A 57,671-nucleotide genomic window follows, 5' to 3' on the forward strand; every position below is an offset into this window, starting at 1 on the left:
TAGTCGTTGTGAAGCGGAAAAACCACAGCTTTTCCGCTTATAAAGGCGGGTGTCAGGAGTTCTTACTTACTTTTTTGCCCATCAGATAACCAAGGCCAAACGGCGCAAAGAAGATCACCAGTACAAACAGGATGAAGTAAATCAGCACGCTTTTGATGAGTTTGGTCAGCTCCTGAAGAGCCAGTTCCACCACATCTTTGGAGAGTTTGTCCAGGTCCTGGGTCATCAGAGCCCTTTGCTCAGCGACCACCAGCGCGATTTCCCCCCGCTCACGGGCCACCATTTCGTCAAGGGCTTTGCGCTCTTCAGTCAGCTTAGACATCTGCTCTGTAGTCATGGCATCGAGATCTTTGAGCAGGGGCTGCAGCTCCCTGCCCATCTCTTTTGCTAAATAACGCATGTATTCCGGGTTATTTTGTACGAAGTCCTGGAATTTGTAAGAAGTCTCAGTGATGCTGTCGAGGGTCTGGTTGAGCTTCTCACCACTGACGGTACTGTTCATGGCGATCAGTTCTGCTTTCCAGCCCATGATTTTTGGCGTCTGCTCAGAAACCAGACTCAGCCGGTCTGATACATCGCCAAGAGCTTCCGGCATGGTGCCCAGAGTGGTAACCGCTTCTGTATCATCAATTTCCTGATACGCCAGCCAGTCATTAAACGCCGGCGTGCGGCGGAACCAAATCCTCTCGAACGGGTGTTCACGAACAAACTCATGCACAAATCCCCGGCTGGACTGGTAGCTCTGCTCACCCAGAATCCGGCGTGCCAGGCCATCCACCTGCTCTGACAACAGCTTGCTGGTAGTCAGTGCATCTTCACTGGCGAACAGGGTTTTGCCATTTCCGGAAGCAAAAAACTGCTCCATCTGCAGGGTAAACACCCAGGTATCGATAAGGCCTGCTGTCGGGGAGACCTGATAAGCAGCATTCTGCATCCCTTCAAGGGCGTAGATCTGCCAAATCAGCAGGTTGGACTGATTGATTTTGTCATCAGAAGGGTAAAGCGCCGAAATGCGCTCGGCAGAGTCTTCTACCTGAGTAAAAAAGGTTTTTGCGTATTCGCGGGTAAGAATACGCATATTGAGTTCCTGCTGCGTCAGCGGCGTTGTTTGAGAGTCCAGCTTAACCTCAAGCAGTGAACATGCGGACAAAGCATAAACCATCGCTATAGTCAGCGCCCATTTGAACGGATGAGTTGTCATTTTCGTGCCTGTATCGGGTGATCCGGCGCTATTCTAGTCTTTCTTTTGGCCGGGGTATATCGCTTATCAAACCTTTTGTTGCTCAACCAAATAGCTGCGAACCTGGTCCACCACTTCCCCGAGTGTTTTTTCAAGTTCGCCCAGCTGCTCATCACTCAGCTGTCCGCCCTGCCTGAGCTCCAGCTCATAATCCTGCGCTATGGTTTTCATAGCAGCCGCGCCAAGGTTACCCGAGATCCCTTTCAGGCTGTGTACTGTTCGTATCGCTCCCTGCAGATCAGTATGAAGCTGCTCTTTAAGTTTAGCGGCATCTTCAGCATGGTCCTGCAAAAACACCTCCAGTACCATGTTCACCGACTCCTGATCATGGTCAAACGTATCAAGAACATATTCAACATCAAATACCAGTTCCGGAGTTGCTGGCTCCTGCTCCACAACAGGCTTTGAAACCGCACGGGATGAAGGCACAAATTCCGGAAGCTGAGGCTCTGAAACATCGACATCGGCAACAACCGCTGTCACCTCCCCGGCGACCCGCACCGGTTTGGCAGACCTGCGCTGCCAAAAAAGCAGCCCAAGCAGCAGCGCTGAAGAAAGTGCTCCCCAACCGGTGGCAATGACCATCTGAAGGCGTTGCATGGAAGCCAGTGCCTGATTCAATTCGGTCGCCAGCGAAGGACTGAGAAGTTCATCCGCCAGACGCCCGGCCTGCGCGTGCTGCGCCAGTACCCGCGAAGCTTCTGAAAGCAAACGCCGGAACTGTTCACGATAAGGGGAAGGAAGCTGGCCGGATTCAAGCAACAGTACTTCAAGCGCCTGATAACTGATAGGACGCTCACTGTGGTCCGCGCTCAGAGCGCTGAACATATACGCGGCCAGCTGATAGTATGAGTTTCGGGCAGCCACTGGCATCGTCTGGTTCCACTGTGCCTGCTCCAGTTCATCGGCAAGAGCCTCAATGCCGGACTGCAGCGCGACAAACCCGCGAACTCTTTCAAGATAACGGTCTACCGAATAGAAGAAGTGGCTCATATCCGGGCTGAAGCTTACCTCCTGCATGTTACCTTCAAGCTGGTAACGGACGGAGCGAACAATCTGGGCACTGAGGGCAACCCGGTCCTGCTGGCGGCTTTTCAGACTGGGCGGCATAGAAAGGCTGTGGCGCAGCTCCTCAAGCTGAGCGGAGAGAAGCGAGAACTTGAGCTCCTGCTGATAACCGGCATACAGACGCATCCCGGCCATGGCGGAAAAGGCAATCCAGACCAGTACACCAATTAATAACCCTCGTCCTGCCATAACTGTCCTTATTCCTGCTATTCGCGCATTCCATCATAACCGCGGGATATAACAACGGAGCCATTACGGCTCCGCCTTAACTACTAAGAGTTTCTGCGTGTCAGCTGATCGCGCAGATTCGGTGGTGTCCCTTTGATGGTCAGCGTATCGCTTTCCGGATCGTAGAACACCCGCTCGCCAAGCAGCATGGCATCAAAGTTAACCGATACGCCGCCACCAGCACCAACAAACTTGGTCAGTTTGCGTACTGCGGTGCGGTCTGCCGGAAAACTTTCTTCTAATTCATAGCCTTGCTCTTTAGTGTAGTCCAAAAAGCTGGTGCCGTCTGAGCTGGCTGGCAGTTCACCAGACAGTTCCTGGATCATCACCTCATCACCGGCTTTCAGCTGTTCTGTACAGTACTCGGCAACCTGCTTGCGGTAACTGACCGCTTCTTCTTTTTCCAGCTTGGAGTCACTGCAAAAATCTTCCACCGCCTGCATCAGGATCTGGTTTTGCTGTTTGGTATCCAGCCCCACTTCCGCCTGCAGGAAATCCAGGAAGAAATCCGAAACCTTACGGCCAACCCGGCCTTTAATAAAGGTCAGGTAACGGTTGGATTCCGGATCAGAAAAGTAAACAGAGAGGTCAATTCTTGCTGCTATGTCCATTTTGCTGATGTCCAGGTAGTCGGTCGCACTCACTTCCAGTCCTTCTGTCACTTTCAGGCTCTGGTTGGATGGCAGCACGCCAATAAACAGATAGTCAGTCGCAAGTGACTGATATTCAGCCATAACCAGAATGCCTTCATCAGCAAACGGGTATTTAGCCAGCTCATTTTTCAGACGGGTTGCGCTCTGCTGAGAAAAATCATAGAAGTCTCTCTCATCCTGGCGAAATTCTTGCAACCATAGCTTAAATTCGCTGTCGGAACTAAACGAACCAAAGCCTTTTCCCGCTTTGCTGTTAAAGACACGGTGCAGCTCGGCAACCAGATTTTCGGTTGAAGCAGAATGCTCAAGAGCGGTTTCCCGGAAATGAACGACCAGTTCATCCTGATCGTTTTTGACCAGCTGGTGAAGTATGACGTTGGAAAGATTCAGGCTCATAGTGAATTTAGTTTACGTTGAGGTTTCAGTTGAACGAGAGAGTAGGTTATCATAAGCCGCTTTCACTATCATTAGCAGAGTCTTTATGCCTATTACATCTAAATACAGCGATCAACAAGTTGAAACCATTCTTGCGGAAGTCGCCGCGGTACTGGAAAAACACGGGGCAAACAGTGAGCTTTCCCTGATGATCGCAGGAAATATCGCAACCAATGTCTTAAATCAAAGCGTTGCACCTTCACAACGTAAAGCAATTGCTGAAAAATTTGCTCAGGCACTGATTTCTTCTGTAGACGACAGTAAAAGCCACTAAACACAAATAAGAACGAAAAATAAATGGTAGATAGCGAAAACACATACGGTCAACGGGTTTCCCGTCTGGTGAGTTGGGGGCACTGGTTTGCCTTCTTCAACATTATTGCTGCAATGCTGATTGGTACCCGCTATATCACTCAGTCACCATGGCCGGAATCCTTCCTGGGGCAAACCTACCTTGCTGTTTCATGGGTAGGTCATTTCAGCTTCCTGATTTTCGCTATCTACATTTTGGTTCTTTTCCCGGTCACCTTTATCCTGCCTTCACGCAAGCTCTACCGCTTTGTCGCGGTCTGTTTTGCTACCGCAGGACTGACAGGCCTGTTACTCGATACTCAGGTCTATCAGCAGATGCACCTGCATATCAATCCGGTGATCTGGGAAATGCTGACCAGCAAGGAAGGCAATATCGTCCCGGAATGGCAGCAGCTGTTTATCGTGGTACCGGTCATCTTCCTGCTGCAGCTGGCTCTGTCTGAGTGGGTATGGCGCAAACAGCGCCGTCTGGCTCACAAACACGTCGGTCGCCCGCTTGCCGCGGTACTGTTTACCTGCTTTGTCGGCAGCCATCTGATGTATGTCTGGGCGGATGCCTATTTCTATGGCCCGATCACCAGCCAGCGCGCGAACTTCCCGCTCTCTTACCCGATGACCGCCAAGAGCTTCATGGAGCGCCATGGCCTGCTCGACCGTAGTGAATATCTGGAAAGGCTGGAAGATTACACCGGTGAAACCAAACTGGTGAAATACCCGCTCGAACCGCTGCAGTACAACAGCCGTGGTGACCGCTATAACCTGCTGGTCGTGATGCTGGATAACCTTCGTGCCGATACCGTCAGCGAAGAAAAAACACCAAACCTGTATCAGTTTGCCCAAAACAGCCAGTACTTTACTAACCACTACAGCGCCAGTAACGACATGTACGGTGTGTTTGGTCTGTTTTACGGACTGCCAAGCAGCTATGCCGACAGTATTAAAGCTCAGGGCGACATGCCGCTGATGCTTTCAGAGCTGAAAGACAAAGACTACCAGTTTGGCCTGTTCAGTGGTGATAACTTCGATGATGACCTCTACCACGAGACCATCTTCCGCACCATTACTCAATCAGAAACCGTTGACGAAGAAACCAGTGATGTTAAGGCCATCAGCAAATGGCAGGACTGGATGGCAACGGATCCGTCGCAGCCATGGTTTGGTTACATCGAACTCAACACCATCGCTGACTATGAGTCGTTCCAGATGTTATCAGAGGTGAAGAGCCTGAATCCGTCAGAGCGCGTAAAAGCGGCTTACCATAAGTCCGTAACCAGCGCCGATCAGATGGTAAAAAACATCCTCGACACTCTTGAACAGTCAGGACTGATGGAAAACACCGTGGTGGTATTCACATCAAACCACGGCACAGAATTTAATGACACCAAGACCAACTCCTGGGGCTCAAACAGCAACTACAGCCGCTACCAGCTCCAGGTGCCGATGATTGTCCACTGGCCGAATACCGAAGCTCAGGTGTTCACCCATAAGACCAGCCACCTGGACTTCCCGGCGACCATTTTGAACGAGCTGATCGGTGTGTCCTCGAATCCGAAAGATTTCAGCAGCGGTAAAAATCTGTTTGATAAAGAGAACCGCCAGTGGATCATCGCCGGTGACCGCCGTGAAGTCGCGATCATCACCGACAAGCGCACCACAGTGGTCGACAAGTTTGGTAACTACAAAGTCTATGACGCTGAGTACAAACGTCTGGACGATGCCAAACCCAAGCTGTCCATCCTGCTTCAGGGACTGTCTGAACAGAAGCGCTTCTTCAACGAAGGTGAATAAAAATCAGTCACTTGAGTCACATTTCAGCCAAAAGTGATTGACGATATATGTCCGGCTGCATAACATGATTTTCAGTCGGACTGTAGCGCAGCTTGGTAGCGCACTGTCATGGGGTGTCAGGGGTCGCCGGTTCAAATCCGGCCAGTCCGACCATTATTTAAGCCCGCAGCTTTTTAAGTTGCGGGCTTTTTCATATCCATGAAAAGTGTTCAACAAAGCGGCACTCAAACAAAAATCGACGTCAATTGCGCATAATTGCAGCAAACAGACAAATCAGGGGTTTACAAGTCCCCAGCCCCCTATTATTATGCGCACCAACAACGGAGAGATGGCTGAGTGGTTGAAAGCACCGGTCTTGAAAACCGGCATACGTTAATAGCGTATCTAGGGTTCAAATCCCTATCTCTCCGCCACATTCTAAAAAAACCGCTAATCATTTAGCGGTTTTTTTTCGTCCTGAGATCGCGGAAGCAGGGATTTGAGTAAATCCCCCTGTTCCTTGTCTGGCTCCGCCTCATTCAAAGATACCGCTGTGAAGACAGCGTTTTTTTTCGTCTCCTGATTCGTGGAAACAGGGATTTGAAGCAAATCTTGCTCTTCCCAGTCTGGCTTCAACACCATTCAGAACACGGAAGGAATTGCGTGATCAACATCACACCTTTTCAAACTGGCATCTCTCAGGTAGATTAAGCTCTTTTGCTGTGTCGGTATTCCCTGTGTCTTCTCAATCCCGCTATACCCTGTTTGGCGTTATCGCCGTTTTACTCTGGAGCTGTCTGGTGGCTTTTGCCCGGGGCGTGGCTGAGCACCTGGGGGCTGTTGGGGGCGCGGCAAGTATGTACACTGTCGCCTCGCTGATGCTTTGGGCTGTTGTGGGCATGCCGGACTGGAGGAAGATATCCTGGCGCTACGTGTTGATTGGCGGGGCGCTATTTGCTGCCTACGAAGTCTGTCTGTCACTCTCGCTGGGCTTTGCCGACAACCGGCTGCAGGCAATAGAAGTATCGGTAGTAAACTACCTGTGGCCTGCTCTGACGGTTCTGATGGCCGTGCTGCTTAGCGGCAAAAAAACCAATCTTCTGCTCTATCCGGCTATCGCCGTGGCATTCTCCGGGGTGGTGATTGCGGTCAGTGGTAACAGCGGTCTTTCATTAAGTGGCATGGCCGAAAACGTAGCACATAATCCGCTTGTTTATGCGCTGGCCTTTACCGGCGCGTTTCTGTGGGCGTTCTACTGCAACTTCACCCAGCGCCAGCGCTCAAAGCAAAATGCCATTGCGCCGTTTTTTATGCTCACCGCACTGGTACTGTGGGTGAAATACGCCATCACAGATACTCCTCCTATGGAATGGAGTCCGGCTGCTTTTGGCTACCTTTTTGCTGCCGGTTCGGTGATCGCCGGAGGCTATGGTCTGTGGAACATCGCCATCATGCGCGGCAACATGGTACTGCTCGCCACCATTTCCTACTTCACCCCTGTCTTCTCTACCCTGTTTTCAGCCCTGTTTTTGCAGGTTTCACTGCCTGCCAGCTTTGTGCCAGGTGTACTTATGGTGACCCTGGGATCACTGATGTGCTGGCGATTAACCCGCAACAAACCGGCTTCAACGGCTCAATCTGCCGATCAAAACACATAATTCATTAACAAACCATTCAACACCAGAGTTTATGAATGAAAGGATTCCATTTTCCAACGCTTTCACTCAGCCCCATAAAGACGGGGCTAAACCAATAAGTCAGCTAAATGCAATTAGGGAACAAGGGTCAAATCTCCATTATTTAAAAGCAAACCATTCATGTGAAAAATGTTAACTTAAAACGCATACGAAACACTCAAACAATCCGCACATTGTTCTGGATCAATTTTTGTATCACGTCGAATCCCCTATACTTCGCTCCGTCTTTTGGATTCTATTGGTTTTAGAAGGTTTTTTTTAATTCAGCGATATTCAGGCAGACTATATTGACAGCTTAATGCCGCACGGACTCACAATTAATACCAAACAATGAAGTTGGTATAAGACCACGGAATCGTCTTCGCGCTGATATCCAGCGCCGTCATCAATAATGTTCCCAACCCATTTATTTCCCTTAACAGGGCGGGTCTGCTTTTGCCTCGCGAAACATGGAAGAGAAACAACTGGATCCTTTGACGCGATAAATCACCGTTTAGAGGAGAGTCCTTAATGGACGCAGTAAAAGACAACACTCTTGAAATCGCACAGCCAAAAGCATCTGGCTGGAGCAAATCTGACACCGTTTGGGCACTGGGCCTGTACGGTACCGCTGTAGGTGCCGGTACTCTGTTCCTGCCAATCAACGCCGGTGTTGGCGGCCTGATCCCGCTGCTGGTTATGGCGGTACTGGCTCTGCCTATGACCTACTTTGCTCACCGTGGCATGACCCGCTTTGTACTGTCGAGCTCTAACCCGGGCGCAGACATCACCGAAGTAGTAGAAGAGCACTTTGGCGCAGGCATGGGTAAACTGATCACCCTGCTTTACTTCTTTGCTATCTACCCAATTCTGCTGGTTTACTCAGTAGCACTGACTAACACCGTTGAAAGCTTTATGACCCAGCAGCTGGGTATGGCGTCACCTGGCCGCGCCCTGCTGGCTCTGATGCTGATCGTTGGCCTGATGGCTATCGTTCGTCTGGGTGAGCAACTGATCATCAAAGCCATGAGTATGCTGGTATTCCCGTTTGTGGCAGTACTGCTGATGCTTGCTCTTTACCTGGTTCCTGAATGGAACGGCGCTATCTTCGAACAGGTTATCCCTGAAGGCGGCTCTATCGGTGGTGTAGGTATGGCTATCTGGCTGATCCTGCCGGTAATGGTATTCTCGTTTAACCACTCTCCGGTTATCTCTTCTTTTGCGGTTGCCAAGCAGAAAGAGTACGGCGCAAATGCAGAGAAGCAGTGTTCAAAAATCCTGGCGATTGCACACGTAATGATGGTTGCTACCGTAATGTTCTTCGTATTCAGCTGTGTACTGAGCCTGTCTCCGGCGAACCTTGCTGAAGCGAAAGAGCAGAACGTATCTATCCTGACTTACCTGGCGAACCACTTTAATACCCCGGCTATCGCTTATGCGGCACCAGTTGTTGCTATCATCGCGATCACCAAGTCATTCCTGGGCCACTACCTGGGCGCAGTAGAAGGTCTGAACGGTCTGGTACTGAAAGTGACCCGCGAGCGTGGCAAGCAGGTTTCAAACAAAGCACTGAACAGCTTCAGCGCACTGTTTATGCTGGTCACCACCTGGCTGGTAGCCACCCTGAACCCAAGCATTCTGGGTATGATTGAGAGCCTGGGCGGCCCAATCATCGCTACCCTGTTGTTCATCATGCCGATGTACGCAATTCACAAAGTACCGGCGATGAAGAAGTATTCAGGCAAACTGAGCAACGTATTCATCACCATCATTGGTCTGGTGTCTATCTCTGCGATTTTCTACACCCTGGTGCAGTAATTCTCCGCAGATAAACAACCGCTAAAGTCCTGGCACTAATGCCAGGACTTTACTTATCCCCTCACTATCTTCCTGCTTTCCCAATCCGGCACTTCCCGTCAATCCCAACATACAGAAACACCATAATGGTGAGCTGCATGATAAATAGTTCCTTCTTGATCAGTTCGGTTCACAAAGCCTCCCTGTGCCTGTGATACCGTCGCAATGGGCTCTGCAGGCACCAAACGAGGTACGGTTAACAAAATGCTAATTTAGCACTCTGATCCTGACACAAAACACTATATCTTAAATGCCAGACTGACAGGGAACACAGTTGGGAAGAGGTTAAATGAACAAGGATGCCAGCGCCGGACGGAACGGCGATTTAAAGACCATCGGCGTGATCCTGCCGATGCTGAGCGGATTCTACATGGGCGAAATCACCGCAACGCTGAGGGAGCTCGCTATACGCCACCGCTTCAACCTTGTGCTGATCCGTACCGGTCATTATGGCGATTTTGAACTGCCACTGGCGATTAACCAGCTCGACGGTCTGATGGTGGTACTGCACAGCGCCGCCGATAACCTTATCGTCCAGGCCCTGGACCGCCGGATACCGGTCATGTCCATTGGGGCCAGCTATGCCCCCCTTGAAGTCGAGCAGATCACCAGCGACCAGAGCCAGGGGATAGCCCTGCTTTACCAGTGGCTGCTGAGCCAGGGCCACGAAAAAATCGGCTTTTGTGGTGACCTCAATATCAACGATATCCGGATGCGTTTTAAAGCCTATCAGAGCCAGCTGAACCGATACGGACACGACTTTTGTTCCAGTTCTCTTTTTAATGTACTGGATGCCTCACTGGCAGGTGGCCGGGAAGCAGCAGCTCAATGGCTCTCCCATGATAAGCCCTGCAGCGCGGTCATTTGCGCGACCGACTACAACGCCATCGGCATGATGGAGAAACTCACCCAGCAGGGGATCCGGGTTCCGGAAGACGTAGCAGTCGTCGGCATAGACAATATTTTCCTTGGCGCACACAACACTCCTCAGCTGACCAGTATCGACCAGCAACTGCAAAACCTGACCCACAGGGCTACAGAGCGGCTTCTTCAGCGTATCAACGGGGAGCCGTTTAATCCTGACATTATCCAAATCCCCCAGACTCTGGTGGTACGCGAATCCTGCGGTGCTCCGGCTTCCATGCGCACAGACCCGAAAGACTTCTGCTCTGTTCGTAAAGAGCTGGTCGCCCATTCAGAACGCTCTCCGGCTGAGGTTTTTGAAGCCATTTATTCCCAGGCCAGATCCGGCTTCGATTCACTGCTCAACCTGCACGGTTTATACAACACCAGTATGAAATGGGCCTGCTATGCCACCACCAGCCAGGGAAAGTATCGGATTTCCCGGCTATCACAACGGGGGGACAGTTACGCGCGCGAGCTGAGCAAACCTGAAGAGGGAATAACTCAGGACTTTCCGTCCAGTCAGGTTGAAGCAGCCCATAAGCCAGAACACTCGATACAGACTATTATCCCTGTCTCCAGCGGTGAACCCGGTCAGTTTGAGCTGCTGGCCCTGACCGACAATCTGAATAATGCGTGTGCCACCCGGGATTACGCCATGCTCAATAACTACCTGGACATGTTGTCGCTGTTTCTTGAGCGTGATGCCCTGCTGGAAACCACCCGCGCCCGGCAGAAGCACTCCCAGGAACTGCTGAGCCAGCTTCAGCTGGTCTCGAGCACCTCCAATGACGGGATCTGGGACTGGGATCTGACCACCAATCAGCTCAACTGGAACAGCCGCCTGGTGGATATTCTCGCCCTCAACTCTGCCCCCGGACAAAATGCATTTCACAGCGAGAACCTGTTTAACTGCATCCACCCGGACGATGTACCTGAGCTGGAAAAGAGCCTTTCGGAGCACCTGCTCAACGACGCCCCGTTCAACGGTACCTTTCGTGCACGGCGGCGGGATGGCAAGTATCTCTGGCTACAGATAAACGGCGCTTCAATCCGGGACAGAAACAACAAACCGATCCGGCTGATAGGTTCAGTCACCGATATCACCCAGCAAAAACGCAGCGTGGAAAAGATCCATAAAATGGCTTACTACGACGCACTCACCGGAGTACCGAACCGGCGGATGGTCACCAAAACCCTGCGCAGCAAAATCGAAAACCAGCCCCAAAGATCGCTGGCCGTGATGATGATGGATCTCAACCGGTTCAAACTGGTCAACGACAGCTTTGGCCATGATGTTGGTGACGCGGTGCTGTGCCACGTTGCGGCCAAAGTCAAAGCGACCATGCGCAAAGATGATATCTGCGCCCGGCTCGGCGGAGACGAATTTCTGTTTGTCTGCCAGATTGACCACCCCGACCAGGCGCGTGACATCGGGGCCCGCATTCTGAAACAGGCGGAAATCCCACTTCACCATAATGAACTGGAGCTGTGCAGCAAAGGCAGCATCGGTATCGCGCTGTATCCGCAGGACGCCACCGCGACCGATGAACTGATCAAAAAGGCTGATATGGCGATGTACCAGGCCAAACAGTTCCGCAGCCGCCAGCTGATGTTTTATAACCCGGATATGGACGGGCAAAGCCACCAGCAGATTTCCATTGAGCAGGGTCTCATTAAAGCACTGGATAACGATGAACTCGATGTCTGGTATCAGCCACAAATCGATGTCGCCACGGGCGGATACTACGGAGCCGAAGCTCTGGTCCGCTGGAACTCCCCCGACCATGGCATGGTCTCCCCTGCCAGTTTTATTCCTGTTGCGGAAGAGTGCGGGCTTATCGGGCGAATCGGCACTTATGTCCTTGAACGGGTGTGCCGGGATATAAACAGTGGCCAGCTTGACCAGTATGCCAAAATCTCAATCAACGTCAGCTCCCGCCAACTGAGTCAGGCAAGCTTTGCCGACCAGGTCATCCAGACGATTCTCAGCTTTGGCCTGCCACCTGAACGGCTCTGCGTCGAAATCACCGAAACCAGTGTTTTTGCCGACTTTGAGCACGCAGAGGTAAACCTGATGAAGCTGTCATCTGCCGGGCTGGGCATTGCGCTCGATGACTTTGGCACCGGCTATTCGTCCCTCTCCCTGCTCAAACAACTCCCTCTGACCGAAGTCAAAATAGACCGTTCATTTATCCATGAACTGGTCAGCGACAGCGCCAGCCAGATTCTGGTCAGCTCAATCATCACCATGAGCCATGGCTACGGCTATAAGGTCACGGCCGAAGGTATTGAGACTCCGGAGCAGGCCGCCGCCCTCGCCGGACTCAACTGCGATAACGCCCAGGGCTACTATTATGCCCGCCCCCGCCCGCTGAGCGGTTTACCCCGCTCCGGGGATGCGCCAGAATATGAGCAAAACAATAAATCAGAGGCACAACCATGAATCACGTACTCATCACCGGTGCAAACCGGGGTATCGGTCTGGCGTTGACCCGGCTTTACCTGCAAAACGGCTGGAAAGTTACCGCCACCACCCGCTCTCCTGCTGCAGAACTCGGTGAACTGACCGCAGACCCAAACCTGACCGTCATTAGTCTGGATGTGACCGACTACACCGCCACAGCCAGACTGGCACAAAGCCTGGAGCCGGTGGATCTGCTGATCAATAACGCGGGTTACTACGGCCCGAAAGGCTACGGCTTTGGTAACACCGATGTGGAAGAGTGGCGCAAAGTAATGGAAGTGAACACCATCGCCCCGCTCAAACTGGTCGAGACACTGTTCCCGCTGTTGGAGAAAGGCAAACTCAAGACCATCGCCTGTCTCTCTTCCAAAGTGGGCAGTATGACCGAGAACACCTCCGGCGGCGGCTATATCTACCGCTCATCCAAAGCTGCACTCAACTCAGTAGTGAAAAGCCTGCACAACGACCTGTCCCCTCAGGGCTATAAAGTGGTCGCGCTGCATCCGGGCTGGGTACAAACTGAAATGGGTGGGCCGAATGCGCTGATCAGTACTGAGGCTTCTGCGCAGGGGCTTTTCTCGGTTATTGAAGGGCTGACAGCAGAACAAAGCGGCGGATTTTTCGATTACACCGCTACTTCGCTGCCCTGGTAGTGCGCTTTTTCGCCGGGCTTTTCCGGCGTTTTTTGTATGCCGGGCGCTCAACCGGCGGCAGATGACGCAGGGATTCCGGCACCGGCGAGGTTTTCACCCGCTCCATCAGGTTACCGATGTTGCTCTCCAGCGCCTGCATAAACGGCTGATAAGCCTGGTTACGCTCGGCCATGCCGGTCAGCTGGTGTTCCCAGTGTGCGGTCATGTCCGGATAAGTAGACTCAGGCGGAAGCGCATGGATCAGGCCACGCCCGGCAGGCGTGCTTAAGATAGACTTGCCCTGGCGTGAGAGCAGCTTGCGCTTAAACAGGGTATCCAGAATACCGGCCCGGGTCGCTTCGGTGCCGAGGCCATCGGTCTCTTTAAGGATCTTTTTCAGCTCTTTATCGGCAACAAAACGGGCGATACCCGTCATCGCCTGCAGCAGGGTCGCTTCAGTAAAGTGTTTCGGCGGCTCGGTTTTACGGTCTTTGATCTCCCCTTCCCGGCAGGTCAGCACCGTCCCTTTAGCAAGTGGCGGCACTGCATCCACCCCGTCTTCATTCTGCTCCGCCTGTTTGCCCATCAGGGCTTTCCAGCCCGGCTTAATCATCTGCTTGCCTTTGGCAATAAAGCAGCCCCCGGCGATATCGAATACAAGCTTCGATTCGCTGAACAGCGCCGGCGGATAGAACTGGATCAGGTACTGGCGGGCAATCAGCTGGTAGACGTTCATCTCCTGTCCGGACAGGGCATTCACCGACGCCTTTTTCGGCGTGGGAATAATGGCGTGGTGAGCGTCCACTTTGCTGTCGTTCCAGGCTTTGGATTTGATGCTGAGATCCGCGCCACTGACACCGGACTGCAGCTCTCTTGCGTTATTGGCAATCGCCTCACACACCGATGGTGCCTGACCGAAGTGGTCCTTAGGCAGGTAACGACTGTCTGAACGCGGATAGGTGATCAGTTTGTGCTTCTCATACAGGCTCTGACAGATATCGAGCACCTGCTGAGCACTGAGGCCATAGCGTTTGGCGGCATCGATCTGCAGCGCAGAAAGCGAGTAAGGCAATGGCGCAAACTGGTTGGTCTGCTTCTGCTCAGATTCGGTAACGGTAGCTGGCTGGCCCTGGATCCGGCTGGCGACGGTTTCCACCAGCCTGCGGCTCAGTACCCGCCCTTCTTCATCCTGCCACGGCTTACACGCTTCACTCGGCTTCCAGCGGGCGCGGATATCAAAAGCGTCACCCTGCTCTGGCTGATAAGGAATAAGCGCGTGCAGGGTAAAGTAATCCTTCGGCACAAAATTCTCGATCTCTTCATCGCGGCGAACCACCAGCCCCAGAACCGGAGTCTGAACCCGGCCTACAGAGAGCACGCCCTGATAACCGGCTTTTTGCCCCAGCAGGGTATAAGCGCGTGACATGTTCATGCCATACAGCCAGTCCGCCCGCGAGCGGGCCAGCGCGGAAACCGACAGCGGAATAAACTCGCGGTTGCTGCGCATCCCGGAAAGGGCGCGTTTAACCGCGGGTAAGTTAAGGTCGCTGATCAAAAGGCGCTGCATGGCCTCTTTTTTGGTTTTGGATACTTTGCAGTGCTCGATAACCTCATCCACCAGCAACTGCCCCTCACGGTCAGGGTCTCCGGCGTGAACGATCTGGTCGGCCTGTTTGAGCAGTTTGCGCACCACAGTGAGCTGCTTGCTCGCCGTTTTACGGGGCTTCAGCTGCCACTGCTGCGGAACGATTGGCAGGTCACCCATGTTCCACTTTTTATACCGCTCGTCATAAGCATCCGGCTCCACCTGCTCCAGCAGATGACCGATACACCAGGTGACGATATCGCCATTGCCACAGCGGATATAACCCTGCTCGTTTTTCTGAGGTTTAGGCAAAGCGGCGGCAATAGCGCGCCCAAGGCTGGGTTTTTCGGCGATAAACAGTCTGCTCATCAAAGGGTTCCGCAAATAAAAATCACCGCCCCATTATCAATGGTGACGGTGAAATTGCAATAAAAGACTGTATTTATAGACAGGTATTATTCACGCTGTCCACCAGCCAGCAGTCGCCATGCTGACACGCATAAACCCATCCATGGGGCTTCATCGTGCCGTCCTGGCACGAAGAGTCTGCCTGACGACTACTGACCGGTTCGTAACGGGTTGGCTCTAGAGGTACTCAACATACTTCGCCAGGTCGCGCTTCGGCGCGCCCATCGGCGTACAGCCCGGCGTTCCAAGGTAAAGGAAACCAACGATCTGGTCGTCTCCTTCCAGGCCAAACGCCTTATGCACTTCCGGATGGAACATCAGCGGACCTGAACGCCAGATCCCCTGAAATCCCTGCGCTACCGCTGCCATCTGCATCGCCTGTACAGCGCAGCCAGCGGAAAGGTGTTGCTCAAAAGCAGGCACTTTAGGGTGTTCAGAGACTTTGGCAATCACGGTGATCACCATAGGTGCACGTGAAGGAGCATTCCCCGCTTTCTGAACGGCAATCTCATCAGCGCCATCGGCTTTGGCAGCCTGCGATAAGATTTCGCCAAGTTTGGCAAGGCCGTCCCCTTCCGCAATAACAAAACGCCATGGAGTCAGCGCGCCGTGGTCCGGAGCCCTGAGCCCGGCGCGGATAATATTCTCTAACACTGCCCCCTGCGGAGCGGGTTCAGAAAGGCGGGCAATTGAGCGTCGGTTGAGCAGTAATTCGAGTGCATCCATTTTGAAATCCTTATAGTTTTTTAAAACGATAGCACAAGAGAGGGGCTTTATCGCCACTGAGATTTTGGGGTTAATTAGTGGGAACTGGTCGGCTTCTCAGAAGGCGTCAGGAGATCCCGGCTCGCGCCTGCCTCTGAGTGTGTAATTATGTTCAGGGGAGCGCGTCCGGGACGACGAATACAATAAATTAAGAAAAAACGGTCATCCCGGGCTCGACCCGGGACCTCATGAAGCGATCCGTAAACCCAATAAGATCACCGCCCAAAACAGCATGAACTGTCCGCCAGTACCAGCTTGTTGCATGCCACTCCCATCACCACACCCACTGTGTCACCCTGAACTTGATTCAGGGTCTGCTGACAAGGTGCTGTGTTGGTTATGCGTTAGCAACACACTGAAATAACGGAAATTGTTAATGTCAGGCCTTGCAGGAAAAAGGCAAGTGCTGACTCGTTTGTGCCCCGAAATGAGCTACGGAACTGAATTGTACTCGTTTAATTCTTACATGCTACTCAGTGTGGCGTACCCGAAATGCGAACCTAACTTTTTCGGATACGGTTTGATCAGAGTTTGAGTGCAGTCAATTGGTTATACCTAATGAGTACGTCAATACACTTATTGATGCAAATCTAATAGCAATCCTCACATTCAAAACGTTTAACTCATTGAATGATAATAATAAAGGGAGCAAACTAGAGGCATCACTAATCCAGAAAGCATTGTGCGTGTAGGGTGAACATGAATCAAGCCGAGTTATGGAAATCAATAGAGTTGGAACTACTAGCTGCTTATAAGTTGCTACCGGACACAGTTGTCGAATCGGATAATGGCTATAGAGAAGAAGATTTTCTGTCGTACATTGAATCGAATGAGTTGTTATTAGCGATGGAAGAGTTAGATTGCGTAATAGAGGACAATCCTAGCCCATCAGAGCAGTTTTGGATTCACCTTATAAAGGCATCAAAAATGATGGGGAATAGGCATTTGGTCAAGTATAAGTCTATATTGAATGCCACAAGAAAGAGCATACAGCGTAGAACATGAAAGCAAAACTATTAAGCACGGAAGGTACTTACCTTGAGGCCACTCTAGAGATTGAAGGCCAGCGTTATTGTGTAATGGATGAAGTCACCATAGACAGTGATAGCAAGGCAGTGGCAGGTGAAGCATTCAACTTTGAATTTTCTAATATGCTAGATGACGATGAGTCTTGGGAGTCAATGTTTCAGTCTAATCCAGAAAAGAAAATGTGCCTTGAGCAGATCAAGGGCTGGAAGTACAGAGCTTATGGAAAGATCGTTTCGATAAATCCGGTGAAAGTGGACTGTGGCATATTGGTTGAGGAGGATGTTCTACATACCAATGATCCTAAGGTTATTGGGGAGTACGTTGAGTTTACTATCAGTAGACTCGGTGGGTATGTCATCTAGTTAATGTCATGGTATGTAAGTGATGTGTGACTAATCTGGTAGTGAAGTATACCCCTCAAAACGTATCACACTTGCTAATCGTGCTCCTCGGTCTCCATATAGAGGTGGTACAAAGCTCAGAATTGCACCATTATTAAGTTGTTGATATTAAATGATTTACACTTGATAGCTTGCAATCGAGAGTTCGAATTTTCTAAAGATATCTATGTACTCTTTTTAACACGTTTCGTGCGCCGCTAACTCATTTCTGTCCAAAAGAAACTTTGGTCATACCACGCGCTGACTATACGATCAAACCAACACAACAAAAGCTGCCAGATCACACAAACTCTGGCAGCAATTCAAATAGCGGCCGACATTACAACTCAATCGCCGTCAACACCCCCTGCCGTACAGCCCTCACCGCATCCAGCTCACCGGCTTTGTCCGCACCGCCAATCACATGCAGCTTGTCGCCCATCTCCGGCCACATCTCTTCGAACGGACGTACCGATTCCTGCCCGGCGCAGATCACTACAGTATCTGCGTCCAGCAGTTCCTGTTTGCCTTTACGGGTGATATGTAATCCCTGCAGGTCGATCTTGTCGTAACTGACGCCGCCGAGCAGATGAACACCGCGCTTTTCCAGCGTTCGTTTATGGATCCAGCCGGTGGTTTTGCCCGGGCCTTTCCCTACCCTGCCCTTGCGGCGCTGGAGCAGCCAGACGGTTTTATCACTCGCTTCATCCGGGAACGGGTAAAGCCCTCCCGGGTGAGCGATGTCCTTATCGATGCCCCATTCGTGCAGCCAGTCATCGAGATCATGGCCCTGCGGCTCAGTCAGCATAGAAGCGACATCCACTCCGATACCACCCGCACCAACGATAGCAACCTTACTGCCGACAAATGTCTTCTCACGGATCAGGGTCTGGTAATCGACGACTTTATCCTGATCATCAATCCCTTCAATCTCAACCCTTCGCGGCTCTACCCCGCTTGCCAGCACGACTTCATCGTACTGATCCAGCATGTCATAGGTCGCTTCGGTTTCCAGCCTAAGGTTTACCCCGGTTTCATCAATCCGGTTGGCAAAGTAGCGAATGGTCTCGCGGAACTCCTCTTTACCCGGGATCTGCATCGCCAGGCGGAACTGTCCGCCGATGCGGTCACTCTTCTCAAACAAGTCCACCTCATGCCCGCGCTCTGCCGCTGTGGTCGCACACGCCAGCCCGGCAGGGCCTGCGCCAATCACCGCTACCCGTTTTTTGCTGGTTGCCGGCTGCACCACAATTTCTGTCTCATAACAAGCGCGCGGATTGACCAGGCAGGTCGCCCGCTTACCTTTAAATACGTTATCCAGACACGCCTGGTTACAGCCGATACAGGTGTTAATCAGTTGCGCCTGTTCTCGCTCTGCCTTGGCAACAAACTCCGGGTCAGCCAGGAATGGCCGGGCCATTGAGACCATATCGGCCTGACCGGATTCGAGGATCTTTTCTGCTTCATCCGGGGTATTAATCCGGTTACAGGTGATAACCGGAATGTTGAGGTAGGGTTTCACTTTCTCCGTCACCCAGGTAAAAGCACCACGTGGCACCTGAGTGGCGATGGTCGGGATGCGCGCTTCATGCCAGCCGATACCGGTATTGATGAGCGTCACCCCCGCCCGCTCCAGTGCCTGAGCCAGCTCCACCACTTCATCAAAGGTGCTGCCCTGTTCGACCAGATCCAGCATCGACAGGCGGAAGATAATGATGAACTCTTCGCCCACGGCTTTGCGGATCGCTTTCACCACTTCCAGCGGAAAGCGGGTACGGTTCTGATAACTGCCGCCCCAGCTGTCATAACGCATATTGGTCCGGGCACAAATAAACTGATTGATCAGGTACCCCTCTGAGCCCATGATCTCTACCCCGTCATACCCGGCCAGTTGCGCCAGGGTCGCACTGTTGGCAAACGCGTCGATGGTTTTGAAGATCTGCTTTTCACTCATCTCACCCGGTGCGAACTTGGCAATCGGTGCCCTGATAGCAGAAGCACTTTGGGCAAAGGGATGCATCGCATAACGCCCGGCGTGTAGCAGCTGGAGGGCAATCTTGCCGCCGTGCTGATGCACGGCTTCTGTCACCACCTTATGTGCTTTGGCATGCCTGGGCTTGCTGAACTCCGCACTGAGCGGATGCAGCCGGCCGCGCAGGTTTGGGGAAAAGCCACCTGTCACAATAAGGCCCACTCCGCCTTTAGCCCGCTCTGCGTAGAAAGCGGCCAGCCGGTCGAGGCCCTTTTTATCTTCTTCCAGTCCGGTGTGCATGGAGCCCATCAGCACGCGGTTTTTCAGTTGGGTGAATCCGAGATCCAGAGGTTTCAGCAAGTTCGGGTACATAGGCAGACATCACTTTATGTTTTTATCATTGTGGTCAGACCACACTACAAGTAATCACACAAAATATCAAACATGCGTTTACATTTTTATAACACGCATCATTTTCTGTGTTCATCAAACTGCAAATAACGTAGGATGAGCACAAACGGAAAGCACCTGAAAAGGCAGACCATGAAGAAACTATTCAAATTTATCGGTATGATTTTTAAGGGGATATGGAAAGTACTTAACTTTATCCGTGTCGCCATTTTCAACCTGTTTTTTATTTTTATCCTCGCTGCGGTTTACTTTGGCATCACCTCGCACGGTGAGAAGAAGGAACAACCGACTGTTAAAGAGTCCTCTGCACTGGTGCTCAACCTCTCCGGCCCGATCGTAGAGCAGGGAACCTACATCAACCCTATGGATTCTTTCACCGGCTCACTGTTTGGCCAGGAACTGCCACGTGAGAACGTCCTGTTCGACGTGGTGGAGTCAATCCGCTATGCAGCAGAAGATGAAAACGTCTCCGGTCTGGTACTGGCACTGCGTGAAATGCCGGAAACCAACCTGACCAAACTGCGCTACATCGCCAAAGCGATCAACGAGTTTAAAGCCAGCGGCAAGCCGGTGTTTGCTATCGGTGATTTCTACAATCAGAGCCAGTACTACCTGGCGAGCTATGCCGACAAGGTGTACATGGCTCCGGACGGAGGCGTGCTGATCAAAGGCTACGGCGCGTACAACCTCTACTATAAAGACCTGCTGGAGAACCTGGACGTCAACACACACGTGTTCCGTGTCGGTACTTACAAGTCTGCGGTTGAGCCGTTTACCCGCAACAGCATGTCTAAAGAAGCCAAAGCAGCAACTTCTGCCTGGCTGACCCAGATGTGGGATGCCTACATCCATGATGTTGCCCTTAACCGCGATATCGAGCCAAAGACCCTGACGCCAAACGAGCGTGAGTTTCTTACTCAGCTGAAAGCCGTCGATGGCGATGTAGCCAAACTGGCACTGAACCTTGGCCTGGTTGATGAGCTTGGCACCCGCCAGCAGGTACGCAAAGCCCTGATTGAAGAGTTTGGCAGTAACAGTAACGACAGCTTTAAGCACATCGGTTACTACGACTACCTGGCCACGATGAAGAGCAAGCCACAGAACGCGGACTCTGACGTAGCAGTGATCGTTGCCAGCGGCGCAATCATGGATGGCTTCCAGCCACGCGGCACCGTCGGTGGTGACAACATCGCTTCTTTCCTGCGTGATGCCCGTACCGATGACAAAATCAAAGCCGTGGTACTGCGTGTTGACAGCCCGGGCGGCAGTGCGTTTGCATCAGAAGTGATCCGCAATGAACTGGTGGCCCTGAAAGAAACAGGCAAGCCGGTGGTGATCTCCATGTCGAGCCTGGCCGCTTCCGGCGGTTACTGGATTTCAATGAGCGCGGACAAGATCATCGCCCAGCCAACCACACTGACCGGCTCTATCGGTATCTTCAGTGTGCTGACAACGTTTGAAAAAGGCCTGAACAAGTACGGTATTCACAACGACGGTATCGGTACTTCTCCGTTCTCCGGTGTAGGTGTGACCCGCGGCCTGACCAAAGGTGCCTCAGAAGCGATTCAGCTGGGTATCGAGCACGGTTACCACCGTTTCACCGGCCTGGTAGCAGACAACCGTGGCATTGATAAAGCGAAGATGAGCAGCATTGCCGAAGGCCGTGTCTGGACAGGTAAAGACGCACTGAAACTGGGCCTTGTTGACCAGATGGGCGACTTTGACGATGCACTGACGACTGCTGCAGAGCTGGCACAGCTGGAAGAGTACAACGTGTACTGGATGGAAGAGCCGCTGTCTCAGGCAGAACTGTTTATCCAGGAGCTGATGAAGAACGTCAGCGTCTCACTGGGACTGGATGTACAGAGCCTGATGCCTGCTGCGCTGCAGCCTGCGGCAAAACAGCTCTCTTCTGATTTGAGCATGATGAGCAGCTTTAACGACCCGCGCGGCCAGTACGCGTTCTGCCTCAACTGCCAGACAGAGTAAAGGTCAAGCCCTGCCGGTGTTATTTGGTCAATAAACAGGCACTTATCACCGGCATTTCGTCAGGCTGTTACCTGATTCAAAATAGGCGCAACTGCGCCTGTTTTTGTTTTTACCTTTCCCCTATAATCGCGCCACTGTTCCCGTTCAAGTCCTCAAGCTATGTCTAAGAAACACATTTATATCGCCTATACAGGCGGCACAATCGGCATGCAAAAATCCGATCACGGCTATATCCCTGTCGCTGGTTTTATGGATAAGCAACTGCAAAGCATGCCGGAGTTTCACCGTCCGGAAATGCCTGACTACACCATCCATGAGTATGAGCCGCTGATCGACTCATCTGATATGACTCCGATGGACTGGCAGCAGATCGCTGACGATATTCGTGCCAACTACGACAAGTATGATGGCTTTGTGATCCTGCACGGCACCGACACCATGGCATACACTGCCTCTGCGCTGTCATTCATGCTCGAAAACCTGGGTAAACCGGTTATCGTGACCGGGTCTCAGATCCCGCTGGCGGAGCTGCGCTCTGACGGCCAGGCTAACCTGCTTAATGCCCTGCATATCGCGGCGAACTACCCAATCAACGAAGTAACGCTGTTTTTCAACAACCAGCTGATGCGCGGTAACCGCAGCACCAAGTCTCACGCGGACGGTTTCAACGCCTTTACTTCCCCTAACCTGCCACCACTGCTGGAAGCGGGTATCAACATTCAGGTACAAAACGGCATTGAGATTAATGCCCAGCCTGAAGGCGAATTCAAGGTACACACCATCACTCCGCAACCAATCGGCGTGATCACCATGTACCCGGGCATTTCACACGAAGTGATCCGCAACACCCTGCTTCAGCCGGTCAATGCCATGATCCTGCTGACCTTCGGCGTGGGCAACGCCCCGCAGAATCCTGAACTGCTTGGCCACCTGAAAGACGCTTCAGAGCGTGGTGTTATCGTAGTGAACCTGACCCAGTGTCTGGCAGGCAAAGTCAACATGGGCGGCTACGCCACCGGCTGTGCCCTGGCCGACTCCGGCGTGATCAGCGGTTTCGACATGACCCCGGAAGCCGCACTGGCCAAACTGCACTTCCTGCTGAGCCAGGGCCTTGGCTATGAAGAAGTCAAAGCTAAGATGCATCAGGTGCTGCGTGGGGAGATGAGCTTATAATCTCAGCAGATGCTGAATATAAAGCGAATACATAAAGAGCGAGGCGTGTTGAACGGCTCGCTTTTTTAATGGGCGCTGGGCGCTGGGCGCTGGGCGCTGGGCGCTGGGCGCTGGGCGCTGGGCGCTGGGCGCTGGGCGCTGGGCGCTGGGCGCTGCAAGATGTTTTTACTTTAACGAACTGGTGTCAATAAAAGAGGCCGAATATCTATCCGAACTGTCAACACGCTCCCCCAGGGCCCAGAGCCTCGAGCCCAGGACCTTTACTCCACCTTCACCCGAACAATATCCTCAGCTTCAGCCGTAAACTCCTTTTTCAACTCCGCCTTCGACTTAAAGCAGATCTCGCCGCCGGCTGAAACCGTCATATGCTGGGCATCGTTATTGTGCTGAGACTGATAAAGCATCACTGCCTGCATACAGGAATCGCGTTGTTCCTGAGCCAAAGGAGTGCCATCAGGCCATTTACCGGTTTCAACGGCATAGCACAGACGTTGGTATATCTCAGGCGTCATTGACGCCAATAGTTGCTCTACATTCACTTTCTGTCCCTATAATAAGTAAATGAGTTTAGATTCTGAGGATAAACCGCTACTATCGTGGGTCAAGGAATGGCCTGCCAATAAGCGCCTCGGATCACAAGCGGATGTAATATATGACACGGAATCAATTGGTTATCTTTCTCGCCTCACTAACCACACTGAGTGGTTGTTTTGAATCGCGCCAGAATACCGACAAGCTGTGTGAGTCCAATCCACCCCTGCGCTGTGAAAAGCTGAACATGCGTGATGGCCAGTGCCGTATCCCGCGTACTGACCTTATCTGGCATCGCTATGATGCCCTGCGTAACAACACGATTGAAAAGCAGATCAAAGAGTACGAGATTCTTCGTGAGTATCAAAAATGTCTGGAGCTGGCCGCCCAGATTCAGCCTATCGATCAGACCGACCTCAAAGAACGCCGCTTTAATGCACTGGTTCATACCTACGATGAACAGAAGCGGATTATGAAAGATCTGGCAACGACCGATGATCCCAAAGCACTCTACTTCCGCTGGAGTCATGGCGACGATGATGCCAAACGCGCATTCCTGCAAATGGAAGGTACCAAGGAGCTGGAAACCGCAGAAATGCAGCTGGCCCTGGCCACCTACTACGCCAACCGCGATAAACACAAAACCCTGACCCTGCTGGAAAACGCGCTGGTCCTGACCCAAAAAGGTGAGCTGAACACAGACATCATCAAATCGCTGGCGAGTATTAACCTTTCAACCGGCAACAGGGAATACGCCTATATCTGGGCGATGGTAGGTAAAGAGTTTGATCTGCCAATCACTTCAGACCGGAACCTGCACCGTATTTACGGCTTCGATGATGAGAAAAAAGAGCGTCTGGATGACATCGCTGACAATGTCACCTCTGCTATTGAAGACGGCCTGTACCGTAAAGAGCTGATCCCACCGCATGAAAAGTTAAAATAACCACACAATTGTGAAAATTTTTTTCAGAACTGAGGAAAATCTTCCTCAGTTTTGCCCTTCACTGGTGAAAATTAACGACACTGAGTTAACACAGTAGCGCTGACCGGTAGTTTGAGGCCCATCACTAAACACATGACCCAGGTGGCTGTCACAGCTGGCACAACGGATCTCAGTACGCTTCATTCCATGGCTGTTATCTTCTAAATAGATAACGGCCTTATCATTTAGCGGCGCATCAAAGCTTGGCCAGCCACAGCCGGAGTCGTATTTGTTCGCAGAGTCAAAAAGTTCCGCCCCGCAACAGACGCACTGATAGATCCCGGTTTCCCGGTTATGCAGCAGTTTTCCTGAAAACGGCGCTTCTGTCTCGCCCTGCCGGCAAACCTTATATTCCTTATCATTCAAAAGGTTACGCCACTCCACATCCGTTTTTTCAACCCTTTGCACACTCCCTCCTTATCCGTCTGACTTCGCTTTTCTGAGATCTTTATTGTTTTTTTCAGGCAAAAACTTGCCTGTTTCAAAGGTTGTAGCACATACTTCCTAGCCAGTACATAACTGACCCATCATTTTTAATCCGCTCTTGTTGATTCATTCATCATTAGCATGCATTAGGGACGATGAGTGTAAAAAATGAACGTTTGCAACGATATGTTAAAAAAAGCCAAGCTTTTTTTTGACTTTAGACAATTAAAGCACGATTATCAGTTGCAGGAATTTACTGGGTTTTGTAATTTTACTACCAGTTATCTTTAATCAGAAATTAAGTTGTGGAGCAACTAATGACTATCAAAGTAGGTATTAACGGTTTTGGCCGTATCGGTCGTTTCGTATTCCGCGCTGCTCAAGAGCGTGCTGACATTGAAGTTGTAGGTATTAACGACCTGATCGACGTAGAGTACATGGCATACATGCTGAAGTACGATTCAACTCACGGCCGTTTCAACGGTACTGTTGAAGTTGAAGGCGGTAACCTGATCGTTAACGGTAAAACTGTACGTGTAACTGCAGAGCGCAACCCAACTGACCTTAAGTGGGACGAAATCGGTGTTGACGTTGTTGCTGAAGCAACTGGTATCTTCCTGACTGACGAAACTGCTCGTCAGCACATCACTGCTGGTGCTAAGAAAGTTGTTCTGACTGGTCCATCTAAAGACGCGACTCCAATGATCGTTATGGGCGTAAACCAGGAAACTTACAAAGGCGAAGACATCGTTTCTAACGCTTCTTGTACTACTAACTGTCTGGCGCCTATCGCTAAAGTACTGAACGACAAGTTCGGTATCGAGTCTGGCCTGATGACTACTGTTCACGCAACTACTGCTACTCAGAAGACTGTTGACGGTCCTTCTGCTAAAGACTGGCGTGGTGGTCGTGGTGCTTCTCAGAACATCATCCCATCTTCAACTGGTGCTGCTAAAGCTGTAGGCGTTGTTCTTCCAGAACTGAACGGAAAACTGACTGGTATGGCATTCCGCGTTCCAACTGCAAACGTATCTGTAGTTGACCTGACTGTTAACCTGAAAAACGGTGCATCTTACGAAGCTATCTGTGCAGCAATGAAAGAAGCTTCTGAAGGCGAACTGAAAGGCGTTCTGGGCTACACTGAAGACCAGGTTGTTTCTCAGGACTTCATCGGTGAAGTACAGACTTCTGTATTCGATGCTAAAGCTGGTATCGCACTGACCGACAACTTCGTTAAAGTTGTATCTTGGTACGACAACGAAATCGGTTACTCAAACAAAGTTCTTGACCTGATTGCTCACATCTCTAAGTAATTGAGTAATTAGCGAAGAATTTCGTTAACAAAAAGGCGGCCACTGGTCGCCTTTTTGGTATTTGGGGAAACGGTTCTCGGTTCTCGGTTCTCGGTTCTCGGTTCTCGGTTCTCGGTTCTCGGTTCTCGGTTCTCGGAATAGATTATCCAGCCGTTCTCAAGTACCACTACTCCTGGAAAATATTCGTGCCCTTCCCCGAAGCCCTTAGCTTTAACAGTCCTGGGCTCAGGGCCTGATAACAAAGGAATCAAGATGGACCTAACATCTCTTCTTCCCCTGACGGTACTGTCAGACAACGTCACCATCGTTGAAAAAGATGGCGTGAAAATCGTTCGGGTTATCCATGAAAAAGCGACCGCAGGCATTGCACTGCACGGCGGACACGTGGTGTCTTACGCGCCGGCAGGTCAGGACGATCTGATCTGGATGAGCGAACAAGCCGTATTTGACGGTGTGGCAGCCCTTCGTGGCGGTATCCCGGTTTGCTGGCCATGGTTTGGCCGTATTGCGGCTCCGGCACACGGTTTTGCACGCAACAGCCAGTGGCGCCTGATTGAACACCGGGAAAGCGAAAATGGCGTAATCGTTGAACTGGGTCTGGAGCCAAGCGAAGCAACGCTGGCTGTATGGCCGTTTCAGTTTGAAGCCCGCCTGTTTATGGAAGTAGGTGATGAACTGAAAGTAACGCTGGATGTCACTAACACCGACGAGAAAGCCTGGCGCTTCTCCGGTGCGCTGCACACTTACCTCAATGTCAGCGACATCCGTGAAGTGAAGACCACCGGCATGGGCGCTGAATATATCGACGGCCTGCAGGGTGGCAAAGTCTGCCAGGGCGGTGATGTCCTGCAACTGACTGATACCATCGACCGGGTTTACACCCAGCCGGAAGCGCAGATCAAAGTTGAAGATGCCAGCCGTACTCTGGTGATTGAAAACCAGGGCCACAACTCAGCTGTTCTGTGGAATCCGTGGGCAGAAGGTGCTCAGGGCATGGGCGACATGCAGGATGACGGCTACCTGACCATGATGTGTGTTGAATCCACGCTGCACGCCCCATCACTGGAAAAAGGTAAAGAGCTGAAACCAGGCGAAAGCCACCAGCTGGTAACCAAAATCTCTGCGAAATAACAGGGATCTCTGCGAAGTAATCGCAAAGCGCGTTCAGGGGGCAGCATTCGCTGCCCTTGTTTTTGAATTCTTGCCCGGTTGTGGGTAGACTTGCCGCCTGACTATTCAATCCAGGTTATGTTATGGCTTACCAATGCCCTCTGTGTCACCAGACTCTGACTCAGAAAGAACAGAGTTTTTGCTGTCCCTCCAACCATCAGTTTGATGTTGCCAAAGAAGGTTACGTCAACCTGGTTCCTGCGCACCATAAGCGCTCGAAAAATCCCGGAGACAACACAGAAATGATGCAGGCCAGACGCCGCTTCCTGGCCGGGGACCACTACGACCCGATGCGTCAGGCGGTTGCACAGCTCTGCCTGGAGAACCTGGAAGGTACCGCCCACCGCCTGCTGGATATCGGCTGTGGTGAGGGTTATTACACCCACCTGTTTGCAGACAAACTGCAGCAGCAACATTCCGAAGCTGCCACTTACGGACTGGATATTTCCAAAGTCGCTATCCGCTACGCCTCAAAACGCTACCCTCAGTGTCACTTCTGCGTGGCATCAAGCCATCGTCTGCCGTTTGCAGACCAGTGTCTTGATGCGATTGTGAAAATCTACGCACCGTGCAAAGCCGAAGAGCTGGAGCGCTGTCTGGATGATAACGGCGTGCTGATCACCGTGACCCCGGCTGGCCGCCACCTGTATCAGCTGCGTGAACGTATCTATGATGAAGTCCGCCTGCACAGCGAAGATCCGGAAGCGATTGAAGGCTTTGAAGTCGCCCATGAGCAGAAACTCAACTACATGATGTCGCTGACAGGTTCTGATGCGTTTGATCTGCTGCAGATGACCCCATTTGCATGGAAAGCCAGCGATGAACTTCGTGATGAGCTGAAGTCTGCTACGCTTTTCGGATGTGAAGCTGACTTTATGCTGCGGGTATACAAAAAGACCAACTGAGAATAATTCTCATTTTTATTGAAATCGCATAACGGCTTCCTTACACTGGCAGCACTTTTATGGAGACCGTTATGCGTACATTTCTTTTCACCGCCGCCGCGCTGCTTCTATCCGGCTGCAGCCAGCCACTTCCGGCTCAGTCTCAGCTCAGCCATTTCTACGACTATCAGCTCGCAACGCCTTCGGGCAAACAGCTTGAACTCAACACCCTCAGCCAGCAACTCAAAGAGTACGACGTGATTCTGGTTGGCGAATGGCACACTCACTCAGGCGTGCACCGTTTTCAGGCTGATCTGCTGGCTTCTCTTTACCGGCAAAACCCTGATGTTGCTCTTGCCATGGAGCAGTTTACCCGGGATAAGCAGCCTCAGCTGGATGCCTACCTGAAAGGCGAAATTGGTGAACAAACGCTGATCAAACAAGGCAATGCCTGGCCAAACTACGAGCCGAACTACCGCCCACTGGTCGAGTTTGCCAAAGTGCATCAGCTGGATGTGCTCGCCGCCAATGCACCCAAGCCCATTGTGCAATGCATTGGCCGTAAAGGGCTCAGCTATCTGGAGAAGCTGCCCGCCTCTCACCGCGCATGGCTTGCCAGTGAGATCTATACCGGTGACAGCCCGTACAAGGAAAAATTCATGGCCTCAATGCACCACGGAAAACCGGAGCAAACCAAACGCCAGTACGAAGCACAGGTCAGCTGGGATGAAACCATGGCAGAGAGCATCGTAAACTATCTGGCTGCTAATCCGGATTATCAGGTGATGCTGACCGCCGGGAAATTCCACACTGAGCAGGACTTTGGCACAGCAGCCTCTGTACTGAGACGAAACCCGGAACTGAAAGTTGCCGTGATCACCCCGGTCACAGAGCTTAAGGACGATGGCAGCGATTTCCAGCTCAAAGTCCTGCCTATGCCAGAGCGATACGTCAGTAAAGCCGCCCAAATGGAAGCCTGGAAAGCACTCTCACACCGGGGCAAAGAGCTGGTTTGTGAGCCATAACCACAGTCCTTTATAAACCTGGCTCAAAAATTGCTCTGATTTTATCTGTTATATCAATCGGCAGGCCGAAAGAATTTACAAAAGTTATTCCTGGTCCTGCCGATATATTATTCAGAAGCAGTAAAGGAGAGCGTGATGACAGTTATCGGATCGGATGCAGCACGGGTTCAGTCCCAGCCGCCGGTTACCCAGACCGCCAAACCCGCCGACGGCGCCGCCTCTGAAGCGGCAAAGGCCCCGCAGGCCAACCAGGTTACTCTGTCAGCAGAGGGCAAAGCCCTGCTTGCGGCACTGCAGAATATTGAGCACGAGAGCAAGGCAGCCGAAGCGGCAAACAAAACCATCGGCGATGATGTCGAGTCTTTCGCGCACGGCGCTCTGGGTATGGACCACCCTGATGAGTTCAAAGAAGAAAAAGACGTATCTTACTCAGCGGGGCAATATCTTTCCGCTGCGGCAACCCTCGGCGGCATTATCGCCCTGCTGGTTTAATCCCTCTCAGCATCAGCTTACCTTCCCGGGCAAATCCTGACCCCGGGATAGTTTCTGTTTGCCTGCAAGCATACAGATTGGCACTATGGGCATCTTTGTCAGCAATTCAGTATCAATATGTGCGAGATTTTTTCCCATCAGCCGGTCGAAAGCTATCAGTACCGAACCCGCTCTGTCCGCCTGGACGGCCACGTCACCAGTATTAAACTGGAAACCAGCTTCTGGGAAGTCCTGGAAGAGATAGCCGCCAAACAGCAACTGCCTCTGTCACGCTTTCTGAGTTCCCTGTACCGCGAAGCACTGGATTACACCGGTGATGTGCCTAACTTTTCTTCGCTGCTGCGCTGCGCCTGTCTGGTCTATCTGCGTCAGCCAGGCAACATTCAGGATATTGTCGAGCAACAGCTGGCGATCCAGTAAATACATTCATCACAGCAATTAATTTCGGGATAGTACTCAGGTACTACCCTTTACTCTTCGCCCTCCCTTATCCTTGCCGCACCAAATCCGGGAGGGCAATCATGACCAAATTTATTCACACCATGCTCCGCGTTCGTGACCTGGACGCATCTGTCGATTTCTACGCTAAAACACTGGGGATGGAGCTTCGGGACAAATTCGTCTTTGACGGTTTCACCCTGGCCTATCTGGGTAATCCGGAATCAGAAGCCGAGCTTGAGCTGACCATGAATCACGACCAAAGCCAGCCGTATCAACTGGGTGAGGGTTACGGCCATATTGCCGTCACTGCTGAAGATCTGGAAGCAACCCGGGCCCGTATTCTTGACGCCGGTATTGAAGCCGGGGAGATAAAAGCCCTGAGCCACCACGAACGTCACCTTGCGACCTTCTTCTTCATTCAGGATCCGGATGGCTACAAGATCGAGTTTATCCAGCGCCAGGGGCGCTACCTGTAACACCCACTACCTATAAAAAAACAAAGGAAACACAACATGATTCATTTAACTGCCACTTTTCACGCAGCTGCCGGCAAAGAACAGGAACTGAAGAGCGAACTTGAAAAAATGCTGATTCCAACCCGTAACGAAGAAGGTAACCTGCGTTATCAGCTGTTTCAGGCCAAAGAGCAGACCGGCACTTTCCTGTTTCAGGAACACTTTCTGGATCAGGCCGCTTTCGATACGCACTGCCAGACCCCACACTTCCTGAGCCTTCTTGATACACTGGAAACGAAGTCTCTGCTGAGCTGTGAACCAGCCATCGTATTCTTTAACGAAATCAACGGCTGATATGACAGGCAGGCTCTGAGCCTGCCTTCTCCTGCTCACGCCTTAACTTCTGCCATCAGTATCCAGTCAGCCACGTTTATCGTGACGACAAATATCCTGATTTGCCGCCAGGCACAAACACGCGCAGACTCGGCAAAATCATACCCGGATTTTGCGTTATGAATTCACACCTTATTGATAAACCGACTTTTATCGGCGCGCTTTTACTGCTGTTTACCGTTACTGTCCCCCTTGTTCTGTTTCCCGCTCAGGGCAGTGAATGGATCGCCACCGCCAAATGGTTCCTGACCGATAAACTCGGCGTGCTCTACCTGCTGCTCGGCCTTGGGGCAATCTGCTTTATGCTGTATGTGATCTTCAGTGACCTCGGTCAGATCAAACTTGGCGACGCAGAGGAAAAGCCAGAGTTCTCCACCGCTTCCTGGGCGGCAATGCTGTTTTGCGGCGGCATCGGTGCCAGCATTCTTTACTGGGGCTGCATTGAATGGGCCTACTACTATCAGTCACCACCGTTTCAGCTTGAGCCTGGCAGCGAAGAAGCGGTTCGATGGGCCGCGACTTACGGGCTGTTTCACTGGGGCCCGATTGCGTGGTCCATCTATCTTATCCCTGCCCTGCCGATCGCTTACTTCTTCTATGTGCGCAAATCGCCGGTACTGAAAATCTCAGAAGCCCTGCTTCCGGTTCTGGGTGAGCGCCGCTCAAAAGGCGCGCCGGGTAAGCTGGTCGATGTACTGTTTATCTTCGGTATGCTGGGCGGTGCAGCCACTACGCTCGGCCTTGCCGCGCCACTGATCAATGGCGGACTTCACCATCTGTTTGGCCTGCCCAACAATACATACAGCCAGGTTGCGGTACTGCTGCTGTGCACGGCCATATTTGGCTACTCGGCTTACGCGGGTTTAGAGCGCGGGATCAAACTGCTCAGCAATATCAACTTCTGGGGCGCCATGGGTCTGCTGGCGTTTGTACTCATCGCAGGGCCGAGCGTGTTTATGCTTGAAACCGGACTCGATGCCCTCGGGCGCATGCTGTCCAACTTCTTTGTAATGGCGACCTGGGCTGAGCCTTTTGGTGGCTATGCCAGCTTTGACAACACCCACTTCCCACAGGACTGGACCATTTTCTACTGGGCCTGGTGGCTGGTGTTTGCACCGTGTATGGGGCTGTTTATTGCACGGATTTCCCGTGGGCGCACCATTAAGCAGATGGTCAGCGGGTCGATTTTCTATGGCTCTCTGGGTTGCTTCCTGTTCTTTATCGTACTGGGTAATTACGGCCTGTCGCTGCAGCTGACCGGCGAGCTGGATGTGATCGCCCTGCTCAACGAGTCCGGCGCACCCGCGGCCATTTTTGCCATGCTGGATAAGCTGCCGCTCGGCACCATGGTGATCGCCGTCTTTACCCTGCTGTGCATCATCTTCACCGCAACCTCGTTTGACTCCATCTCCTACATTCTCGCCTCGGTGGTACAAAACGATGTCAGTGAAGAACCGATGCGCTGGAACCGGCTGTTCTGGGCTTTTACGCTGTCATTTCTGCCAACGGTGCTGATGTTTATGGGCGGACTGGACACCCTGCAAACCGCGGCTATCGTTGGCGGCCTGCCGCTGCTGGGGATCTCAGTGATGCTGATGATATCGTTTGTGCGTGCCGCCAGTCTGGATATCCGTCACCAGGAAGAGTATGAAGAGCCGACGATAAATATAGATGCCCTTCCGGAGATTGACCCCTGGTCTCTGGAAGGCATCGCCCTGGCGCGGTTTGAGAAGTGCCGCGATGCCGCTCAGCTTGCCGCAGAAAATGAACGTCAGGCAATGGCTGAGCTGATGGAAGTAAAAAAACGTATCCGCGCCTATGCGCTGGAACACCAGCAGGATAATCCGGAGCACCTGCTGCCGGACGGACTGGAAGAAGCCCTTGAGTCGGCACTGGCTCATCTTGAACAATGCCAGCAGGCCAAACAGGCACTGTCGGATGAAGCCCAGCAATCGCGCAGTGACTTTGACCAGTTACTGCTTCAGAGCACAATTTCGGCCTGAGAAATGTGACTATTCAGCCAGCACTTTTTCAAGCTCACCGAGCTGGTGCTGGCTGAACACCCTGATACCATGCCTTCGAAGCAGCGCTGTGGTCAGCCCTTCGCCAGGCTGTTTCGTCCCGCTGAACGTGCCATCATAAACCTGCGAGCTTCCGCATGATGGGCTGCCATCGGTCAGCAGCGCGTAGCGGATCCCCTGCTGCTGACATACTTCCAGCGCCCTGCGGGCACCATCTGCAAACTCGCCGCTTACGTCAGACCCGCTTATTGTGATTATCTGCGCTTCAGCAGAGAACACTGCAGCAGCATTGCCTCCCCTGATCTCGGCTGGTTCTCTTGGCGTTGGCAGACCACCGGCAACTTCCGGGCATACCGGTACCAGTTCAAAATGCCCTTTCAGCCACTCAAACTCCGCCTCTCCGATAAACAGGCCACTACCGTTATAACGTACCTTTTCACCCAGCAAACAGGCGCTGATAAGTAGCTTTTCCATACTCTTTGATCTGACCGTTAATAAAATAAAACACAGGCCCGATTGTGCGTGAAAAAAACGGCCCTGCAAACCATGCAGGGCCGTTTCGTTTCCGCGTAACGCATTACCGCCGGATGAACATCAGTTTTTCAAGCTCCATTCCGGGTTTCACAAAGCCGATATCGAGCTGGTAACAACCTGGCTCAAGACGAATGTCGAGCCCTTCAATCTCTGCCTGCTTTCCATCGGTGCCGTTAACGAACAGCGACATGGCAAACTCTCCATTCAGGCTCAGACTACAGGAAGACTGCGCCACCGGACCAAGGTCATATTTCACTACAGCACGGCAGTGATACACACCCGCCTGTGCCACTTCCAGAACCAGCGAGGTATCGGTTTTCACCCCCGCAGCTGTCACCTGCCCCACAGGGCAGGTCTGCTGCTGTGGTTTTTCTGCCAGCGGCGCAAAAGGTTTGACCGGCTCATAAGCTTTCAGCGGCCTGTCCATCACAGGCGCAGCCATAACAAAACGGCAGATATTGGCAGCGCATCGCTGCAGTTCACCCAGAGTCAGGGTTCCTGCCTCAAGTGCGGCCAGGGTATCGTCTCCCATTGCATTGCTCTCTGCTCCATCATTTTCGACCACCATATACAGGTCATTCTGAGCCCGCACCATGTAAGAGGTGAAGGCCTTATCCTCCACACCTGCCTCTGCCGGATTATTCATCTTGGCCCACCAGTCGGTCATCACGATACCGGTGTAACCCCACTCGCCGCGCAGAATAGTGGTATTCAGGTCGTAGTTTGACGCTGCCCAGTGACCGTTAACCGGGTTATACGCAGTCATAATGGTGGATGCCCCGCCCTGTTTGACGGCCATTTCAAAGGCTTTGATGTGCACTTCCCGCAGGGCGCGCTCGGACATCACACTGTCCACATCCACCCGCGCGGTTTCCTGGTCGTTACCGGCATAGTGCTTGATAGTGCCCGACACACCAGCCTGCTTCAGACCCCGGGTTTGCGCAGCTGCTATGGTGCCGGTCATAAACGGGTCTTCTGAGAAGTATTCAAAGTTACGCCCGTTTAGCGGATGACGGTGAATATTGATCCCTGGGCCAAGCAGGGTATCAATCCTGTTCGCCTGAAGCTCCTGACCCACCAGATAAAACAGCTGCTCGTTGAGTGATTCGTTCCAGGTGCAGGCCAAAAGGGTACCAATCGGAACCTGAGTGGCTTTATGACCACTGTCCATACGGATCCCCGATGGCCCGTCTGCAGCTGCTGCAACCGGAATGCCGAGACTGAACAAACTGTCCGAGACACCACCAAACGCTGCTGCCGTTCCCGGTGTTACTTTAGGGCTGCACATCCCCTCACCACGCACTATGGTCGCCATCTGCTCCGGTGTCATCTGAGCAATAAAGGCATCCATGGACTCACGCCCCTGCTTGACGTCCATCAGCTTAATACCTTTGTCCCCCGTCAGCTCCAGCGTTGGCGGCAAACCGGCTTCAATGCGCTGCGCCAAATCGACCTGTCTTTTCGGTACACTCTCGTAATCCACGTCATAGACGCCATTGTCACTGCGACTGCCAGGTTTAATGCGCTGAAACTCCCGCACCGGAGCCCCGGCTTCCGAAAGGCGTTCAACCACCAAAAGCTGTTGCGGTTCAAAGCAGGCCTGCACCGGCTCCGCCTGACGGACACTTCCGCCAAGGAAGAACTGATAACGTCCTGCTTCCACCACATAACTGCTGCGGTGGCCGGTTACGCCGCTGTCATCATAGGAAGCCAGTACGGATAACGGCACGCAAACTGTTACCACTTCACGCTCGCCCGGTGCCAGCCGTGACGTTTTGACGAACCCGGCCAGCGCACGGGCTGGTTTGCCCAGCTGGCCCTGTGGTGACTCCACATACAGCTGAACAACCTCTTTACCGCTGTACTGATCGCCGCTGTTTTGCACTTCCACTTCAAATTCCAGCTGTTTCTGCGCACCCTCACCCAACTCTTTATAACCCACCAGCTGACGGCTGAACCGGGTATAAGACAGACCGGCACCAAACTCAAACTGCACCGCCTGCGGGTTAAAGGTTTCAAAGTAACGGTACCCGACGTAGATATCTTCCTGGTACAGATTGTCCTCTGTACTGCCAAAGTTGGCCGAAGACGGATAGTCAGACAGCTTATAGGCAATGCTGTCGGTCAGGCGTCCGCTTGGTGATTCCGTCCCGCTCAGCACGTCCGCCAGCGCGTGGCCGCCTTCCATGCCTGCTGCCCAGCTGTAGAGCACGGCTTTAATCGCTGCTCTGTTTTCGATGGTTTCCAGCCAGGACATATCGATGATGTTGGTCACGTTCAGCACTACGATGACGTCTTCAAAATGCTGACAGACCTGGGCGATCATCCCGGTCTCTTCTTCAGTCAGACGATAGCTGCCTGGCAGGTCGGCATTGTCCTGGTCCTCACCGGCGGTACGGCCAATAAACACTACTGCCTTGTCCGACTGCTGCGAAGCGCGGGCAACCAACTCATCATTCAGTGGCATCTCCTGCTGAAACCAGGGTTCAGCCGCCCAGCCACCACCGCCATGATCAAACGGGTGATCCGCAATCCACTTCTGATAGACCGCCACCAGCTCTTCGTTAACCTGTATCGTTTCATTTTCTCTCAGGCCCTGCAGCACACTGACCGCATAGGGCACGTTTACCGCGCCACCCGAGCCGGTACCGCTGCGGTAAGTGTCAATCTGACAACGGCCAAACAGGGAGACAGTCTGGCCTTTTCTGAACGGCAGCACGTCCTGGTCATTTTTCAGCAGCACAATGCCTTCCACCGCCGCCTGACGGCTGACCGGTACCAGCGCCTGTTGCGCCTGGCGAATAGCTTCATGATTCATATACAAGTTAACCTTTTGTTTCATGGCACTTTATGAGCAGATCATACCCCGGTTCCACTAGCCAGTTCCGCGATACAACCGGTATAAAGCATAGCCGGATTTGGTTTTATCGTGCTGAAATAGTATGCTGAGCTCGCGCGCTATTCTACCAATATAGCGACAACAAAAAGGAAAATAGCGACATGGGCATCACTTATCACCTCAGCAGTCATCTGAAATATCCGCAGCTCAGGTTTGCCTGTGTGGAAGGAGAACACGACTGCGATTTTGCCCCACACAAACATGATTTTTCAGAGCTTTTTCTGGTGGTCAGTGGCAGCGCAAAACATACCGTTGCCGGCTTTGAGTACCCGATCAGCAAGGGCGACGTGTTTGTTATTAATGGCGACATCGAGCACGGTTTCTGCGATGTTGACCAGCTCAAAGTGATCAACCTGATGTTTGACCCTGCTGCACCTTTCTTTGAACGCACGTCAATGCGCCAGCTATCCGGCTACCAGGCCATGTTCAAGGTCGAGCCGGTTGCCCGTCAGACCAGCGATTTCAGGGCAAAGCTGACTCTCGACAGCGCACAACTTCCCAACATAGTCCGGTTAATAGATGAGATAAGACAGGAATATGAGCAGGGCTTACCCGGCTTCGAAGTCATGCTGACCAGTCTGATGCAGCAACTGGTTATTGCCCTCGCCCGCCTCTATCAGACCCAGGACCAGGAGCTGCCCCAGACCACACTCGCGCTCAGCAGGGCTCTGATCCATATCGAGCAGAACCTGACACAAACAGACATCAGCAGCGACGCCATCGCCCGCGCCGCCTTTGTCAGCAAACGCCAGCTCGAACGCCTGTTCCGCCAGTTTCTCAATACCTCGCCCAACCAGTATCTGAGAGAACTGCAGCTCAGTCGCGCTGCAAGAATACTTACAGAATCACCCAACGCATCCATACAAACTGTGGCTGAACAGTGCGGGTTTGCCGACAGTAACTATTTTTCCAAGTGTTTTAAGCAGAAGTACCGGCACAGTCCGCGCCAGTACCGGGCCGGCACCAGCCCTGACCGCTGAAGCCATTAAAAAACAGGAAGATCCGCCGTTTCTCAACCATGCTTAAGGGGAGTTACCGTAACTTCCGCCGCAGGCTGTTTATGGACGCATCTGACACCTTCATTCCCGCAGTTTTAGCAATCATCGCTTTTATGGTGGTGTCGGTTATCGCGCGCCTGGCCGCACGGAAAATCAGGGTCCCCCTGCCGGTCATTCTGGTCTTCGCCGGCCTGACCCTGACTCAGTTTCCGGTACTGCCAGCCGGGATCACAGTGTTTCTCAGTGCTGACATCGCCCACAAAACCATTATCTACGTCCTGCTTCCTCTGCTGATCTTTGAAGCAGCCTACCGGTTTGATGTCTCCAAACTCACGGCGAACTTCGGGGCTGTGACCATTATGGCCCTGCCCGGCGTGCTCTTTTCAACCCTGGTGATAAGTGCTGCTCTGATATTCATCGCAGGGCTGACACCGGAAGTCGCCCTGCTCCTTGGCATCATTCTCAGTGCTACCGACCCCAGCGCGACCATTGCCATTTTTAAGGAATCCGGCGCACCCAAAGATCTGGTCACCATAGTGGAAGGGGAAAGCCTGCTCAACGATGCCACGGTAATTGCACTGTACAAGATCGCCGTTCTTATCCTGGCCGCAGAACTGAGCGCAGGTGAGATGGTCCTGACCAGCAGCTGGCAACTGTTGTGGCTGTTTGGCGCAGGTGCCCTTTTTGGCTGGTTGTGCGGACACTTCCTCGTCTGGCTGATGGGCAGGTTGCCGGATGAGCCCTATATCGAGATCAGTATCAGCCTTATCATGGCGACCGGCTGTTTTATCATTGCTGATGAATACCTGGCGGCCAGTGGCATCATCGCCCTGACAGCCTGTGGGCTGGTTCTTTCTCAGAATGCGCCGCTTCCGGTCAGCACCGCATCTGTCCGCTACCTCGACAGCTTCTGGAATTATCTGTCCGAACTCGCCAAAGCGTTTATTTTTATTCTGGTCGGAATGTGGCTTAATATCAGCCTTATCGCCCAGCACTGGCTGAGCACCCTGCTGGTCGTCATCAGCATGCTCGCCGCCAGAAGTATTCTGGTTTACGGGATGCTGCCGTTCTTCGGTCGTCTGCGGCGGCACGCCTACTCCCTGCCCGCATCCTATCAGCACATTTGTCTGTGGGGCGGACTGAGAGGTGCGGTTACCCTGGCACTGGCAATATTGGCGGTGACGCACTCCACGGCCCTGGATATACAACAACAGGAATCCCTGCTTGCCATTGCCATGGGTGCCGTGGCATTTACCATCGTGATTCAGGGGTTAACCCTGTCTCCGCTGGCGAAGCGATTCAGCCTCAATACCACCTCCCTGGATGAACAGATCACCCAAAAAGAACTGCTGCTGTCCCTCAAATACAGTCTCACGCAGCAACAAAAACAGCTTCAGTACCTGTACAGCTCGCAGGCAGGAACAGAAGGGATGTTCAAACGACTGATCATGAGGGGGCTCAGTATCGAAGCCGGATATCTGCACCTGCTTTTTGAGCAGGGCATGATCTCAGGGGAAATTTACCGGGTACAAAAAGAGCAGCTGGATCGGGAAATGGACGCGGCAAGACACACCTATCAACAGCCGGTGCGCTCCTTCTCTCCCGGTTACTGGAAAGGAAAACTGACTTTACTGAAACAAAGCCACGAGCCTGATATTCTGTTCCGCTACGAGATGTGCTGGGCCCGGCTTCTGACCTCCGAATTTACCCTGACCGAACTTCAGTCTCTCCTCGATGAGCAACCCATTGATGTTCTGATCAGGGACAGAATCCTGTCCATCTGGCGCAGCTGGCACCAGCAAAGTGAAAACATGATCCATCAACTCGACACGCAACATCCGCTGCTGACCGCCGAAGCTCAGGTACGGTGGCTGAACAACATGCTGGCAACCGTTCAGAAGTCCCATTTAAATAAGTTCGTCCGCCAGAAACTGATTTCAGAGTCAGAAAGTGAGCAAATCAAAACCGAGCTGGATGAACAGATGAACAATCCGGGAAACAGGATTATGCAGAAAGATGGCAGGCAAAGTAAGTAAAAGGCTACTGACTAAGTTCCAACAACTGCTGTTTTACCACTTCCAGAGCGGCATGAAGCTGCGACCGGCTTATCGGACTCGCCAGAGAGATCCTGACCGCTCCAGGAACCGGGTACCCGCCCACTACAAACATTTCCGCCTCACGAACCCTCACGCCCTTTTCAAGCAGCATCCCTGCAAAACGATAGCCCGTCAGAGGCTCAGGCAGAGGAAGCCACACGTTGTAACCCGGAACATCCACTTTTATATCCGGAAATGCCGTCCGCCAGATCCGGTGCCGGGCACTGAGTTCCATTGCGATCTCAGCATCCACCACCTCCATCGCACCATTGGACAGCCAGCGACAGACCAGGTCCACCATCAGAGGACTGACGTGCATGCAACTGGCGCGGACTGCCCGGTGTACCGGCTCTTTCAGTGACAGGGGAAGGACCAGATAACCAACCCGTAATCCGCCAGCGAAGTACTTTGAGAAGCTGCCGACATACACGGTAATATCCGGAGCAATGGCCACCAATGGACTCTTTCGGTAAGCCGGAGGACAATAGAGCACATCATCCTCAACTATCAGCACTTTGTAACGGCGACAGATTTCGATTATCTGCAGCCGGCGGCTGTCACTGAGCTGAACTCCGGTCGGGTTCTGCACTCCCGGGGTGAGATAAAGCAGCTTAGGACGGTGGCGCTTACAGTGCAGCTCAAGATCTTCAGGATCCAGCCCCTGTTCATCCAGCCTCACCGGTACAAGTTTTCGCTCAGCCTGCTGACAGGCGCGGACAAACTCCGGATAACACAGGCCCTCCGCCAATATGGTGTCTTTCGGCCGGGTCAGCGCGTTAATAACCACAGAAATGCCGTGCTGACCACCATAAGTCCAAAGCAGACGTCGTGCATCCGGCCCGGTCCCAAGCCTGTCTGACAACCAGTTCTGCAGGATCTGGTTGTGCCCTAATAGGCCATCAGCAGAGTAATAGCCAAGTACTGCCGTCTGGGCAACCGGCTCCTGCGACAACTCTTTGAGCGCAGAGGCAAGGTGCGTCTGCTGGGAAAGTAACAGAGGCCGGCACAAAGCGAGATCGACCCCTTCAGGTTCGGATACGGGCAGGTAGAAATGATCCAGCTCTGTCTGCCTGTCACGGACATAGGTACCACTGCCGACTTTGGGCTGAGTCAGCCCCCTCTGCTCCAGTTCCTGATAGGCTCTGGTCACGGTTCCCACTGTCACACCAAGCCGGTAGGAGAGAATTCTCTGTGGAGGCAGTTTGGATCCAGGCTTCAGCTCTCCGCTCTCAATCACCTCAGCAAATGCATCGGCCAACGCCATAAACTTGGTTCCGCTTCGCCCGGTTATGTCTGGCACAAACATTGTCACTCTCCGAAAGGGTACATTTCACTATTCTGTTCAGGATAGAAAAGGCCTGAAAAGATTGAAACAAGAGAATTGTCATGGTGACGCATTAACAATAGGGCCTGGCGCAACTGCTCTATTACCCTCGCTGTTAATAACAGATCAGGAGGTAATGATGACAACTGTATGGGAACTGCTGCCGGCGATGAGCCTGTTTGCATTAACAACCGCTATCACGCCAGGGCCAAATAACTTTCTGCTGGCGGCTTCCGGTGCGCAGTTTGGCGTGCGTAAAACCGTGCGGCATATCGTTGGAATACGTATCGGGGTAACAGGATTAATTCTGCTCTGCGCAGGCGGGGTTGGTGTGGCGCTGAAAAGTCATCCGGAATGGTACTTTACGATAAAGTACGCAGGAATAAGCTATATGCTCTGGTTAACCATAAAGCTGCTTATCAGCGATCCATTTTCAGCCAGTGGCAGAAAAAGCAGCCCGCTGGGCTTAACTCAGGCAGGGCTGTTTCAGCTAAGTAATATTAAAGCCTGGGTAGCATCTCTGGCGGTAGTAACCAGCTATAGTCTGCCATCTCATTACTGGCTCTCGGTTGCAGTCATAGCGCTGGTGTTCACCATCACGGGATTGTTCGCAAATACCCTGTGGGCGTGGATGGGGAGAAAAGTCTCAACCGCGCTTAATACCCGCTTCAGGCAGCGCTCGTTCAAACTTACCCTGGCGCTGCTGATGCTGCTCTCAGTGCTACCGGCGCTTGGCACTGAGCAGATTAGCTGATGTCTGAGCTTATGCCCTGCGCACCTTCTGTCAGCTGAATTTCAATGCCCGATCACGCAACGTGTAATCCACCCACAGGAGTTAAAGCCAGTCACAGGGACTTGCTGCTACACTGCTAAGGACCAGGCAGCTTTTTCAGTAAGGGAGACAAAATGTTTAAAGGCTTAAAACTCGTCGGGCTTACCGAGCAGGACACCGGTGAAGGTGAAGAGCGGTACGGCTTTCTGATCCAGGATAATGAGACCGTGGTGCTGGAGTACAAAACCGTGCGCGACATGCTGGTGTTAACCAACAAGCGAATGATCACCATCGATGTACAGGGTATAACGGGCAAGAAATCTGAGTTCTTCAGCCTGCCTTACAGCAAGATCACCGCATTTTCGGTAGAGACCGCCGGTACTTTTGACCTGGATGCGGAATTCAAGATCTGGGCCTCTGGCCTGGGTGAGATTGAGTTTGCTTTTCTCAAAGGCACGGATGTAAGAAAAATCGCCTCGCTGCTGAGCTCGGGGATCTGATCCGCCAGTCAAACTGGCAGATAGCAAAACGGCGTATGTGTTAAGCACATACGCCGCCAGTTATTTTACCGCAATCACTCAGCCACATGCCGGGTGATTCAGGATGTGGTCTTCCCAGTCCACCACATCCACTTCATACACCACCTTATTGCGTACACTTTCACCCGCTGCGTGCATGGCCGACTTTGAGCCGGTGATCAGCGGATGCCATTCCGGCAATGGCTGCTTTTCGGCCAGCAGGCGGTAAGCACAGGTATCCGGCAGCCAGTGGAACTCGTTGATTTTATCGCGGGTCAGCTTGAGGCACTCTTCACCTGATGAAAAGCGGTTCAGGTAGTCTTTGCATGAGCAGGTTTTGCTGTTGAGCCAGCTGCAGGCGACGTTGGTGTAGTACACTTCGTCGGTGTCTTCATCCATCAGTTTATGCAGGCAGCACTTGCCACACCCGTCACACAGCGACTCCCACTCCTGCTCGGTCATCTGCTCCAGGGTTTTCTCTTGCCAAAATGCACTGCTCATTCTACTGCTACTCACTTACTTTGGATGGGGTGCGATTTATACTCCTGTCGCGAATAAAATTCAAGCACCGGCTGGGCGCAGACGCCGGATTCTGATACTATCGCCGCCCGTTTTTTTGCTTGTGGAGCCTGTTATGGATTGTCGTTTAGGTTGTGGTGCCTGTTGTATTGCCCCGAGTATCTCCTCCTCTATTCCGGGTATGGAGAAAGGCAAACCTGCCGGTGTGCGCTGCATTCAGCTCAACGATGACAACCTGTGCAAACTGTTCGGCAAGCCGGAAAGACCAAAAGTCTGCCACGACTTCAAACCCTGCCCGACAATTTGCGGCAGCACCAATGAACACGCGATCGAAGTGATCACCGAACTCGAACACGCGTCCAGCTGATCTTTTCTCATCCCCATTCTGTGGTGTAACATAACGCCGGTTTATTTATTGCTGCAGGATTTATATAGTGAAATTTAACGTATCTGTCGCCCTGGCTGCAGCCATGCTGCTGGGTGGCTGCGCGACGATCAGCCCCGAAGAGTGCAAAGTCGCAGACTGGCAGGCTATCGGCTATCAGAATGGTCAGCAGGGCCAAATGGCATCGAGAGTACAGAACTACGTCTCAGATTGTGCAGAAGCCGGTGTCGCGGTGGACAAGAATGCCTGGAACCATGGCTATCAGCTGGGTCTGAAGCAATACTGCTCCCCGGAGAACGGCTACCGGGTGGGCGCTGACGGTGACACCTATAATGGCGTTTGTCCGAACGCTGAGTTTGTAAAACAGTACCAGCTTGGCCGTCAGGTCTACCTGAAAGAGAAACGCCTGAAAGAGATCGAACAGGAGATCCATGATATCGACTTCAAACTGGGTGCCCTGCTCTCAGGCGAAGACGAGAAACGCAAAGAACTTCAGCGCCAGCGAAAAGAGCTGGTAAAAGAGCGTTCCGATCTGCTGAGCCCGGCGGTCCAGTTTAAGTTCGAGTTCTGAAATAGGGGACCGAGGTCCTGGGTCCTGGGTTCTGGGTTCTGGGTTCTGGGTTCTGGGTTCTGGGTTCTGGGTTCTGGGTTCTGGGTTCTGGGTTCTGGCACCATAATAAAAGCCCCATTGCTGTTATCAGCAATGGGGCTTTTTAGTTCATCCGGACTCATCGCAAGAGCGTTACAGCTTCTGCCGTCCCATGATTGAGTGGGACAGAGTGGTGCCGTCTACCAGATCCAACTCTCCGCCCATTGGCACGCCGTGAGCAATGCGGCTGGCAGAAACCTGATGCTCGTGGCACAACTCTGCGATGTAGTGTGCCGTCGCTTCCCCTTCCACCGTTGGGTTGGTGGCCAGGATCACTTCCGAGATCCCGCCGCGCTGAAGGCGGAAGTCGAGCACATCCAGACCGATGTCTGAAGGGCCGATACCATCAAGCGGTGACAGGTGTCCCATCAGCACAAAGTAACGGCCGGAGTACTGACCAGTCGATTCGATGGCGGCAATATCCGAAGGGCTTTCCACCACACACAGCTGACCGTTCTCTGCCCGTTTGGCATTGGTACAGATATGACAGGTATCTTCTTCGGTGAAGGTACGGCACTCGCTGCAATGGCCGATTTCGGTCATCGCCTGTGACAGTGCCTCAGCTAGGTGCAGACCACCTTTACGGTCGCGCTGTAACAAATGAAAGGCCATACGCTGCGCCGACTTGGGGCCAACCCCAGGCAGGCAACGTAAGGCCTCCATCAATTGTTCCAGCATTTGGCTGGTACGCATAAATCGCTCTTATCAGAAAGGCATCTTGAAGCCTGGAGGCATCTGCATGCCGCCAGTTACTGAAGCCATTTTCTCTTTCTGAGTTTCTTCAACACGACGCGCTGCATCGTTGAATGCCGCTGCGATCAGATCTTCCAGCATCTCTTTGTCGTCTTCCATCAGACTCTCGTCGATGTCAACGCGGCGAACGCTGTGGCTGCCGGTGATGGTCACTTTTACCAGACCAGCGCCAGATTCACCGGTCACTTCCATGTTCGCAATCTCTTCCTGAAGCTTCTGCATGCGATCTTGCATCTGCTGGGCCTGCTTCATCAGGTTGCCCATTCCGCCTTTACCAAACATTCTTTATCTCTCTGGTTTGTTTCATTCGTTGTTTTGGATATGGGGATGACGGTGATCTGTTTCAACCGTCCCCCCGCCTAATTAAATCGGTCTTACACTGTCACTGTCGAGCTCGGCGGCAAAGCGGGTCAGAATGAACTCCACATTCGGGTCCTCTGCCAGGCTCTGGTGCGCGGTTTCCAGTCGCTGCTGGTAAAGCCTGTCACGCAGCTCCAGCGGCGTCTGCCCCTCTTCACCAATCTTTACCGTCAGTGAGCAGGGTTCACCGAGCACTTCGCTGAGTGCCTGGACCAGCTCCTGCTGGGCGCGCTCTTTATTGAGGTGCGCCTGAGACATTCTCAGGGTCAGTTCAATTTCATTGCCCTGTTTACTGAACGCTGAGTTCAGCGCCAGCTGCTCTACCAACTTGGGTATGGTCAGCTTATCAATCGTACCGGCCCATTCGTCCTGCTCACATGCCTCTTTTGCCAGTTTAGTCACCATTTCCGGTGTTTTCTCGTGCTCAAGGGCGCGTTTAACTTCTGTCGGGGTCAGCACCTTTTCTTTTGGCTTCTGGGGTGCCAGGGTCGGCTTCCACTGGTACGGCTCATCATCTTTGGCCTTACTTTCGGAAACCTCTTTTGGTTGCGACACCCGTCCAGCCGGAGCACGCTGAGCGATTCGCTCCAGCGCTGACTGCTTTTCTTTTACAGGTGCCGCACTAGCCTTTTTTGGTCCGCCCTCATTGCGGGTCTGACCACGTTTGCTGCGCAGCTGATGGCGGATCCCCGCCAGCGGTGATGCCGGAGCACTTTGCGCCTGAGCGGCCTGAGGCGCTGCCGGTGCAGACTGTCCCCCCGGAGCTTCGCCTGGCGCATATTGCGGCGGCGCAGAGTCCATTGGCTGGGGCGACATACCCATTGGCGGCGGATTCAGTTCACTCGGGGCCGGTGCACTCTGCATAGCCGGCGCAGGAGCTGACTGAGGTGCGGCCGGCTGAGGTGTAACTGGCAGTGATACTGCAGGCTGAACCGGAGGCTGCTGAGTCTGTGGCTGTAAAGGCGCTGATGGCGCCACGGGCCGCGAAACCGGCTGCGGAGATGCGGCTGGCGCAGTGTTCACCACAGGAATCGTATTTGACGGTTGTGTGGCCATCGCGATTGGCTGCGCCCCGGCCTTAACCGGACGGAACGCCATCATGCGCAGCACCAGCATTTCCACGCCCATCCGGGCGCTTGGTGCCAGCGGAACGTCCTGACGACCTTTAATGCTGATCTGGTAATACAACTGCACGTCTTCTGCTGAAAGCTGTTTAGCAAGGGCTTCTACCAATGCCGCATCCGGAGCGTCAGCGTCAAGTGTTTCCGGCAGGGCCTGATACATGGCGATGCGGTGCAGCTGGGTTGACAGCTGAGACAGAAGGCCATTCCAGTCCACGCCGTTTTGTGCCAGCGTATCAACCGCTGCCATTGCGCCATCTATCTGCTTGTCCGCAATCGCTTTAAGCAGGTGCAGGGCCTGATCGGTATCCAGGGTGCCCAGCATGGCGGACACAGTCTCAGATTTGATTTCACCGTTACCCAGTGCAATCGCCTGATCGGTCAGGCTCAGGGCATCACGCATACTGCCGTCTGCGGCGTGGGAAATCATTCCCAGCGCACGCGCCTCTGCGCTCACCTGCTCGTGGGCCAGGATATGGTCGAGCTGAGCGTGGATCTGATCAACGCTGATGGGCTTCAGATGGAACTGCAAACAACGGGACAAAATGGTCACCGGCAGTTTTTGCGGATCGGTGGTCGCCAGCAGGAACTTCACATATTCCGGCGGCTCTTCAAGCGTTTTAAGCAGGGCGTTAAAACTGTGGCGTGACAACATGTGTACCTCATCGATCAGGTACACTTTAAAACGGCCACGGGCAGGCTTGTACTGAACGTTATCCAGCAGCTCGCGGGTATCTTCGACTTTGGTGCGTGACGCTGCATCGATCTCCAGCAGGTCAACAAAGCGGCCTTCATCAATCTCACGGCAGGTATTACATTCACCACACGGTGTGGCAGTAATGCCGGTTTCACAGTTCAGACCTTTGGCCAGCAGACGGCCGATAGAGGTTTTACCTACCCCACGGGTTCCGCTGAACAGATAGGCATGGTGCAATCTGTTTTGTGTCAGGGCGTTTTCCAACGCGGTTAATACGTGACTCTGCCCAACCACCTGACTGAACTGGTTAGGGCGCCACTTGCGTGCTAACGCGAGATAGCTCATGCAAAATTCCTGGCTGAATCGGAAGTGAGAGGGATTATACCAGCGCCCTTTAGCGGGCCTCAAAAAAACTTCGGCCAAATGGCCGTTTATACGAAAAAAATCGTATGCCTGACACACGCCAGGAATACGATTTTTTAAATACTCAGCAATCAACCGGCCACGAAGGCCCGGAATTAATGGCCTTCGAAATCACAAACGCTGAATACGTTCAGACCGCACTGCTTCAGGCGCTCTTCACCGCCGATGTCCGGCAGGTTGATAACGAACGAAGCGTGCTCAACTTCACCACCCAGCTGGCGGATCAGTTTCACCGTCGCTTCGATGGTACCACCAGTTGCCAGCAGATCGTCGACAACCAGTACTTTGTCGCCTTTTTCAATCGCATCAACGTGAATTTCCAGCGTATCCTGACCGTATTCCAGTTCGTAAGACTGTCCGATAGTTTCGCGTGGCAGTTTGCCCGGCTTACGAACCGGAACAAAGCCAACACCCAGCTCCAGCGCCAGCGGCGCACCAAACAGGAAGCCACGTGCTTCAGTACCAACCACTTTGGTGAATCCCATGTCTTTATAGCGGTCAAGCATCAGCTGGATGGTCGCGTGATACGCTTTGGCATCTTCCATCAGGCTGGTGACATCACGAAACAGGATACCTGGTTTCGGGTAGTCAGGAATGCTCTTGATACTTGCTTTGATCTGGGCGATGGTTTGTTCACTCATAATACTAATCTTCTGTACATCTGTGCCGCCTTTGCCGGAGCCTTCCTGCTCATGCGGCCACTCTGCAATCGTTTTCTGCAGACAATAAAAAACGAAACCCACTCACAAAGCCCGGTACATCTGGCGGAATAGTAGCCTATGTATGGGCCCTGAAGCGGGCGCTAATGCCATTTCTGATAAGAATCCGTTAGTTATTGCCATACAGTATGGCTGGCGCATTAAGCGCAGAAGAAAGACTCTTACCGTAACCGGCACGAACCATTCATCTTAGTGATTTTCCTGTCAGTCAGCAACATCATCATGGACCGGAAGACGCGAAAACCAGGTGATCAAGACCACAAGCACAGCAACTAACAGCCATTTTACCCAAATCAGCGGTACCACGACGATTGAAAAAGTGAAACTCGCCGCAATCAGCAGATATGCACGCTTTTTCACCCGCGCGGATACCGCACGCCGCTCCTGCCAGTTATGCAGAATCGGGCCAAATGTTCGATGGCTGTGCAGCCAGTGATGAAAACGCGGGCTGCCCCGCATAAAACAGGCACTGGCCAGCAGAATGAATGGTGTGGTGGGTAACACAGGCAACGGAATGCCGATAATACCCAGTATCAGGGCCATCAGCCCAAAAATATTCCACACCGCACGCTTAACAGCGATAAGGCACCTCTCTTAGTGGCCAGCCACAATCTGCAGCCAGGTCAGGCTTGCCGGAAGGGTTGGTATCAGCAGCGCTGCAACAAACCCCAGCAAGTAGAGGGCGTTGTAAGGCTCTTTGAAATCTTTGCTTTCCATAACTTTATCTCCCAGTCTAACGATTATTATTATCAGCCACAATGGTGACCACACCGGAATATAAAGCAATTTTGCCCGGACAAAAACCAGGCAAAATCAGGGGTATTACGAAAGGAAATGAAAAGGTTCAGCAGCCCGGGGCTACTGAACCTGACTTGAAGAAATATTGAGACTGAAGCTGACGCTGCCAATCTTGTGATAGTTCAGCTGCCCGCCAGTGGCCATCGCAACACTGACCTGTTCCTGTGCCGGGTAGCCACTGCCCAGTGGCAGGGTTTCAGCCAGGCTTGTTTTTCCATTACCACCTGACCACATCGCTCCCAGCCCCGCCGGTATAAACTCAACACTCGCGTCTGTCATGTCTGCGATACCAAACAGACAACGAACAGGGGCTGCGTATTCCGAACACTGGATCCCTTTTTCAATCGCAGTCACCAGCGACTGAATGGCAATATGCTCATGGCCGTGACTGCGGATATAGTCATTGAACAGCGCCCGGATCAGCAGGGTTGTCGCTACTGAGCGTTCACCGCCGCTGGCTGCATCCACCAGATAAAAAGCGAACTGACCATCCATTACCCAGGCGTAATCAAATACCAGCGGCTGCTCTTCCGATGACTGAAGCATGCGATAGTTACACTTCCAGCCGCCCTGCTCCGTATCGCGCTCAGGCAACAGGGCTTCAAGCAGCTGTCGGGCCAGGTTGGGGTTGTCCTGCAGGTGCCCCAAATGCCAGTACAGCTCCTGCTCTTCCGGCAGGGTATGGTCTTCGTCCACCCGGAACCAGTGAGAAGCAAAGTCACGCTGCTCAGGCTCAGATTCACTGACATCGCCCATACTGTTTTCAATTGCTGATTTGAGGTGGTGCAGATCGGTAACGGGTTTGGTCAAAAAATCTTTAATACCAAAGCGCAGCGCTTTTGCCACATCAGACATATCTTCTGTCGCAGACACCACGATCATCGGCAGGGAAGGATATTCCCAGCAGACTTCCTCAACAAACTCGATACCGTTCAGGATCGGCATAGACAGGTCACTGATGATCAAATCAGGCACCTGAGTCCGTAATTTCTGCAATCCATCCAGACCGTTTTCTGCTTCCATCACCTGGTAACCACACCCGGCGAGAAAGCCCTTCATCATTTGGCGAAATACCGCATCGTCATCGACTATCATGACAACCGGTTCGCTGTTCTGCTTAAAGGCTGCCACCTGGGAGTCTCTACTGCTTGACTCAATCATCGCTCACATCTCCGACTAACCTAACCGCCAGTCATACTAATCTGAGTGAATATCAAACCAGTACAACTGAGACCAATTCTTATTATGTACTTAGTTAAAAGTAGTCCCCCCTGGCTCAAATCTCAACCCGGCTAATCCCACAAAATGCCAACCTTGCCCCAAAAATAACACCAGATATTGGGTTGAACGGCTGAATATCACACAAAAACCTTGACTTAAAGCAACCATAAAATGAAAACATAGGTTACACTTCTGAGTCCGGCTTTTTGTTTGAGTCCAAACGATGAAACTAGACGACTTAAATCTCTTCCGCTTAGTGATTGAAAACGGTAGCTATACTGCAACCTCACGTAAAACCATGATCCCGGTTGCAACCATTACCCGCCGTATTCAGGCTCTGGAAGATTCTCTGAACTTGCGTCTGCTGAACCGCCACGCCCGAAAACTGGCGCTGACGGAAGCGGGCGAACGTTTCTATGCCGAATGCTCTCCCCTGTTAAAACAGTTGGCCAGCACCGCAGAAACAATCACCGATGACTGCCGTGGCGCTTCCGGTAAACTGCGCATCTCTGCGCCGTCGAACATCACCAAGCGTATGATCATGCCTTTACTGAACCAGTTTATGGCTGAGTTCCCGGACATTCGTATCGAGCTGACCATGACCAACCAGTCAGACCAGCTTGACCCAACCGAATGGGATGTGATTTTCCGCGTAGGTCCGCAGCGTGATTCGAGCCTGATTGCCCGTAAGATCAACTCGGTAAAAGACGTACTGGTTGCGACTCCTGAGTATCTCAAGAGCCACCGCCCGCTGACCCATGCAGAAGACCTGAAAGAACACAGCCTGCTGAAAGGCCGTCCGCTGCTGCGCTGGCAGCTGTCCAACGGTGAAGGCGAATACGTGGTCATTAACGAACGCGGCCGTCTGGAAGCGAGTGAAATGAACGTGGTACGCCGTGCCTGTATCGCAGGCCTTGGCATTACCCTGATGCCGGATGTGATGATCAACAACTACATCGAAAGCGGTAAGCTGATCCGCGTGCTTGATGGCTGGAGTGCCAACCCGCGTGATGTGTACATGCTCTACAACCACAAAGATCACCAGCCAGAGAAAGTACGACTGCTGATTGATTTTGTCAGCGAGCATTCGTTCGCATAAATCCCGGTTCTCGGTTCTCGGTTCTCGGTTCTCGGTTCTCGCAACTGATATAAAAAAAGCCAGGCGGATATTCCAGCCTGGCTTTTTGTTTATTAGTGCAACCTGATTATGGCTACAACGGCTTATGCGCCTTCGTTGTACAGCTCCAGATTCGCCAGATCCTGCTGGATGTCGCGCTGAAGCTTGGAGTCGTCGTTGCGCATGGCATCGATAAGCTCCAGGTATTGCTGATTAATGTCGCCCGTCACGTACTCGCCGTTAAATACTGACGTTTCGAAGCGCTGGATGTCCTGATTACCGGTACCTACTGCCGATACCAGGTCTTCCAGTGTCTGGAAAATCAGGGCGTCAGCGCCGATCATTTTACAGATTTCATCGTTGTCACGGCCGTGAGCGATCAGCTCGTTCGCACTTGGCATATCGATGCCGTATACGTTCGGGAAGCGGATTTCCGGCGCTGCCGATACCATGTAAACCTTGTTGGCACCTGAGTCACGGGCCATTTCAATGATCTGCTCAGAAGTGGTACCACGTACGATAGAGTCATCTACCAGCAGTACGTTCTTGCCCTTGAACTCAGAACGGATAGCGTTCAGCTTGCGGCGAACCGACTTACGACGCTGCTGCTGGCCCGGCATGATGAAGGTACGGCCAACGTAACGGTTTTTCACAAAACCCTGGCGGTATGGCTTATCGATGAGCTGAGCGATCTCCAGCGCGATGTCGCACGAAGTCTCAGGGATTGGGATAACCACGTCGATGTCCAGGTCTTCCCACTCCTGCTTGATCTTCGCACCCAGTTTTTTACCCATTTCAACACGGGCGCTGTAAACCGAGATTTTGTCGATGAACGAGTCAGGACGCGCAAAGTACACGTATTCGAAGATACACGGGCAAACCTGCGGGTTTTCAGCACACTGCTGAGTGTACAGCTCACCGTCGAAGGTCGCGTAGATAGCTTCACCTGGCGCTACGTCACGCACAAAATCAAAACCAACCGCATCCAGAGCGACAGACTCAGATGCCACCATGTACTCAACACGGCCGTTTTCCAGCTCGCGTTTACCCAGGCAAAGAGGACGGATACCGTTAGGGTCACGGAATGCCACCATACCGTGGCCGATGATCATAGAAGCCACTGCGTAAGCACCGCGAACCTGCTTGTGGACGTTCGCAACCGCTTCAAATACGGCGTCTTTGGTTACTGCTTCGAACTGGTCAACTTCGTAAGCCAGTACGTTCAGCAGCACTTCTGAATCCGAAGTGGTGTTAAGGTGGCGACGCTGCTTGTCAAACAGCGCTTCACGCAGCTCATGTGCATTGGTCAGGTTACCGTTGTGCGCCAGGGTGATACCGTAAGGCGAGTTAACGTAAAAAGGCTGTGCTTCTGAAGCGCTTGAGCTGCCCGCTGTCGGGTAGCGCACGTGGCCGATTCCCACAGTGCCCTGCAGACGTTGCATGTGCTTAGCTTCAAATACATCTTTTACCAGACCGTTCGCCTTTCTCAGACGAAAACGATTGCTTTCTATGGTAATAATACCGGCGGCATCCTGGCCACGATGCTGCAACACAGTCAGGGCGTCATAGATTGACTGGTTGACAGGAGTTGTACCCACGATTCCAACAATACCACACATGTCTTGATCCTCGGTTTGCGACTATAGCACCGGCACTATAACGTGCCGGCCAAAAAACTGGATGTTTGTTGTAAGTGTTCAAAGAAAGGCTCAATAACCAGTTTAAACTCAGGTATTAACTGTGATCCTTTCCACCACTCAGAGTTATCCAATGTAGTAAATACATCTATAAAAAACAGCACCGCAGAAACGATCAGCACTCCCCGCAATCCGCCAAACACTGCCCCGAGTATACGGTCGGTTCCCGACAGGCCGGTCTTCTGAACCAGCTGGCCAATCACATAGTTGACCAGGGAACCCACTACCAGGGTCGCAATAAACAGTGCCGCTATGGCCGCACCGTTGCGGAACATGTCATCCTGGATATTGGTAAAGTACACCGCCAGTTTGGCGTAGTACTGGCTGGCCACAAAAAAGGCCCCAAACCATATCACCAGAGACAGGGCCTCTTTAACGAAGCCGCGAATCAAACTGATCAAAGCCGACAGGCCGATCACCCCTAAAATGACAAAATCAATCCAAATCATGTGACTCTACATTCTAAGTTGGCGCGCATTTTAACAGAAAAACGCGCGACGCAAACGTTTTCTTAAGGATTTAGTGGTTTAAATTTCTGCAATTGACCTTTTGAGCCGGTGATCTTTTCCAGCTCAGCCACTTGCCGTTCCAGTTTTGATTTGGACACATCCGGGCCGATAATCACCCGTGAGAAATTATTTTCCTGCTTAATATGTGCCTGGTAACCACGCTTTTGCAGATCCGCCACCAGCTTTTTGGCATTGTCGACATTCTTCAGTGCCATCAGCTGAATGATCCAGGCGCTGTCCTGATAGGCATTGCGCTCTTCGACCGGCTTCTCTTTTACAACCACCTGCTCAGGTTTGGCTGGTTTGGCATCCACCACCACTTCAACCGGTGACGGCGGCAGAACCGCGACGTCTTCAACCGGGTCGAGCACTTCAAAGGTCTCGACCTCGTTTTCCAGTTCGGGTTTGAGCGGGATGCTCGCCAGCTCTTCCCGGTAATGGATTTTCTTTCCATCCAGGACATCCGGCAGCACGATCACCCCGGCCGCCACCAGTATAATGGTGCCGACCAGACGGCTTTGGAACTTACTCGCCATTTTGCTCCTTCACTCTGTCCCAGTGGTCGAGTACGGCACCTACGGTATGGAAGGAGCCAACGACCACGATTACATCTTGTTCCCCGGCATTATTTCGCGCCGCTTCAAACGCGTCCACCGGAGTGTCAAATTTACCGGTCACCTCATCGAGGTGCTCAGTTAATACGTCAGCATGCGCCGCGCGCGGTCCGGTCAGTGACGCCGGATACCAGGCAGGCTTTAACTGCGACAGGACATTGAGTGTGGCTTCAATGTCTTTGTCGTGCAGCATCGCCACTACCACGTGCAGCTGGCGGCCCTGATAGCCTTTTTGCAGGCGTTCCACCAGATATTCCGCCGAGTGTGGGTTGTGCGCCACATCCAGCAAAATGGTTGGTGATTCCGCCAGTTTTTGCATCCGGCCATCCAGCGTCGCGCTGCTGAGGCCGTTTACAATATTCACATCCGAGAGCTCCAGCCCGGAGCTCGCCAGTGCCATCAGTGCAGTCGCGGCATTTGGCAGAGGAAGCTCAGGGACCGGCAGTTTATCCAGTGCAAACGCCCCAGACTCCCAGCGCCAGTGTGAATCGCCATCGATATGATAGTCGAACTGAATACCAACCTGATACAGCTCTGCGCCAATATCATCCGCATGTGCTGCCACGGTTGACGGCGCTAAAGGCTGGCCGCAAATCGCTGGTTTGCCACTACGGAAGATACCCGCTTTCTCAAAACCGATCACGTTGATGTCATCACCCAGCCAGTCTACATGGTCAACTGCCAGACTGGTGATCACCGATACGTCGTGGTCCACCACGTTGGTCGCATCCAGGCGTCCGCCAAGGCCGACTTCCAGCAGCACCACTTCCACCTTCTCGGTCTGGAACAGGCGCAGTGCCGCCAGGGTGCCGTATTCAAAAAAGCTCAGGCTGGTTTCACCTCGCTCACGCTCGATAAAATCAAACGCTTCACTGTGTTTGTGCTCTGGCAGCTCTTCACCGTTAATGCGCACCCGCTCGGTATAGCGGATCAAATGAGGAGAGCTGTAAACACCCACGCGGTATCCCGCATCAAGCAGGATCGCTTCCATCAGGGCACAGGTTGAACCTTTACCGTTGGTTCCGGCGACGGTGATAACAGTTGGGGCTGGTTTGGTCAGGCTGGCTTTCTGAGCGACCGTCTGAACACGGTCAAGGCCGAGATCAATCGCACTGGTGTGGATGTTCTCTAAATAATCAAGCCACACCGATAGAGGCGATGTGGCTTGAGGAGTGTTTTGGTGATTCATTAAACGCAATCCGTTGTGACGGGTTATTTAATGAATACTTTACTCTTTTTCGTCCGCGACTGGTACTTCGTATTCAGCCTCTTTTGGAGAATCGTTAACCGAAACCACCAGCGGTGACGCCTGGTTAGTCAGCTTGGCGATAAGAGCACCAACACGCTGACGCATTTCACGGCGGTCAACGATCATATCCAGTGCGCCATGCTCCATCAGGAACTCACTGCGCTGGAAGCCTTCAGGCAGGTCTTCACGTACGGTCTGCTCGATAACGCGGCGGCCGGCAAAACCGATCAGCGCTTTTGGCTCACCGATGTTGATGTCACCCAGCATAGCCAGACTCGCAGAAACGCCGCCCATAGTCGGGTCAGTCATTACTGAGATAAACGGCAGGCCTTTTTCAGACAGGCGCTCAAGTGCCGCGCTGGTTTTTGCCATCTGCATCAGAGACATCAGAGCCTCCTGCATACGGGCACCACCACTGGCAGAGAAACATACCAGACCGCAGTTGTTTTCCATTGCCGCTTCTACCGCTTTAACAAAGCGTGCGCCAACAACAGAACCCATTGAACCACCCATGAAAGAGAACTCAAAGGCACAGGCTACCAGCGGCATGCCCAGCAGTTCACCTTTCATTACGACCAGCGCGTCTTTCTCGCCGCTGTTCTTCTGAGCAGCAGACAGACGATCTTTATAACGCTTGGAATCTTTAAATTTCAGTTTGTCCTGCGGCTCAAGCTCTGTAGCCAGTTCCTGACGGTTTGCTTCATCAAGGAAACTTTCCAGACGGCGACGCGCGCCCATACGCATGTGGTGGTCACATTTAGGACAAACATCCAGGTTACGCTCTAGTTCAGCGTGGTACAGCACCTGCTCACATGAAGTACATTTGGTCCATACACCCTCAGGGATAGACGCTTTGCGGGAACTTGCGATGCTGCTTTTATTGAAAATCTTTTCAAGCCAACTCATGGAAGACCTTTTCTCTCCGAACTTCCGCCTCATTGCGAAAGTGACAAATACCGATTATTGCGACAGGATTAAACCACAATAATTCCCCACTGTGGATAAAAAACTGGTTGTACCTATTTAAAGCTTGAAGCCTGTGCCGTTTTTCTTTGCTTTTTATTGGCTTATTATCGGCTTAAATCCTGCGGCAAAAACAGTGGCCCCATCGGCTCACGCGGCAGCTCAAACTCTTGTGGATAATCCACATCCACCAGGTACAGACCTTCGGCTTTAGCCGTCGCGGCTGCCAGCTTGCGGTCTTTGGCTTCCAGCAGCCATTTGATCCACTCCGGCTCTTTCTCACCACGGCCTACCGCGATAAGACTGCCGGTGATATTACGCACCATGTGGTGCACAAACGCATTGGCCTTAATATCGATGACCACGTAGTTGCCGTGACGGGTTACGTTGAGGTGCATCAGGTTACGCCACGGACTGCGTGACTGACAGTGAACCGCACGGAACGAAGTAAAGTCGTTCTCACCCAACAGGTACTGACCCGCTTGGTGCATCTTCTCCACATCCAGGTCACCGTGATAGTGGCTCACACCGGAAGACAGGATCCCCGGACGGAAGGCGTGATTGTAAATCACATAGCGGTAACGGCGCGCCGTCGCACTGAAGCGCGCATGAAACTCATCCGGCACCTCTTTGGCCCAGCGAACAGCAATATCCTTTGGCATATTGGTGTTCACGCCCATGGTCCAGGCAATCATCTTACGCTCTGCGGTAGTATCAAAATGCACAACCTGGCCGGTACCGTGTACACCCGCGTCAGTCCGCCCTGCGCACTGAACCTCGACCGGATGGTTGGCAACCTTACTCAGGGCTTTCTCCAGCATCTCCTGGACACTGCGAACTTCACGTTGTCTCTGCCAGCCAAAGTATTTGGCGCCATCGTATTCGATACCTAACGCAATGCGCATTGATTACTACCTTCAGATGAAAAAAATGGGGGTGGAGTATATACGGAAACGGGGTTTGATGCGAGGGAAGTGGCTCTGGGTACTCGGTACTCGGTACTCGGTACTCGGTACTCGGTACTCGGTACTCGGTACTCGGTACTCGGTACTCGGTACTCGGGAGCATAACAACGGAGGTGGCGGGAACAAGAACTATCGAAATTATACTTCGTATAATTCAATACAGTGACGATACAGAACCTTACTCCTGTTTACTGAAGCCGAAAAACCGGGTCAGTTGTCCGGCAAGTGCTTTTATGTCCGTTCCATCTGCCGGGGTGACAAAAATCGTATCATCACCGGAAACCGTCCCCATAATGCCCAGCTGACAACGTAATGAATCAATCAGACGGCCCACCAGTTCAGCTGCTGAGGGGGTTGTTTTTATAATAATGAAGAAGTGATTAAAATCTATGTCATTAATCATTTCATCTATGCTGGTTTTAACAACCGGCATTTCCAGTTCGTGGGGGATTTGATAGTGCGACGTCCTGTTTTCATCCTGTACCCGAACAGCCCCTAATTTAGCAAGAATACGGGACACCATAGACTGGTGAATTTTCCCAAAACCTTCTTTTTCCAGCACAGAAACCAGCTGAACCTGAGATGATACTTCTTCATTCAGAATCTTATTCCGGATCGTCCTTATAATAGCTTCATTCTGTGCGTGCCTAGACATAAATATACAACATTAGTGTTAACATTATAT

At 52.5% G+C, this 57,671-nt stretch carries 52 protein-coding genes and 2 tRNA genes; 28 read left to right on the forward strand and 26 right to left on the reverse strand.

Annotated elements, in window-relative coordinates; genetic code table 11:
* Positions 1-52 precede the first annotated feature (52 nt).
* The 3 genes from ACVB80_RS05730 to yejK form a co-directional block, all read right to left on the reverse strand.
* Positions 53-1,201, reverse strand: coding sequence for a chemotaxis protein (locus tag ACVB80_RS05730; protein WP_481080303.1), 1,149 nt, complete (start codon positions 1,199-1,201; stop codon positions 53-55).
* A gap of 66 nt (positions 1,202-1,267) precedes the next feature.
* Positions 1,268-2,497 carry an Hpt domain-containing protein gene (locus ACVB80_RS05735; protein ID WP_481080304.1) on the reverse strand — a complete coding sequence of 410 codons (1,230 nt, stop codon included), beginning with the start codon at positions 2,495-2,497 and terminating at the stop codon, positions 1,268-1,270.
* An 83-nt stretch (positions 2,498-2,580) separates the two neighbouring features.
* Positions 2,581-3,585: a nucleoid-associated protein YejK gene (yejK, locus tag ACVB80_RS05740; RefSeq protein WP_481080305.1), complete on the reverse strand. Its 1,005-nt coding sequence runs from the start codon at positions 3,583-3,585 to the stop codon at positions 2,581-2,583.
* An 85-nt stretch (positions 3,586-3,670) separates the two neighbouring features.
* Here yejK and ACVB80_RS05745 point away from each other — a divergent pair, with 85 nt between their 5' ends.
* The 8 genes from ACVB80_RS05745 to ACVB80_RS05780 all read left to right on the forward strand — a co-directional run bounded on the left by ACVB80_RS05745 (position 3,671) and on the right by ACVB80_RS05780 (position 13,259).
* Positions 3,671-3,898, forward strand: coding sequence for a YejL family protein (locus ACVB80_RS05745; protein WP_481080306.1), 228 nt, complete (start codon positions 3,671-3,673; stop codon positions 3,896-3,898).
* A 23-nt stretch (positions 3,899-3,921) separates the two neighbouring features.
* Positions 3,922-5,724, forward strand: coding sequence for a DUF3413 domain-containing protein (locus ACVB80_RS05750; RefSeq protein WP_481080307.1), 1,803 nt, complete (start codon positions 3,922-3,924; stop codon positions 5,722-5,724).
* 76 nt (positions 5,725-5,800) lie between these two features.
* Positions 5,801-5,877, forward strand: a tRNA-Pro gene (locus ACVB80_RS05755).
* Positions 5,878-6,046: 169 nt separating this feature from the next.
* Positions 6,047-6,137: transfer RNA gene (locus ACVB80_RS05760), tRNA-Ser, on the forward strand.
* A 303-nt stretch (positions 6,138-6,440) separates the two neighbouring features.
* Positions 6,441-7,361, forward strand: coding sequence for an aromatic amino acid DMT transporter YddG (gene yddG, locus ACVB80_RS05765; protein WP_481080308.1), 921 nt, complete (start codon positions 6,441-6,443; stop codon positions 7,359-7,361).
* A 549-nt stretch (positions 7,362-7,910) separates the two neighbouring features.
* Entirely contained in the window at positions 7,911-9,197 is a 1,287-nt protein-coding gene (locus ACVB80_RS05770; protein ID WP_481080309.1) for an HAAAP family serine/threonine permease, read from the forward strand.
* A 328-nt stretch (positions 9,198-9,525) separates the two neighbouring features.
* Positions 9,526-12,585 (forward strand): EAL domain-containing protein, encoded by a 3,060-nt coding sequence (locus ACVB80_RS05775; protein WP_481080310.1) that lies wholly within the window; start codon positions 9,526-9,528, stop codon positions 12,583-12,585.
* Complete coding sequence (locus ACVB80_RS05780) at positions 12,582-13,259, forward strand: SDR family oxidoreductase (protein ID WP_481080311.1); 678 nt, start codon at positions 12,582-12,584, stop codon at positions 13,257-13,259. Before ACVB80_RS05775 ends, ACVB80_RS05780 begins: the two co-directional genes overlap by 4 nt.
* Here the strand turns inward: ACVB80_RS05780 and ACVB80_RS05785 are convergent.
* Together ACVB80_RS05785 and ACVB80_RS05790 are read right to left on the reverse strand one after the other, a co-directional pair.
* Positions 13,240-15,192 (reverse strand): DNA topoisomerase III, encoded by a 1,953-nt coding sequence (locus ACVB80_RS05785; protein ID WP_481080312.1) that lies wholly within the window; start codon positions 15,190-15,192, stop codon positions 13,240-13,242. The genes ACVB80_RS05780 and ACVB80_RS05785 overlap by 20 nt on opposite strands.
* Before the next feature lie 216 nt (positions 15,193-15,408).
* On the reverse strand, positions 15,409-15,957 hold the full coding sequence (locus ACVB80_RS05790) for an NAD(P)H nitroreductase (protein ID WP_481080313.1): 549 nt from the start codon (positions 15,955-15,957) through the stop codon (positions 15,409-15,411).
* A gap of 1,040 nt (positions 15,958-16,997) precedes the next feature.
* On the opposite strand from ACVB80_RS05790, the gene ACVB80_RS05795 reads away from it, so the two are divergent.
* Entirely contained in the window at positions 16,998-17,387 is a 390-nt protein-coding gene (locus ACVB80_RS05795; protein WP_481080314.1) for a hypothetical protein, read from the forward strand.
* Positions 17,388-17,745: 358 nt separating this feature from the next.
* On the opposite strand, the gene ACVB80_RS05800 is transcribed toward ACVB80_RS05795, so the two are convergent.
* Entirely contained in the window at positions 17,746-19,749 is a 2,004-nt protein-coding gene (locus ACVB80_RS05800) for an FAD-dependent oxidoreductase (protein ID WP_481080315.1), read from the reverse strand.
* A 171-nt stretch (positions 19,750-19,920) separates the two neighbouring features.
* Here ACVB80_RS05800 and sppA point away from each other — a divergent pair, with 171 nt between their 5' ends.
* Both sppA and ansA read left to right on the forward strand, forming a co-directional pair.
* The gene (sppA, locus tag ACVB80_RS05805) at positions 19,921-21,777 is read left to right on the forward strand and encodes a signal peptide peptidase SppA (RefSeq protein ID WP_481080316.1); all 1,857 of its coding nucleotides are present in this window, start codon (positions 19,921-19,923) and stop codon (positions 21,775-21,777) included.
* 159 nt (positions 21,778-21,936) lie between these two features.
* On the forward strand, positions 21,937-22,950 hold the full coding sequence (ansA, locus tag ACVB80_RS05810; protein ID WP_481080317.1) for an asparaginase: 1,014 nt from the start codon (positions 21,937-21,939) through the stop codon (positions 22,948-22,950).
* Positions 22,951-23,210: 260 nt separating this feature from the next.
* Here ansA and ACVB80_RS05815 read toward each other — a convergent pair whose 3' ends face one another.
* Positions 23,211-23,489, reverse strand: a complete 279-nt coding sequence (locus ACVB80_RS05815; protein WP_481080318.1) for a YeaC family protein — start codon at positions 23,487-23,489, stop codon at positions 23,211-23,213.
* A gap of 113 nt (positions 23,490-23,602) precedes the next feature.
* Here ACVB80_RS05815 and ACVB80_RS05820 point away from each other — a divergent pair, with 113 nt between their 5' ends.
* Complete coding sequence (locus ACVB80_RS05820; protein WP_481080319.1) at positions 23,603-24,427, forward strand: DUF2989 domain-containing protein; 825 nt, start codon at positions 23,603-23,605, stop codon at positions 24,425-24,427.
* 45 nt (positions 24,428-24,472) lie between these two features.
* Here ACVB80_RS05820 and msrB read toward each other — a convergent pair whose 3' ends face one another.
* Positions 24,473-24,874 (reverse strand): peptide-methionine (R)-S-oxide reductase MsrB, encoded by a 402-nt coding sequence (gene msrB / locus ACVB80_RS05825; RefSeq protein ID WP_481080320.1) that lies wholly within the window; start codon positions 24,872-24,874, stop codon positions 24,473-24,475.
* Positions 24,875-25,209: 335 nt separating this feature from the next.
* Here msrB and gap point away from each other — a divergent pair, with 335 nt between their 5' ends.
* From gap to ACVB80_RS05870, 9 genes are all read left to right on the forward strand, one after another.
* Positions 25,210-26,205: a type I glyceraldehyde-3-phosphate dehydrogenase gene (gap, locus tag ACVB80_RS05830; protein ID WP_481080321.1), complete on the forward strand. Its 996-nt coding sequence runs from the start codon at positions 25,210-25,212 to the stop codon at positions 26,203-26,205.
* 252 nt (positions 26,206-26,457) lie between these two features.
* Positions 26,458-27,336, forward strand: coding sequence for a D-hexose-6-phosphate mutarotase (locus ACVB80_RS05835; protein ID WP_481080322.1), 879 nt, complete (start codon positions 26,458-26,460; stop codon positions 27,334-27,336).
* Between the two features lie 122 nt (positions 27,337-27,458).
* The gene (rlmA, locus tag ACVB80_RS05840; RefSeq protein WP_481080323.1) at positions 27,459-28,280 is read left to right on the forward strand and encodes a 23S rRNA (guanine(745)-N(1))-methyltransferase; all 822 of its coding nucleotides are present in this window, start codon (positions 27,459-27,461) and stop codon (positions 28,278-28,280) included.
* Between the two features lie 59 nt (positions 28,281-28,339).
* Positions 28,340-29,284, forward strand: coding sequence for a ChaN family lipoprotein (locus ACVB80_RS05845; RefSeq protein WP_481080324.1), 945 nt, complete (start codon positions 28,340-28,342; stop codon positions 29,282-29,284).
* 135 nt (positions 29,285-29,419) lie between these two features.
* A complete protein-coding gene (locus ACVB80_RS05850) occupies positions 29,420-29,776 on the forward strand; it encodes a hypothetical protein (RefSeq protein ID WP_481080325.1) in 357 nt (118 codons plus the stop codon).
* Positions 29,777-29,893: 117 nt separating this feature from the next.
* Positions 29,894-30,196: a ribbon-helix-helix domain-containing protein gene (locus ACVB80_RS05855; RefSeq protein ID WP_481080326.1), complete on the forward strand. Its 303-nt coding sequence runs from the start codon at positions 29,894-29,896 to the stop codon at positions 30,194-30,196.
* 101 nt (positions 30,197-30,297) lie between these two features.
* Positions 30,298-30,693, forward strand: a complete 396-nt coding sequence (locus ACVB80_RS05860; RefSeq protein ID WP_481080327.1) for a VOC family protein — start codon at positions 30,298-30,300, stop codon at positions 30,691-30,693.
* A 36-nt stretch (positions 30,694-30,729) separates the two neighbouring features.
* The gene (locus ACVB80_RS05865) at positions 30,730-31,026 is read left to right on the forward strand and encodes a putative quinol monooxygenase (protein ID WP_481080328.1); all 297 of its coding nucleotides are present in this window, start codon (positions 30,730-30,732) and stop codon (positions 31,024-31,026) included.
* Positions 31,027-31,184: 158 nt separating this feature from the next.
* Complete coding sequence (locus ACVB80_RS05870; protein ID WP_481080329.1) at positions 31,185-33,068, forward strand: BCCT family transporter; 1,884 nt, start codon at positions 31,185-31,187, stop codon at positions 33,066-33,068.
* Positions 33,069-33,077: 9 nt separating this feature from the next.
* Here ACVB80_RS05870 and ACVB80_RS05875 read toward each other — a convergent pair whose 3' ends face one another.
* Positions 33,078-33,560 (reverse strand): 2-thiouracil desulfurase family protein, encoded by a 483-nt coding sequence (locus tag ACVB80_RS05875; protein WP_481080330.1) that lies wholly within the window; start codon positions 33,558-33,560, stop codon positions 33,078-33,080.
* A 103-nt stretch (positions 33,561-33,663) separates the two neighbouring features.
* A complete protein-coding gene (locus ACVB80_RS05880; protein WP_481080331.1) occupies positions 33,664-36,438 on the reverse strand; it encodes a glycoside hydrolase family 3 protein in 2,775 nt (924 codons plus the stop codon).
* Between the two features lie 182 nt (positions 36,439-36,620).
* Here ACVB80_RS05880 and ACVB80_RS05885 point away from each other — a divergent pair, with 182 nt between their 5' ends.
* Together ACVB80_RS05885 and ACVB80_RS05890 are read left to right on the forward strand one after the other, a co-directional pair.
* Positions 36,621-37,499: a helix-turn-helix domain-containing protein gene (locus ACVB80_RS05885; protein WP_481080332.1), complete on the forward strand. Its 879-nt coding sequence runs from the start codon at positions 36,621-36,623 to the stop codon at positions 37,497-37,499.
* Positions 37,500-37,579: 80 nt separating this feature from the next.
* Positions 37,580-39,553, forward strand: a complete 1,974-nt coding sequence (locus tag ACVB80_RS05890; protein WP_481080333.1) for a cation:proton antiporter — start codon at positions 37,580-37,582, stop codon at positions 39,551-39,553.
* Between the two features lie 4 nt (positions 39,554-39,557).
* Here the strand turns inward: ACVB80_RS05890 and ACVB80_RS05895 are convergent, their stop codons facing one another.
* On the reverse strand, positions 39,558-40,919 hold the full coding sequence (locus ACVB80_RS05895) for an aminotransferase-like domain-containing protein (protein ID WP_481080334.1): 1,362 nt from the start codon (positions 40,917-40,919) through the stop codon (positions 39,558-39,560).
* A 157-nt stretch (positions 40,920-41,076) separates the two neighbouring features.
* Between ACVB80_RS05895 and ACVB80_RS05900 the strand changes: the two genes are divergently transcribed.
* Together ACVB80_RS05900 and ACVB80_RS05905 are read left to right on the forward strand one after the other, a co-directional pair.
* Positions 41,077-41,691 (forward strand): LysE family translocator, encoded by a 615-nt coding sequence (locus ACVB80_RS05900; RefSeq protein ID WP_481080335.1) that lies wholly within the window; start codon positions 41,077-41,079, stop codon positions 41,689-41,691.
* A 152-nt stretch (positions 41,692-41,843) separates the two neighbouring features.
* Positions 41,844-42,209, forward strand: a complete 366-nt coding sequence (locus ACVB80_RS05905; protein WP_481080336.1) for a PH domain-containing protein — start codon at positions 41,844-41,846, stop codon at positions 42,207-42,209.
* 78 nt (positions 42,210-42,287) lie between these two features.
* Here ACVB80_RS05905 and ACVB80_RS05910 read toward each other — a convergent pair whose 3' ends face one another.
* Positions 42,288-42,728 carry a YcgN family cysteine cluster protein gene (locus ACVB80_RS05910; protein ID WP_481080337.1) on the reverse strand — a complete coding sequence of 147 codons (441 nt, stop codon included), beginning with the start codon at positions 42,726-42,728 and terminating at the stop codon, positions 42,288-42,290.
* 133 nt (positions 42,729-42,861) lie between these two features.
* Here ACVB80_RS05910 and ACVB80_RS05915 point away from each other — a divergent pair, with 133 nt between their 5' ends.
* A complete protein-coding gene (locus ACVB80_RS05915; protein ID WP_481080338.1) occupies positions 42,862-43,113 on the forward strand; it encodes a YkgJ family cysteine cluster protein in 252 nt (83 codons plus the stop codon).
* Positions 43,114-43,180: 67 nt separating this feature from the next.
* A complete protein-coding gene (locus ACVB80_RS05920) occupies positions 43,181-43,702 on the forward strand; it encodes a DUF2799 domain-containing protein (RefSeq protein WP_481080339.1) in 522 nt (173 codons plus the stop codon).
* Positions 43,703-43,873: 171 nt separating this feature from the next.
* On the opposite strand, the gene recR is transcribed toward ACVB80_RS05920, so the two are convergent.
* The 7 genes from recR to ACVB80_RS05955 form a co-directional block, all read right to left on the reverse strand.
* Positions 43,874-44,473 (reverse strand): recombination mediator RecR, encoded by a 600-nt coding sequence (recR, locus tag ACVB80_RS05925; RefSeq protein ID WP_481080340.1) that lies wholly within the window; start codon positions 44,471-44,473, stop codon positions 43,874-43,876.
* Between the two features lie 12 nt (positions 44,474-44,485).
* Positions 44,486-44,815, reverse strand: a complete 330-nt coding sequence (locus tag ACVB80_RS05930; RefSeq protein WP_481080341.1) for a YbaB/EbfC family nucleoid-associated protein — start codon at positions 44,813-44,815, stop codon at positions 44,486-44,488.
* An 81-nt stretch (positions 44,816-44,896) separates the two neighbouring features.
* A complete protein-coding gene (dnaX, locus tag ACVB80_RS05935; RefSeq protein WP_481080342.1) occupies positions 44,897-47,056 on the reverse strand; it encodes a DNA polymerase III subunit gamma/tau in 2,160 nt (719 codons plus the stop codon).
* Positions 47,057-47,229: 173 nt separating this feature from the next.
* A complete protein-coding gene (gene apt / locus ACVB80_RS05940) occupies positions 47,230-47,775 on the reverse strand; it encodes an adenine phosphoribosyltransferase (protein WP_481080343.1) in 546 nt (181 codons plus the stop codon).
* A 282-nt stretch (positions 47,776-48,057) separates the two neighbouring features.
* Complete coding sequence (locus tag ACVB80_RS05945) at positions 48,058-48,435, reverse strand: YbaN family protein (RefSeq protein WP_481080382.1); 378 nt, start codon at positions 48,433-48,435, stop codon at positions 48,058-48,060.
* Positions 48,436-48,447: 12 nt separating this feature from the next.
* On the reverse strand, positions 48,448-48,570 hold the full coding sequence (locus ACVB80_RS05950) for a hypothetical protein (protein WP_481080344.1): 123 nt from the start codon (positions 48,568-48,570) through the stop codon (positions 48,448-48,450).
* A gap of 141 nt (positions 48,571-48,711) precedes the next feature.
* Positions 48,712-49,812 carry a response regulator gene (locus tag ACVB80_RS05955; RefSeq protein ID WP_481080345.1) on the reverse strand — a complete coding sequence of 367 codons (1,101 nt, stop codon included), beginning with the start codon at positions 49,810-49,812 and terminating at the stop codon, positions 48,712-48,714.
* A gap of 283 nt (positions 49,813-50,095) precedes the next feature.
* Here ACVB80_RS05955 and ACVB80_RS05960 point away from each other — a divergent pair, with 283 nt between their 5' ends.
* A complete protein-coding gene (locus ACVB80_RS05960) occupies positions 50,096-50,971 on the forward strand; it encodes a LysR family transcriptional regulator (protein WP_481080346.1) in 876 nt (291 codons plus the stop codon).
* 122 nt (positions 50,972-51,093) lie between these two features.
* Here ACVB80_RS05960 and purF read toward each other — a convergent pair whose 3' ends face one another.
* The 7 genes from purF to ACVB80_RS05995 all read right to left on the reverse strand — a co-directional run bounded on the left by purF (position 51,094) and on the right by ACVB80_RS05995 (position 57,641).
* Positions 51,094-52,608: an amidophosphoribosyltransferase gene (purF, locus tag ACVB80_RS05965; RefSeq protein ID WP_481080347.1), complete on the reverse strand. Its 1,515-nt coding sequence runs from the start codon at positions 52,606-52,608 to the stop codon at positions 51,094-51,096.
* A 35-nt stretch (positions 52,609-52,643) separates the two neighbouring features.
* The gene (locus tag ACVB80_RS05970) at positions 52,644-53,135 is read right to left on the reverse strand and encodes a CvpA family protein (protein ID WP_481080348.1); all 492 of its coding nucleotides are present in this window, start codon (positions 53,133-53,135) and stop codon (positions 52,644-52,646) included.
* Between the two features lie 62 nt (positions 53,136-53,197).
* Positions 53,198-53,731: an SPOR domain-containing protein gene (locus ACVB80_RS05975; protein WP_481080349.1), complete on the reverse strand. Its 534-nt coding sequence runs from the start codon at positions 53,729-53,731 to the stop codon at positions 53,198-53,200.
* The gene (folC, locus tag ACVB80_RS05980; protein ID WP_481080350.1) at positions 53,721-54,998 is read right to left on the reverse strand and encodes a bifunctional tetrahydrofolate synthase/dihydrofolate synthase; all 1,278 of its coding nucleotides are present in this window, start codon (positions 54,996-54,998) and stop codon (positions 53,721-53,723) included. Before folC ends, ACVB80_RS05975 begins: the two co-directional genes overlap by 11 nt.
* A gap of 39 nt (positions 54,999-55,037) precedes the next feature.
* Positions 55,038-55,964 carry an acetyl-CoA carboxylase, carboxyltransferase subunit beta gene (accD, locus tag ACVB80_RS05985; protein ID WP_481080351.1) on the reverse strand — a complete coding sequence of 309 codons (927 nt, stop codon included), beginning with the start codon at positions 55,962-55,964 and terminating at the stop codon, positions 55,038-55,040.
* A 164-nt stretch (positions 55,965-56,128) separates the two neighbouring features.
* Positions 56,129-56,926, reverse strand: a complete 798-nt coding sequence (truA, locus tag ACVB80_RS05990) for a tRNA pseudouridine(38-40) synthase TruA (protein ID WP_481080352.1) — start codon at positions 56,924-56,926, stop codon at positions 56,129-56,131.
* A gap of 238 nt (positions 56,927-57,164) precedes the next feature.
* A complete protein-coding gene (locus ACVB80_RS05995) occupies positions 57,165-57,641 on the reverse strand; it encodes an arginine repressor (RefSeq protein WP_481080353.1) in 477 nt (158 codons plus the stop codon).
* Positions 57,642-57,671: the final 30 nt, after the last annotated feature.

This window comes from Vibrio sp. 9-16B-A1 (assembly GCF_056726165.1).

What these genes read in the sequence shown, in the direction of transcription:
- ACVB80_RS05730 (WP_481080303.1), bottom strand. Translation starts at nt 1,201, where the DNA reads ATGACAACTCATCCGTTCAAATGGGCGCTGACTATAGCGATGGTTTAT.
- ACVB80_RS05735 (WP_481080304.1), bottom strand. Translation starts at nt 2,497, where the DNA reads ATGGCAGGACGAGGGTTATTAATTGGTGTACTGGTCTGGATTGCCTTT.
- yejK (WP_481080305.1), bottom strand. Translation starts at nt 3,585, where the DNA reads ATGAGCCTGAATCTTTCCAACGTCATACTTCACCAGCTGGTCAAAAAC.
- ACVB80_RS05745 (WP_481080306.1), top strand. Translation starts at nt 3,671, where the DNA reads ATGCCTATTACATCTAAATACAGCGATCAACAAGTTGAAACCATTCTT.
- ACVB80_RS05750 (WP_481080307.1), top strand. Translation starts at nt 3,922, where the DNA reads ATGGTAGATAGCGAAAACACATACGGTCAACGGGTTTCCCGTCTGGTG.
- ACVB80_RS05770 (WP_481080309.1), top strand. Translation starts at nt 7,911, where the DNA reads ATGGACGCAGTAAAAGACAACACTCTTGAAATCGCACAGCCAAAAGCA.
- ACVB80_RS05775 (WP_481080310.1), top strand. Translation starts at nt 9,526, where the DNA reads ATGAACAAGGATGCCAGCGCCGGACGGAACGGCGATTTAAAGACCATC.
- ACVB80_RS05780 (WP_481080311.1), top strand. Translation starts at nt 12,582, where the DNA reads ATGAATCACGTACTCATCACCGGTGCAAACCGGGGTATCGGTCTGGCG.
- ACVB80_RS05785 (WP_481080312.1), bottom strand. Translation starts at nt 15,192, where the DNA reads ATGAGCAGACTGTTTATCGCCGAAAAACCCAGCCTTGGGCGCGCTATT.
- ACVB80_RS05790 (WP_481080313.1), bottom strand. Translation starts at nt 15,957, where the DNA reads ATGGATGCACTCGAATTACTGCTCAACCGACGCTCAATTGCCCGCCTT.
- ACVB80_RS05795 (WP_481080314.1), top strand. Translation starts at nt 16,998, where the DNA reads ATGAAAGCAAAACTATTAAGCACGGAAGGTACTTACCTTGAGGCCACT.
- ACVB80_RS05800 (WP_481080315.1), bottom strand. Translation starts at nt 19,749, where the DNA reads ATGTACCCGAACTTGCTGAAACCTCTGGATCTCGGATTCACCCAACTG.
- sppA (WP_481080316.1), top strand. Translation starts at nt 19,921, where the DNA reads ATGAAGAAACTATTCAAATTTATCGGTATGATTTTTAAGGGGATATGG.
- ansA (WP_481080317.1), top strand. Translation starts at nt 21,937, where the DNA reads ATGTCTAAGAAACACATTTATATCGCCTATACAGGCGGCACAATCGGC.
- ACVB80_RS05820 (WP_481080319.1), top strand. Translation starts at nt 23,603, where the DNA reads ATGACACGGAATCAATTGGTTATCTTTCTCGCCTCACTAACCACACTG.
- gap (WP_481080321.1), top strand. Translation starts at nt 25,210, where the DNA reads ATGACTATCAAAGTAGGTATTAACGGTTTTGGCCGTATCGGTCGTTTC.
- ACVB80_RS05835 (WP_481080322.1), top strand. Translation starts at nt 26,458, where the DNA reads ATGGACCTAACATCTCTTCTTCCCCTGACGGTACTGTCAGACAACGTC.
- rlmA (WP_481080323.1), top strand. Translation starts at nt 27,459, where the DNA reads ATGGCTTACCAATGCCCTCTGTGTCACCAGACTCTGACTCAGAAAGAA.
- ACVB80_RS05845 (WP_481080324.1), top strand. Translation starts at nt 28,340, where the DNA reads ATGGAGACCGTTATGCGTACATTTCTTTTCACCGCCGCCGCGCTGCTT.
- ACVB80_RS05850 (WP_481080325.1), top strand. Translation starts at nt 29,420, where the DNA reads ATGACAGTTATCGGATCGGATGCAGCACGGGTTCAGTCCCAGCCGCCG.
- ACVB80_RS05855 (WP_481080326.1), top strand. Translation starts at nt 29,894, where the DNA reads ATGTGCGAGATTTTTTCCCATCAGCCGGTCGAAAGCTATCAGTACCGA.
- ACVB80_RS05860 (WP_481080327.1), top strand. Translation starts at nt 30,298, where the DNA reads ATGACCAAATTTATTCACACCATGCTCCGCGTTCGTGACCTGGACGCA.
- ACVB80_RS05865 (WP_481080328.1), top strand. Translation starts at nt 30,730, where the DNA reads ATGATTCATTTAACTGCCACTTTTCACGCAGCTGCCGGCAAAGAACAG.
- ACVB80_RS05870 (WP_481080329.1), top strand. Translation starts at nt 31,185, where the DNA reads ATGAATTCACACCTTATTGATAAACCGACTTTTATCGGCGCGCTTTTA.
- ACVB80_RS05875 (WP_481080330.1), bottom strand. Translation starts at nt 33,560, where the DNA reads ATGGAAAAGCTACTTATCAGCGCCTGTTTGCTGGGTGAAAAGGTACGT.
- ACVB80_RS05880 (WP_481080331.1), bottom strand. Translation starts at nt 36,438, where the DNA reads ATGAATCATGAAGCTATTCGCCAGGCGCAACAGGCGCTGGTACCGGTC.
- ACVB80_RS05885 (WP_481080332.1), top strand. Translation starts at nt 36,621, where the DNA reads ATGGGCATCACTTATCACCTCAGCAGTCATCTGAAATATCCGCAGCTC.
- ACVB80_RS05890 (WP_481080333.1), top strand. Translation starts at nt 37,580, where the DNA reads ATGGACGCATCTGACACCTTCATTCCCGCAGTTTTAGCAATCATCGCT.
- ACVB80_RS05895 (WP_481080334.1), bottom strand. Translation starts at nt 40,919, where the DNA reads ATGTTTGTGCCAGACATAACCGGGCGAAGCGGAACCAAGTTTATGGCG.
- ACVB80_RS05900 (WP_481080335.1), top strand. Translation starts at nt 41,077, where the DNA reads ATGACAACTGTATGGGAACTGCTGCCGGCGATGAGCCTGTTTGCATTA.
- ACVB80_RS05905 (WP_481080336.1), top strand. Translation starts at nt 41,844, where the DNA reads ATGTTTAAAGGCTTAAAACTCGTCGGGCTTACCGAGCAGGACACCGGT.
- ACVB80_RS05910 (WP_481080337.1), bottom strand. Translation starts at nt 42,728, where the DNA reads ATGAGCAGTGCATTTTGGCAAGAGAAAACCCTGGAGCAGATGACCGAG.
- ACVB80_RS05915 (WP_481080338.1), top strand. Translation starts at nt 42,862, where the DNA reads ATGGATTGTCGTTTAGGTTGTGGTGCCTGTTGTATTGCCCCGAGTATC.
- recR (WP_481080340.1), bottom strand. Translation starts at nt 44,473, where the DNA reads ATGCGTACCAGCCAAATGCTGGAACAATTGATGGAGGCCTTACGTTGC.
- ACVB80_RS05930 (WP_481080341.1), bottom strand. Translation starts at nt 44,815, where the DNA reads ATGTTTGGTAAAGGCGGAATGGGCAACCTGATGAAGCAGGCCCAGCAG.
- dnaX (WP_481080342.1), bottom strand. Translation starts at nt 47,056, where the DNA reads ATGAGCTATCTCGCGTTAGCACGCAAGTGGCGCCCTAACCAGTTCAGT.
- apt (WP_481080343.1), bottom strand. Translation starts at nt 47,775, where the DNA reads ATGAGTGAACAAACCATCGCCCAGATCAAAGCAAGTATCAAGAGCATT.
- ACVB80_RS05950 (WP_481080344.1), bottom strand. Translation starts at nt 48,570, where the DNA reads ATGGAAAGCAAAGATTTCAAAGAGCCTTACAACGCCCTCTACTTGCTG.
- ACVB80_RS05955 (WP_481080345.1), bottom strand. Translation starts at nt 49,812, where the DNA reads ATGATTGAGTCAAGCAGTAGAGACTCCCAGGTGGCAGCCTTTAAGCAG.
- ACVB80_RS05960 (WP_481080346.1), top strand. Translation starts at nt 50,096, where the DNA reads ATGAAACTAGACGACTTAAATCTCTTCCGCTTAGTGATTGAAAACGGT.
- purF (WP_481080347.1), bottom strand. Translation starts at nt 52,608, where the DNA reads ATGTGTGGTATTGTTGGAATCGTGGGTACAACTCCTGTCAACCAGTCA.
- ACVB80_RS05970 (WP_481080348.1), bottom strand. Translation starts at nt 53,135, where the DNA reads ATGATTTGGATTGATTTTGTCATTTTAGGGGTGATCGGCCTGTCGGCT.
- ACVB80_RS05975 (WP_481080349.1), bottom strand. Translation starts at nt 53,731, where the DNA reads ATGGCGAGTAAGTTCCAAAGCCGTCTGGTCGGCACCATTATACTGGTG.
- folC (WP_481080350.1), bottom strand. Translation starts at nt 54,998, where the DNA reads ATGAATCACCAAAACACTCCTCAAGCCACATCGCCTCTATCGGTGTGG.
- accD (WP_481080351.1), bottom strand. Translation starts at nt 55,964, where the DNA reads ATGAGTTGGCTTGAAAAGATTTTCAATAAAAGCAGCATCGCAAGTTCC.
- truA (WP_481080352.1), bottom strand. Translation starts at nt 56,926, where the DNA reads ATGCGCATTGCGTTAGGTATCGAATACGATGGCGCCAAATACTTTGGC.
- ACVB80_RS05995 (WP_481080353.1), bottom strand. Translation starts at nt 57,641, where the DNA reads ATGTCTAGGCACGCACAGAATGAAGCTATTATAAGGACGATCCGGAAT.